55 protein-coding genes (2 of these 55 only partly in view) are annotated in these 57,172 nt (G+C 62.1%); 40 read left to right on the top strand and 15 right to left on the bottom strand.

Going from position 1 to position 57,172, the window contains the following annotated elements:
- The 14 genes from ASD00_RS33540 to ugpC (ASD00_RS33475) form a co-directional block, all read left to right on the top strand.
- On the top strand, positions 1–361 hold the 3' end of the coding sequence (locus ASD00_RS33540) for an ABC transporter permease (protein WP_025428615.1). 581 nt of this gene lie to the left of the window's left edge; 361 of the gene's 942 nt are visible here — the last part of the coding sequence; the start codon falls outside the window, past its left edge; the stop codon is at positions 359–361.
- Positions 358–1,227: an ABC transporter permease gene (locus tag ASD00_RS33535; RefSeq protein WP_025428616.1), complete on the top strand. Its 870-nt coding sequence runs from the start codon at positions 358–360 to the stop codon at positions 1,225–1,227. Before ASD00_RS33540 ends, ASD00_RS33535 begins: the two co-directional genes overlap by 4 nt.
- 1 nt (position 1,228) lies before the next feature.
- Positions 1,229–2,242, top strand: coding sequence for an ABC transporter ATP-binding protein (locus tag ASD00_RS33530; RefSeq protein WP_025428617.1), 1,014 nt, complete (start codon positions 1,229–1,231; stop codon positions 2,240–2,242).
- A complete protein-coding gene (locus ASD00_RS33525; RefSeq protein ID WP_082523801.1) occupies positions 2,239–3,252 on the top strand; it encodes an oligopeptide/dipeptide ABC transporter ATP-binding protein in 1,014 nt (337 codons plus the stop codon). The genes ASD00_RS33530 and ASD00_RS33525 overlap by 4 nt, the downstream gene beginning before the upstream one ends.
- Before the next feature lie 28 nt (positions 3,253–3,280).
- Positions 3,281–5,083, top strand: a complete 1,803-nt coding sequence (locus tag ASD00_RS33520) for an aminopeptidase P family protein (RefSeq protein WP_025428619.1) — start codon at positions 3,281–3,283, stop codon at positions 5,081–5,083.
- A gap of 226 nt (positions 5,084–5,309) precedes the next feature.
- On the top strand, positions 5,310–6,041 hold the full coding sequence (locus ASD00_RS33515) for a DeoR family transcriptional regulator (RefSeq protein WP_038577837.1): 732 nt from the start codon (positions 5,310–5,312) through the stop codon (positions 6,039–6,041).
- Positions 6,042–6,219: 178 nt separating this feature from the next.
- Complete coding sequence (gene deoC / locus ASD00_RS33510) at positions 6,220–7,233, top strand: deoxyribose-phosphate aldolase (RefSeq protein WP_025428620.1); 1,014 nt, start codon at positions 6,220–6,222, stop codon at positions 7,231–7,233.
- Positions 7,234–7,238: 5 nt separating this feature from the next.
- Positions 7,239–9,623 carry an aldehyde dehydrogenase family protein gene (locus tag ASD00_RS33505; RefSeq protein ID WP_025428621.1) on the top strand — a complete coding sequence of 795 codons (2,385 nt, stop codon included), beginning with the start codon at positions 7,239–7,241 and terminating at the stop codon, positions 9,621–9,623.
- A gap of 154 nt (positions 9,624–9,777) precedes the next feature.
- Positions 9,778–10,233, top strand: coding sequence for an RbsD/FucU family protein (locus ASD00_RS33500; RefSeq protein ID WP_025428622.1), 456 nt, complete (start codon positions 9,778–9,780; stop codon positions 10,231–10,233).
- Between the two features lie 121 nt (positions 10,234–10,354).
- On the top strand, positions 10,355–11,287 hold the full coding sequence (gene rbsK, locus ASD00_RS33495) for a ribokinase (RefSeq protein ID WP_025428623.1): 933 nt from the start codon (positions 10,355–10,357) through the stop codon (positions 11,285–11,287).
- Positions 11,284–12,162 carry a sugar ABC transporter permease gene (locus ASD00_RS33490; protein WP_057211235.1) on the top strand — a complete coding sequence of 293 codons (879 nt, stop codon included), beginning with the start codon at positions 11,284–11,286 and terminating at the stop codon, positions 12,160–12,162. The genes rbsK and ASD00_RS33490 overlap by 4 nt, the downstream gene beginning before the upstream one ends.
- Positions 12,159–13,187, top strand: coding sequence for a carbohydrate ABC transporter permease (locus ASD00_RS33485; protein WP_057211233.1), 1,029 nt, complete (start codon positions 12,159–12,161; stop codon positions 13,185–13,187). The genes ASD00_RS33490 and ASD00_RS33485 overlap by 4 nt, the downstream gene beginning before the upstream one ends.
- Before the next feature lie 41 nt (positions 13,188–13,228).
- The gene (locus ASD00_RS33480; protein WP_025428626.1) at positions 13,229–14,683 is read left to right on the top strand and encodes an extracellular solute-binding protein; all 1,455 of its coding nucleotides are present in this window, start codon (positions 13,229–13,231) and stop codon (positions 14,681–14,683) included.
- Positions 14,684–14,922: 239 nt separating this feature from the next.
- Entirely contained in the window at positions 14,923–16,014 is a 1,092-nt protein-coding gene (gene ugpC / locus ASD00_RS33475) for a sn-glycerol-3-phosphate ABC transporter ATP-binding protein UgpC (protein WP_025428627.1), read from the top strand.
- Between the two features lie 46 nt (positions 16,015–16,060).
- Here the strand turns inward: ugpC (ASD00_RS33475) and ASD00_RS33470 are convergent, their stop codons facing one another.
- The 5 genes from ASD00_RS33470 to ASD00_RS33450 are packed head-to-tail and all read right to left on the bottom strand — an operon-like array spanning position 16,061 to position 20,069.
- Entirely contained in the window at positions 16,061–16,567 is a 507-nt protein-coding gene (locus ASD00_RS33470) for a GAF domain-containing protein (protein ID WP_025428628.1), read from the bottom strand.
- 21 nt (positions 16,568–16,588) lie between these two features.
- Entirely contained in the window at positions 16,589–17,329 is a 741-nt protein-coding gene (locus tag ASD00_RS33465; protein ID WP_025428629.1) for an ABC transporter ATP-binding protein, read from the bottom strand.
- A complete protein-coding gene (locus tag ASD00_RS33460) occupies positions 17,326–18,159 on the bottom strand; it encodes an ABC transporter ATP-binding protein (RefSeq protein ID WP_025428630.1) in 834 nt (277 codons plus the stop codon). The genes ASD00_RS33465 and ASD00_RS33460 overlap by 4 nt, the downstream gene beginning before the upstream one ends.
- Positions 18,159–19,064, bottom strand: coding sequence for an ABC transporter permease (locus tag ASD00_RS33455; protein WP_025428631.1), 906 nt, complete (start codon positions 19,062–19,064; stop codon positions 18,159–18,161). The genes ASD00_RS33460 and ASD00_RS33455 overlap by 1 nt, the downstream gene beginning before the upstream one ends.
- A 12-nt stretch (positions 19,065–19,076) precedes the next feature.
- A complete protein-coding gene (locus tag ASD00_RS33450) occupies positions 19,077–20,069 on the bottom strand; it encodes an ABC transporter permease (RefSeq protein ID WP_038578191.1) in 993 nt (330 codons plus the stop codon).
- 204 nt (positions 20,070–20,273) lie between these two features.
- Here ASD00_RS33450 and ASD00_RS33445 point away from each other — a divergent pair, with 204 nt between their 5' ends.
- The 3 genes from ASD00_RS33445 to ASD00_RS33435 all read left to right on the top strand — a co-directional run bounded on the left by ASD00_RS33445 (position 20,274) and on the right by ASD00_RS33435 (position 23,135).
- On the top strand, positions 20,274–20,960 hold the full coding sequence (locus ASD00_RS33445) for an XRE family transcriptional regulator (protein WP_025428633.1): 687 nt from the start codon (positions 20,274–20,276) through the stop codon (positions 20,958–20,960).
- 10 nt (positions 20,961–20,970) lie between these two features.
- On the top strand, positions 20,971–22,560 hold the full coding sequence (locus ASD00_RS33440; protein WP_025428634.1) for an ABC transporter substrate-binding protein: 1,590 nt from the start codon (positions 20,971–20,973) through the stop codon (positions 22,558–22,560).
- A gap of 146 nt (positions 22,561–22,706) precedes the next feature.
- A complete protein-coding gene (locus ASD00_RS33435; RefSeq protein WP_025428635.1) occupies positions 22,707–23,135 on the top strand; it encodes an OsmC family protein in 429 nt (142 codons plus the stop codon).
- A 44-nt stretch (positions 23,136–23,179) separates the two neighbouring features.
- Here ASD00_RS33435 and ASD00_RS33430 read toward each other — a convergent pair whose 3' ends face one another.
- Positions 23,180–23,701 carry a hypothetical protein gene (locus ASD00_RS33430; RefSeq protein ID WP_038578194.1) on the bottom strand — a complete coding sequence of 174 codons (522 nt, stop codon included), beginning with the start codon at positions 23,699–23,701 and terminating at the stop codon, positions 23,180–23,182.
- A 41-nt stretch (positions 23,702–23,742) separates the two neighbouring features.
- Positions 23,743–24,168, bottom strand: a complete 426-nt coding sequence (locus ASD00_RS33425) for an Lrp/AsnC family transcriptional regulator (RefSeq protein ID WP_025428636.1) — start codon at positions 24,166–24,168, stop codon at positions 23,743–23,745.
- Between the two features lie 124 nt (positions 24,169–24,292).
- Here ASD00_RS33425 and ASD00_RS33420 point away from each other — a divergent pair, with 124 nt between their 5' ends.
- From ASD00_RS33420 to ASD00_RS33385, 8 genes are all read left to right on the top strand, one after another.
- The gene (locus tag ASD00_RS33420; protein WP_280115194.1) at positions 24,293–25,345 is read left to right on the top strand and encodes an ornithine cyclodeaminase; all 1,053 of its coding nucleotides are present in this window, start codon (positions 24,293–24,295) and stop codon (positions 25,343–25,345) included.
- A gap of 1 nt (position 25,346) precedes the next feature.
- Entirely contained in the window at positions 25,347–26,318 is a 972-nt protein-coding gene (locus tag ASD00_RS33415; RefSeq protein WP_025428638.1) for an arginine deiminase-related protein, read from the top strand.
- 31 nt (positions 26,319–26,349) lie between these two features.
- Positions 26,350–27,153 (top strand): arginine deiminase family protein, encoded by an 804-nt coding sequence (locus ASD00_RS33410; RefSeq protein ID WP_025428639.1) that lies wholly within the window; start codon positions 26,350–26,352, stop codon positions 27,151–27,153.
- 30 nt (positions 27,154–27,183) lie between these two features.
- The gene (locus ASD00_RS33405; RefSeq protein WP_025428640.1) at positions 27,184–27,984 is read left to right on the top strand and encodes a transporter substrate-binding domain-containing protein; all 801 of its coding nucleotides are present in this window, start codon (positions 27,184–27,186) and stop codon (positions 27,982–27,984) included.
- A 124-nt stretch (positions 27,985–28,108) separates the two neighbouring features.
- The gene (locus ASD00_RS33400; protein WP_025428641.1) at positions 28,109–28,822 is read left to right on the top strand and encodes an ABC transporter permease subunit; all 714 of its coding nucleotides are present in this window, start codon (positions 28,109–28,111) and stop codon (positions 28,820–28,822) included.
- A complete protein-coding gene (locus tag ASD00_RS33395) occupies positions 28,822–29,523 on the top strand; it encodes an ABC transporter permease subunit (protein WP_025428642.1) in 702 nt (233 codons plus the stop codon). Before ASD00_RS33400 ends, ASD00_RS33395 begins: the two co-directional genes overlap by 1 nt.
- Positions 29,524–29,560: 37 nt before the next feature.
- Positions 29,561–30,325 carry an ATP-binding cassette domain-containing protein gene (locus ASD00_RS33390; RefSeq protein ID WP_025428643.1) on the top strand — a complete coding sequence of 255 codons (765 nt, stop codon included), beginning with the start codon at positions 29,561–29,563 and terminating at the stop codon, positions 30,323–30,325.
- Positions 30,326–30,335: 10 nt separating this feature from the next.
- Complete coding sequence (locus ASD00_RS33385) at positions 30,336–31,487, top strand: M20 aminoacylase family protein (RefSeq protein WP_025428644.1); 1,152 nt, start codon at positions 30,336–30,338, stop codon at positions 31,485–31,487.
- A gap of 30 nt (positions 31,488–31,517) precedes the next feature.
- Here the strand turns inward: ASD00_RS33385 and ASD00_RS33380 are convergent, their stop codons facing one another.
- Positions 31,518–32,894, bottom strand: coding sequence for an FAD-containing oxidoreductase (locus tag ASD00_RS33380; protein WP_025428645.1), 1,377 nt, complete (start codon positions 32,892–32,894; stop codon positions 31,518–31,520).
- On the bottom strand, positions 32,891–33,358 hold the full coding sequence (locus tag ASD00_RS33375; RefSeq protein ID WP_057211231.1) for a hypothetical protein: 468 nt from the start codon (positions 33,356–33,358) through the stop codon (positions 32,891–32,893). Before ASD00_RS33375 ends, ASD00_RS33380 begins: the two co-directional genes overlap by 4 nt.
- Before the next feature lie 335 nt (positions 33,359–33,693).
- On the opposite strand from ASD00_RS33375, the gene ASD00_RS33370 reads away from it, so the two are divergent.
- The 9 genes from ASD00_RS33370 (at position 33,694) to ugpC (ASD00_RS33330) (ending at position 43,223) form a co-directional block, all read left to right on the top strand.
- On the top strand, positions 33,694–34,605 hold the full coding sequence (locus ASD00_RS33370) for an ABC transporter substrate-binding protein (protein WP_025428647.1): 912 nt from the start codon (positions 33,694–33,696) through the stop codon (positions 34,603–34,605).
- Positions 34,606–34,720: 115 nt separating this feature from the next.
- Positions 34,721–35,887: an ABC transporter permease gene (locus tag ASD00_RS33365; RefSeq protein ID WP_025428648.1), complete on the top strand. Its 1,167-nt coding sequence runs from the start codon at positions 34,721–34,723 to the stop codon at positions 35,885–35,887.
- A complete protein-coding gene (locus ASD00_RS33360; RefSeq protein WP_025428649.1) occupies positions 35,884–36,822 on the top strand; it encodes an ABC transporter ATP-binding protein in 939 nt (312 codons plus the stop codon). Before ASD00_RS33365 ends, ASD00_RS33360 begins: the two co-directional genes overlap by 4 nt.
- Complete coding sequence (locus tag ASD00_RS33355) at positions 36,822–37,559, top strand: ABC transporter permease (protein WP_025428650.1); 738 nt, start codon at positions 36,822–36,824, stop codon at positions 37,557–37,559. Before ASD00_RS33360 ends, ASD00_RS33355 begins: the two co-directional genes overlap by 1 nt.
- Before the next feature lie 267 nt (positions 37,560–37,826).
- Complete coding sequence (locus ASD00_RS33350) at positions 37,827–38,984, top strand: Gfo/Idh/MocA family oxidoreductase (RefSeq protein ID WP_025428651.1); 1,158 nt, start codon at positions 37,827–37,829, stop codon at positions 38,982–38,984.
- A gap of 13 nt (positions 38,985–38,997) precedes the next feature.
- Positions 38,998–39,882, top strand: a complete 885-nt coding sequence (locus ASD00_RS33345) for a sugar ABC transporter permease (RefSeq protein ID WP_025428652.1) — start codon at positions 38,998–39,000, stop codon at positions 39,880–39,882.
- Positions 39,879–40,736 (top strand): carbohydrate ABC transporter permease, encoded by an 858-nt coding sequence (locus tag ASD00_RS33340; protein WP_025428653.1) that lies wholly within the window; start codon positions 39,879–39,881, stop codon positions 40,734–40,736. Before ASD00_RS33345 ends, ASD00_RS33340 begins: the two co-directional genes overlap by 4 nt.
- A 35-nt stretch (positions 40,737–40,771) precedes the next feature.
- Positions 40,772–42,001 carry an ABC transporter substrate-binding protein gene (locus ASD00_RS33335; RefSeq protein WP_025428654.1) on the top strand — a complete coding sequence of 410 codons (1,230 nt, stop codon included), beginning with the start codon at positions 40,772–40,774 and terminating at the stop codon, positions 41,999–42,001.
- Positions 42,002–42,089: 88 nt separating this feature from the next.
- The gene (gene ugpC / locus ASD00_RS33330) at positions 42,090–43,223 is read left to right on the top strand and encodes a sn-glycerol-3-phosphate ABC transporter ATP-binding protein UgpC (protein ID WP_025428655.1); all 1,134 of its coding nucleotides are present in this window, start codon (positions 42,090–42,092) and stop codon (positions 43,221–43,223) included.
- A gap of 151 nt (positions 43,224–43,374) precedes the next feature.
- Here the strand turns inward: ugpC (ASD00_RS33330) and ASD00_RS33325 are convergent, their stop codons facing one another.
- Entirely contained in the window at positions 43,375–44,850 is a 1,476-nt protein-coding gene (locus ASD00_RS33325; RefSeq protein ID WP_025428656.1) for a M81 family metallopeptidase, read from the bottom strand.
- 20 nt (positions 44,851–44,870) lie between these two features.
- Entirely contained in the window at positions 44,871–45,362 is a 492-nt protein-coding gene (locus ASD00_RS33320) for a hypothetical protein (RefSeq protein ID WP_025428657.1), read from the bottom strand.
- A 113-nt stretch (positions 45,363–45,475) separates the two neighbouring features.
- On the opposite strand from ASD00_RS33320, the gene ASD00_RS33315 reads away from it, so the two are divergent.
- The 6 genes from ASD00_RS33315 to ASD00_RS33290 all read left to right on the top strand — a co-directional run bounded on the left by ASD00_RS33315 (position 45,476) and on the right by ASD00_RS33290 (position 52,250).
- Complete coding sequence (locus tag ASD00_RS33315; RefSeq protein WP_025428658.1) at positions 45,476–45,865, top strand: RidA family protein; 390 nt, start codon at positions 45,476–45,478, stop codon at positions 45,863–45,865.
- 25 nt (positions 45,866–45,890) lie between these two features.
- Positions 45,891–46,754, top strand: coding sequence for a MurR/RpiR family transcriptional regulator (locus ASD00_RS33310; RefSeq protein ID WP_025428659.1), 864 nt, complete (start codon positions 45,891–45,893; stop codon positions 46,752–46,754).
- A gap of 21 nt (positions 46,755–46,775) precedes the next feature.
- The gene (locus ASD00_RS33305) at positions 46,776–47,552 is read left to right on the top strand and encodes an SDR family oxidoreductase (protein ID WP_025428660.1); all 777 of its coding nucleotides are present in this window, start codon (positions 46,776–46,778) and stop codon (positions 47,550–47,552) included.
- Between the two features lie 25 nt (positions 47,553–47,577).
- On the top strand, positions 47,578–49,497 hold the full coding sequence (locus tag ASD00_RS33300; protein WP_025428661.1) for a beta-N-acetylhexosaminidase: 1,920 nt from the start codon (positions 47,578–47,580) through the stop codon (positions 49,495–49,497).
- A gap of 11 nt (positions 49,498–49,508) precedes the next feature.
- Complete coding sequence (locus tag ASD00_RS33295; RefSeq protein WP_025428662.1) at positions 49,509–50,951, top strand: M81 family metallopeptidase; 1,443 nt, start codon at positions 49,509–49,511, stop codon at positions 50,949–50,951.
- An 87-nt stretch (positions 50,952–51,038) separates the two neighbouring features.
- Entirely contained in the window at positions 51,039–52,250 is a 1,212-nt protein-coding gene (locus tag ASD00_RS33290; RefSeq protein WP_025428663.1) for an MFS transporter, read from the top strand.
- 43 nt (positions 52,251–52,293) lie between these two features.
- Here the strand turns inward: ASD00_RS33290 and hutU are convergent, their stop codons facing one another.
- The 4 genes in view from hutU to hutI are tightly spaced (at most 2 nt apart) and all read right to left on the bottom strand, a layout consistent with a single transcriptional unit that may run on beyond the window.
- A complete protein-coding gene (hutU, locus tag ASD00_RS33285; protein ID WP_025428664.1) occupies positions 52,294–53,967 on the bottom strand; it encodes a urocanate hydratase in 1,674 nt (557 codons plus the stop codon).
- A 2-nt stretch (positions 53,968–53,969) separates the two neighbouring features.
- Positions 53,970–54,788 (bottom strand): N-formylglutamate deformylase, encoded by an 819-nt coding sequence (gene hutG, locus ASD00_RS33280; RefSeq protein WP_025428665.1) that lies wholly within the window; start codon positions 54,786–54,788, stop codon positions 53,970–53,972.
- 1 nt (position 54,789) lies between these two features.
- Entirely contained in the window at positions 54,790–56,325 is a 1,536-nt protein-coding gene (gene hutH / locus ASD00_RS33275) for a histidine ammonia-lyase (RefSeq protein ID WP_025428666.1), read from the bottom strand.
- A protein-coding gene (gene hutI / locus ASD00_RS33270) for an imidazolonepropionase (RefSeq protein WP_057211229.1) crosses the window boundary here: on the bottom strand, positions 56,322–57,172 show its 3' portion. The gene runs 394 nt beyond the window's last position; 851 of the gene's 1,245 nt are visible here — the last part of the coding sequence; its start codon lies beyond the right edge, outside the window; the stop codon is at positions 56,322–56,324. The genes hutH and hutI overlap by 4 nt, the downstream gene beginning before the upstream one ends.

The raw sequence follows: 57,172 nt of genomic DNA, 5'->3' as shown, positions 1-57,172 counted from the left end.
CATTCTTCGCAATCTCAGGGCCTCGCTGATCGAGGTGCTCGATGCCGACTACGTGCAGTTCGCCCGCGCCAAGGGGCTTTCGCGGCGCATCGTCATGACCCGGCATGTGCTGCGCAACGCACTGGTCTCCACCGTGACGCTGCTCGGCCTTTCCATCGGCAACCTGATGAGCGGAACGCTGGTCACCGAGACCGTCTTTGCCGTTCCGGGCGTCGGCCGGCTGATGCTGGAGGCGATCTTCGCGCGTGACTATCCGCTGATCCAGGGGCTCACACTCACCTTCGCCGTGCTGGTTTCCGTCGTCTTCTTGCTGACGGACATCGTGCAATCCTGGCTCGATCCGAGGCTTCGTCAGTCATGAGTATCGTCGTGCAATCTCCCATCCGTAAGGCGGGTCGCGTGCGCGCCTTCCTCGGCCGGGCCTTCTTACGACCGTCCTTCGTCATCGGCTTTGCGATCCTCGCGCTGTCGATCGCGCTGGCGCTGTTCCCTGGGATGTTCGCGCCCTACGATCCGCTTGCCTTCGACCTGAGTGCAATCCAGCAGGGGCCGAGCCTCGCCCATCCCTTCGGCACCGACAATTTCGGGCGCGACGTGCTCTCGCGCGTCATCTGGGCCTATCGCGTCGACATGCAGATGGCCTTCTTCGCCACGATCTTCGCACTTCTGATCGGCATGACGGTCGGAGCTTTCGTCGGCTATTACGGTGGCATCGCCGACACCATCTTCGGCCGCTGCGTCGATGCGATCATCACCTTTCCCTTCCTCGTTCTGGTCATCGCCATCGTCGCGGTGCTCGGGCCTGGCCTCGTCAACATGTATGTGGCGATCACCGCGGTGAACTGGGTGTACTACGCCCGTCTCACGCGGGCCGAGATCATGGCGCAAAAGGCCAATGATTATGCCGCGGCCGGCCGCGTGCTCGGTTATTCCGACCGACGCATCATCTTCCGGCATCTGCTTCCCAACGCGATCTCGCCGATCATCGTCTACTGGATGACCGATATGGCGCTCGCCATCCTGCTCGGCTCTTCGCTCGGCTATCTCGGCCTGGGCGCACAGCCACCGGCGGCCGAATGGGGCGTGTTGATCGCCGAAGGCCGCAACTTCCTGCTGACAGCCTGGTGGATGAGCCTGATGCCGGGCATCGCCATCGTGCTCACCGGCCTCGGCTTCAGCCTCGTCGGCGACGCGCTGGCCGATCTGCTTCGACCGAAAGGGCGCTGACATGAACCAACTCGAGAAAGAAACGGTTCTGGACGTCCGGCATCTGCGCACGGAATTCGGCCTGCCAGAGCGCCCTCTTGTTGCCGTCGACGATGTTTCGTTTCAGGTGCGGGCGGGGGAGATCCTTGGGCTTGTCGGCGAATCCGGCTCGGGCAAGAGCATCACCTTGCGCTCGATCCTCGGCATCGTGCGGCCACGCGGCCGCGTCGGCGGCGAAATCCTCTGGAAGGGCCGGGATCTGGTGCCGCTCGACGAGGGCGCGCTCAGACGGGTGCGTGGACGCGAGATCGCGATGATCTTTCAGGAGCCGATGTCGTCACTGAACCCGTTGTTGACCGTCGGTTTGCAGATATCGGAAAACCTTGCCGCCCATACCGATCTGGATGGGAAAGCCAGAAAGGCGCGCGCGATCGAACTGCTCGACATGGTCGGCATTCCCGCGGCGCGCAACAGGCTCGGCGATTACCCGCACGAGTTTTCCGGCGGTATGCGGCAACGGGTGATGATCGCCATCGCCCTTGCGTCCAACCCGAAGCTGCTGCTGGCCGATGAGCCGACGACGGCGCTGGACGTGACCATCCAGGATCAGATCCTACGGCTCATTCAGGCGCTCAGCCGCGACCTCGGCATGGCCGTGATCCTCGTCACCCACGACATGGGCGTGGTGGCGGAGACCTGCGATCGTGTAGCGGTGATGTATGGCGGCCGTCTTTGCGAGACAGGACCGACGGCTGATGTCATCGGCGACGCCCGGCATCCCTATTCCCTGGGACTTCTGCGCTCTATCCCGCGCGATGTCGCACCACGCACGCCGCTCTATTCCATCCCCGGAGCACCGCCGTCACTCAACGCCTTGCCGGCCGGTTGCGCGTTTACGGCACGCTGTCCCGTGGCCGGGCCGGAATGCCGGGATGTTCGCCCGAGCCTCGAAGCGATCGGACGGCTGCGCCAGGTCGCCTGCCACCACCGCGAGGAAGCCCTCGTTCATTTCAGCGCACGGGAGGCGGCGCAATGAGCCAATCGATGCAAGAAGCGGCCACGCCGCTACTTTCCATCCGCGACCTTTTCATGCGGTTCGAGAAGCGTCGCTCGCTGTCGGATACGCTTGCCGGTCGGCCGCGGCAGGTCGTCTCAGCGCTCAACGGCGTCGATCTCGACGTGATGCCGGCCGAAACGCTGGGGATCGTCGGCGAGTCCGGTTGCGGCAAGTCGACGCTTGCGCGCTGTATCGCCGGTCTTCACCGGCCGACATCGGGCGATATCCGTTTCGAAGGCGAGAGTGTCATCGACCTCAAGGGCGCCAGGCGACGCGGCTACAACAAGCGCGTCCAGATGATGTTCCAGGATCCCTATACCTCGCTCAATCCGCGCATGACCGTGCGCGATACTCTGCGCGAGGCGATCACTGTCCATCGCATGCGCGAGGGCGCCGGCGTCGACCGCCGTGTCGACGAACTGCTCGACCTTGTGCGGCTGCCTGATGGCGCAGCCGACAAGTATCCGCACGAGTTTTCCGGCGGCCAGCGCCAACGCATCGGCATCGCGCGGGCACTCTCGCTGGAGCCGACCTGCCTTGTTGCCGATGAGCTCGTCTCCGCGCTCGACGTGTCCGTTCAGGCGCAGGTCGTCAATCTGCTGCTGGAACTGCAGGACAATCTGGGGCTGACGGTGCTCTTTGTTGCCCATGACCTCAGGCTGGTGCGCCATGTCTCCCATCGCGTGGCGGTGATCTATCTCGGCGCCATCGTCGAGATCGGGCCGTCGGAGGCGCTGTTTTCCAAGCCGATGCACCCGTACTCGCAAGCCCTGCTGGCCGCGGCCCCGTCGCTCGACCCGACGGAGCGGCGCAGGGCGCCAGCCCTGTCGGGTGAGTTGCCGAGCCCGCTCGACATTCCGCCCGGCTGCCCCTTCCACGTCCGCTGCCCGCACGCAACCGAGCTTTGCCGCCGGGAAAAGCCGGCACTGCGGCCGGTCGGCAACGGCATGACCGCCTGTCACTTCGCCGAAACGATCGGCGGCGCGTGAAGACAAATATTCAATAGGGAAAGACCACATGACATCGAAAGACAGGCTGGAGGCTTCCGGCCGGATCGAGGCCCTGCGCCGCAAACTCGACGAGCAGGGGCTGGACGGCTACGTCGTCCCGCGGTTCGACGAACATCAGGGCGAGTATTGTGCGCCCCATGACAACAGGCTCGCTTTTGTCACCGGCTTCACCGGTTCTGCCGGCGTTGCGATCGTCATGCGCGACCGCGCGGCAATCTTCGTCGACGGTCGCTATCAGGTGCAGGTTCGCCAAGAGATTGATGCCGACAGCTTCGCCATCGAGCATTTCTACGACGCACCGCTCAAGGACTGGCTGCGGAAGAACCTGCGCAAGGGCGAACGCGTCGGCTTCAATTCGATGCTGCTGCCGTCGACCTGGGACATGGATTGCGGCCAATCGGTTGTCGCCGCTGGCGCCGAGTGGGTCGCCGTAACCGATGATCTCGTCGATGCGATCTGGTCGGACCAGCCCGAACGCCCGCTTGGCAACGTGATGGCCCTGTCGCGCGACTATGCCGGCGAAAGCGTCGCCGACAAGAAGCGCCGCATTGGCCAGATGCTGGCGGAGCAAGGCGCCGACGTGCTGATCGAGGCGCAGCCCGACAACATCGCCTGGTTCCTGAATGTTCGCGGCCGTGACATAGCGTTCAACCCAATGCCGCAATCCTTCATGATCGCCGACAGGGACGGCCGGGTCGAATGGCTCGTCGACCACCGCAAGCTGCCCAATGACCTCTCGGACTTCGAACTCGACGGCGTGACGATGTCCGAGCCGGAGGTGTTGCTCGACCGCGTCCGGACCGCTGCCGCCGGGCGGGTGGCGCTCGTCGATGCCGGCTTTGCCCCATCGGCGGTCGCCCATGCGACGCGCGAGGCTGGCGGCAGCGTGCGCCTTTTGCGCAGCCCGATCACGCTTGCCAAGATGCTGAAGAATCCCGTTGAACTCCAGGGCTTTCGCGATTGCCATCGCCATGATGGTGCTGCGTGGATCAGGTTCTTCGCATGGCTGGAGGCCAATGCGGCCAAGCGCGAGAAGGACGGGCGCCCGGTAACCGAACTGGAGGCGGAGGATCGTATTCTCGCCCTTCGGCAGATGGAGGAGACCTTCGTCGAGCCGAGCTTCCGCTCGATCTCGGCGGCCGCCGGCCATGCCGCCATGTGCCACTATGCGGCCAGCGCCAAGAGCGATGCGCCGATCACCTCGCAAGGCATCTATCTGCTCGATTCAGGTGGGCAGTATTTTACCGGCACGACGGACGCGACGCGCACGACCGCGATCGGAGCTGTCAGCGATGAAGTGCGCCGCACCTATACGGCGGTCCTCAAGGGGCTGATCTCCATGGTCTCGCTCAAATTCCCGAAGGGGACCTACGGCCATCACCTCGACGCCTTCGCGCGCCGGCCGCTTTGGGACCTCGGGCTCGACTATGATCATGGCACCGGTCACGGTGTCGGCCACTTCCTGTCGGTGCACGAGCAGCCGCAGCGTTTCGACCGGCGCGTCAACGAGATCGAATTGCGGCCGGGCATGGTGACGACCATCGAGCCTGGCTATTACAAGGCTGGGGAATACGGCATCCGCATCGAGAACCAGGTGGAAGTGATCGACGACGGCGATGGTTTCATGAGCTTCCGCAGCCTGACGTTGGTGCCGATCGATCTGCGGCTCGCGGATATCAGCCTGCTGAGCGAAACTGAGCGGCAGTGGATCGACACCTACCATTGGCGTGTAGCCAAGACCATGGAAGGGGTGTTCGATCCGGAGACCGCAGCGTGGCTGGCAGCGCGTACCGCGCCGATCGCCAGCTAGCCGAGCGAAAAGCGGCGGCGGGTTTCTTTGATCTACCGCCGTCGGCATTCTCAAAGCGACAATTTTCGACGACGGAGGCTTGCATTGCGGTCTCCGTCGTCTGCTTTTGCCGGGTCGTGTGAAGTTACTTGCCGAATAACGACACTTTGTGATAATTGTCACAAATTGTGTTCGGCCATCTCTGCTGTGATGTTTTGGCTCGAACGACCGGACAGACGGAACGATTATGGCCAGCCGCAAGACAGCCCGCATCATTCAACTCGCCGACGCGCTCTCCGGCCGTCGCGTTCTTCATCTGCGCGATGCCGCTGCCTTGCTCGGGGTTTCCGAGATGACCATCCGGCGGGATGTCGCCGATAATCCCGGGCAATTCACCTTCCTCGGCGGCCACATCGTGCCTGCGGGCGAGATCGATGGCGATATGCCCTATGAGCTGGCGCGCGAGGCCGACAGTCATGCAGCGGCAAAACGCGAGGCCTGTGTCCATGCGGCGCAGCACATTCGTCCGGACGAAACCATCTTTATCGATTGCGGTACGACGCTCGAGTATCTGGTCGATCTCATTCCGGACAATTATTCAATTACTGCAGTCTGTTACTCGTTAAATGTTGCTGACAGGCTGACGCGAAAACCCAATGTCCGCATCGTCATGCTCGGCGGTGTCTATCATCCGGCCTCGGCGTCGTTCTCGGGGAATTCTGGGCTGGAAACGCTCGATTTGCTTGGGATCAATGTCGCCTTTCTCTCGGCCGCAGGCGTGGACCCGGGACGTGGTGCAACCTGCGTGCATTTTCATGAGGTGGCGGTGAAGCAGAAGGTGATCTCGCTCGCGCGCGAAAGCCACCTCGTTGTCGACCTGAGCAAGATCGGCAAGCTGAAGCCCGCATTCTTTGCACCGATGAACGTCTTTCGTTCGGTGATCACCGAGGACGGCGACACGCGCATTCCGGTGATCTGAGACCTCGCCAAAAAATGGCAGCATTTCACCGAAACGCGATAGGTCGCTTGACACGTCGCGTTTCTGGTGGAATGCTAACAAAAATACGATAGAAAAATAACAAAATGAGAATCGCCGCCGACACGGGTAACAGCCGTGCTATCGTGCCGCGATGTCAGGGAGTTCGAGGAGCAATCGCTTGGAAGACCTTGCTGTGAAGAATGTGGCCGCGAAAGCCGTGGCACCTGTGGCCGCTGGCCATAACTGGCCGCGCAACGATGGCATGGAGCTTGATCTCGGCTGGGTTGTCGACCAGCGTGTCAACCTTTCGGCTGCCGAACGACGCGTCTCGACGCTGCCTGGTCGCCGGACGGTGAAGAAGGACGCGCAGGCCGCCTGGCTGCTGAAGGCCGTGACCTGCATCGACCTGACGACGCTCAACGGCGACGACACGACCGAACGCGTCAAGCGGCTCTGTGCCAAGGCGCGCCAGCCGGTTCGCCAGGACATTCTCGATGCGCTTGGCATGGGCAGTCGCGGTATCACCACCGGCGCCGTCTGCGTCTATCATCGTTTCGTTTCGACCGCCGTCGACGCGCTTGAAGGTTCGGGCATTCCGGTTGCCGCCGTCTCCACCGGTTTTCCTGCCGGCCTCATTCCGCATGACGTCAAGCTGCGCGAGATCGAGGCTTCGGTTGCCGATGGCGCCAAGGAAATCGACATCGTCATTACCCGCGAGCATGTGCTGACCGGCAATTGGCAGGCTCTCTATGACGAGATGCGCGACTTCCGCGCCGCCTGCGGCGATGCGCATGTCAAGGCGATCCTGGCGACCGGCGACCTGAAGACGCTGCGCAATGTGGCCCGCGCTTCGCTCGTCTGCATGATGGCGGGCGCCGATTTCATCAAGACCTCCACCGGCAAGGAAGGCGTCAACGCCACCCTTCTGGTGACGCTGGTGATGCTGCGCATGATCCGCGCCTATCAGGAACGCACCGGCATCAAGGTGGGCTACAAGCCGGCCGGCGGCATCTCGGCCGCCAAGGATATCCTCAACTACCAGTTCCTGATGAAGGACGAACTCGGTCGTGAGTGGCTGGAGCCGGACCTTTTCCGCGTCGGCGCATCGAGCCTCCTCGGCGATATCGAACGCCAGCTGGAGCATCACGTGACCGGCGCCTACTCGGCCCTCAACCGACACCCGATTGGATGATCCCGATGACAGTCGCAAGGTATTTTGACGAAATGTCCTATGGTCCCGCACCGGAAGCCGACACCGAAGCTCGCCAGTGGCTGGCGCGCCACAAAGGCGAGTTCGGCCACTTCATCAACGGTGCTTTTGTCGCGTCTTCCTCCGGCAAGGCCTTCGAAACCTTTGAACCCGCAACCGGCGCTCTTCTGGCAAAGGTCGCCCTGGGTAGCGCCAAGGACGTGGACGACGCGGTCGCGGCGGCACGAAAGGCGCAAGGGTCCTGGGCCAAGCTGCCGGGCCATGCACGTGCCCGCCACCTCTATGCCCTTGCCCGCATGATCCAGCGCCATGCGCGGTTGATCGCGGTGGTCGAGGCGATCGACAACGGCAAGCCGATCCGTGAAACGCGCGACATCGACATTCCGCTGGCCGCCCGCCACTTCTACCACCACGCCGGCTGGGCGCAGCTGCAGGAAACCGAGTTTGCCGATCAGGTGCCGGTTGGCGTCGTCGGTCAGGTCATCCCGTGGAATTTTCCGTTCCTGATGCTCGCCTGGAAGGTCGCGCCGGCCCTGGCGCTGGGCAACACGGTCATCCTCAAGCCGGCCGAGTTCACGCCGCTGACGGCCTTGCTTTTCGCGGAACTTGCCGCTGCAGCCGGACTGCCTGCCGGCGTGCTGAACGTCGTGACCGGCGAAGGCGAAACAGGCGCGCTGATCGTCGAGCATGCGGATATCGACAAGATCGCCTTCACCGGCTCGACGGAGGTCGGCCGCCTGATCCGCGAAAAGACGGCTGGTACCGGCAAATCGCTGACGCTTGAGCTCGGCGGCAAGTCGCCTTTCATTGTTTTTGACGACGCTGATATCGATGGCGCCGTTGAAGGTGTGGTAGACGCGATCTGGTTCAACCAGGGCCAGGTCTGCTGTGCCGGTTCCCGACTTCTGGTGCAGGAAGGCGTCGCTCCGCTCTTTTACGAGCGCCTGACGCGGCGCATGCAGACCCTGCGCGTCGGCCATCCGCTCGACAAGGCGATCGATATGGCGGCGATTGTTGCGCCGGTGCAGTTGCAGCGCATCGAGAGCCTGGTCGCCAAGGGCGTCGCCGAAGGCGCGAAGCTTCACCAGCCGAAGATCGAGCTGCCGAAGGGCGGCAGCTTCTATCCGCCGACCTTGCTCACCAACGTGCAGCCGACTTCGATCGTCGCGACCGAGGAAATCTTCGGACCCGTCGCCGTGTCGATGACCTTCCGCACGCCGGAGGAGGCAATCCAGCTCGCCAACCATTCGCGCTACGGCCTGGCCGCAAGCGTTTGGAGCGAAACGATCGGCCTGGCGCTGAACGTCGCAGCCAAGCTTGCGGCCGGCGTCGTCTGGGTCAATGCCACCAATCTCTTTGACGCTGCGGCCGGTTTTGGCGGCAAGCGTGAATCCGGCTTCGGCCGCGAGGGCGGCCGCGAAGGCTGCTACGAATATCTGAAGCCCAAGGCCTGGGTCGGTCGCAAGCTGCGTGCAGCACCGGCAGAACCGGTGTTGAAGCAGGCGTCCGGCGATTTCTCGCTGCCGTCGCTCGATCGCACGGCCAAGCTTTTCATCGGCGGCAAGCAGGCGCGCCCGGATGGCAACTATTCGCGCCCTGTCCTTTCGCCGAAGGGCAAAGTGCTCGGCGAGGTCGGTGAGGGCAACCGCAAGGATATCCGCAACGCCGTCGTTGCGGCGCATGCGGCCTCCGGCTGGGCGTCGGCGACGTCGCATAATCGTGCACAGATCCTCTATTACGTCGCCGAAAACCTGAGCGGCCGGGCGGATGAATTTGCAGACCGTATCGTCGCGATGACCGGCGCCTCGGCAGCCAACGCGAAGGCAGAGGTCGAGGCTTCGATCTCTCGGCTCTTCAGCTACGGCGCCTGGGCCGACAAATACGAGGGCGTGGTCCATCAGCCGCCGCTGCGCGGCGTCGCGCTTGCCATGCCCGAAGCGATCGGTGTCGTCGGTGTCGTCTGCCCGACGGAAGCGCCGCTGCTCGGCTTCATCAGTCTGGTGGCACCGTTGATCGCTACCGGCAACCGCGTCGTTGCGGTTCCAAGCGAACAGCACCCGTTGGCAGCGACGGACTTCTACTCGATCCTCGAGACGTCCGATGTTCCGGCGGGGGTCATCAACATCGTCACGGGCTCGGCGATGGAGCTGGCAAAAACGCTGGCAAGCCACAACGACGTCGACGCGCTCTGGGCCTTCGGCACGCAGGAGCTTTCGACAATGGTCGAAAAGCTCTCGGCAGGGAACCTGAAGCGGACCTTTGTCGACAATGGCAAGGCGACCGACTGGTTCGATCGCTCGGCTGCAGAAGGACAAGCCTATCTGCGCCGCGCCACCGACGTCAAAAACATCTGGATCCCTTACGGCGAGTAAGGGATCCCCATCTCGGGGCGGGGGGAGCCGGCTCGAGAATGCAGCGACTGCAACGTTGCATGGTTAGATTTGGGAGAGCGTGGCGCCGACATGGCGGCACGCAGTTTCACGCCACTCGGGAGCATGCGAGCGGGCGTCTGGAGGAGGGTTGTCTATGCTGAAAAATCTGGACCCGGCGCTCAATGCCGATGTTCTGCACGCGCTTCGTTCCATGGGGCACGGTGATACACTGGTCATCTCCGACACCAATTTCCCATCCGATGCGATCGCCAGGCAGACCACGCTCGGCAAGCTTTTGCGGATCGACAACGTATCTGCTGCACGCGCCGTGAAGGCGGTCCTGTCGGTATTGCCGCTCGACACGCCGTTGCAGCCTTCGGCCGGGCGCATGGAGATCATGGGGGCGCCGACGGAAATTCCCGGCGTGCAACAGGAGGTCCAGGCCGAAATCGACCGCGCCGAGGGCAAGCCTGCGCCGATGTACGGCATCGAACGCTTTGCGTTTTATGAGGAAGCCAAGAAGGCCTATTGCGTCATAACCACCGGCGAGACGCGCTTCTATGGCTGCTTCCTTTTCACCAAGGGCGTCATTCCACCGGAAACGGCCTAGCTGACCATACGTTAGCCTAAGCATCAGCCGCCTGAGCTGATCGTCGTAAGATCTTGAAGTTGTGAAATTTAGCTGGATCTCCGCTTCGTCCTTCGTCGCGGCCTGACCAGGGGAGGCAGGAATGAAGGTTGGTGTTTCGATCCTGGGGATCTTCGTGGCCGATACGGCCTATCTGGCGCGGCGCATGCCCGTTGTCGGCGAAACGATTACCGGCAGCGGCTTTTCGGTCGGGCCGGGTGGCAAGGGGTCGAACCAGGCCGTCGCCGCAGCGCGGGCGGGCAGTCAGGTTTCCTTCATCTCGAAAATCGGGCGCGATACCTTCGGCGAGATGGCGCTTCGTACCTATGCCGAGGCAGGCGTGACACCCAAGATCGTCCAGATGGACGACCTTCCGACCGGTGCGGCCTTCATCTACGTCAACGACCAGAATGGCGAGAACGCGATCATCGTCTATCCCGGTGCGGCCGGGTCGATCGGTATCGACGATGTCGAGGCGGCGCGAGAAACGATCGAAGGATCGCGCATCTTCGTCACGCAGCTGGAGCAGCCTGCGGCTGCCGCCCAGCGAGCGCTCGAAATCGCACATGCGGCAGGTGTCGTCACCGTCTTCAATCCGGCGCCGGCGGAACCCTTCCCGGATGCGATCTACCCGCTTTGCGATTACATCGTGCCGAACGAGACCGAAGCGGCAGCGCTGGTCGGATTTGCTCTTGCCACGGCCGACGATGCGCGGCGGGCAGGTGACGCCCTTCTGAAGAAGGGCGCAAAGTCCGCGTTGATCACTCTCGGCGAACGGGGCGTCCTTCTCCACAGTGAGAGCCAGTCCGTTTTCGTCCCGGCGATGGCAAGCGGCGCGGTTATCGACACGACCGGTGCGGGCGATGCCTTCGTCGGCGGGTTCTCGGCGGCACTGGCGCGGGGATTGGCCCCGGTTGAGGCAGCACGCTTCGGCTGCGCGACGGCCGGAATCTCGGTTACCCGCCGCGGCACAGCACCTGCCATGCCGACCCTTGCGGAGATAGAGGCTCTACTTGGGCGAGGGGCGGCCGCATGACCACGCGCAACGACCCGATCAAGCACTTTTTCATCTGGCCGGCTCTCATCATCGTCCTGGTGATTTCCATCTTTCCGTTGATCTATTCGCTGACCACCAGTTTCATGAGCATGCGTCTGGTGCCGCCGATGCCGGCGCGTTTCGTCGGTTTTGGCAACTATGCGGATCTCTTACAGAACCCACGCTTCTGGCATGTTGCGGGCACGACCACGCTGATCGCGTTCATCTCCGTCGGCCTGCAATATGTGATCGGCCTTTCCGTCGCGCTTGCGCTTAATTCCCGTGTGGCGGGCGAGGGCATCTTTCGCGTCAGCTTTCTATTGCCGATGCTGGTGGCCCCGGTTGCTGTGGCGCTGATCGCCCGTCAGGTTCTCAATCCGACGATGGGTCCGCTCAACGAGTTGATGAGTGCTCTCGGTTTTCCCAATTTGCCGTTCCTGACGCAGACGAGTTGGGCGCTCGGGTCGATTATCGCCGTCGAGGTCTGGCAATGGACGCCTTTTGTCATTCTGATGCTGCTGGCCGGGCTGCAGACGCTGCCCGATGACGTCTACGAGGCCGCGGCGCTGGAGAACGCGACACCCTGGCAACGGTTCCGCGACATCACCTTTCCGATGCTGCTGCCGATCTCTGTTGCTGTCGTCTTCATCCGGCTGATCGAAAGCTACAAGATTATCGACACGGTCTTCGTGATGACGGGCGGCGGGCCTGGAATCTCGACCGAAACGCTGACGCTCTTTGCCTATCAGGAGGGCTTCAAGAAATTCAATCTCGGCTACACCTCGGCGCTGTCGTTTCTGTTCCTGATCGTCATCACGGTGATCGGCCTCGTCTATCTCGCCATCCTCAAGCCGTATCTGGAGAAGCACAAATGAGCGTGCGCACCCTCAAGGGGAAACGTCGTTGGGCCGCGCTCGGCGGTTGCCTCATCTGGCTCGCCATTACTTTCTTCCCGCTCTATTGGGTCCTGATCACGTCGTTCAAGACGCCGATCGCCGTCGTCGGCGGGCCGACCTATCTGCCCTTCGTCGATTTCGAGCCGAGCCTCACGGCCTGGCGCGAACTTCTGTCCGGCCAGCGCGGCCAGTTCTACAACACCTTCCTGGCCTCGACGATCATCGGCCTTTCAGCGTCTATCCTCGCGACAGGCATCGGCGCGATGGCAGCTTATGCGCTGGTGCGCTTTACCTTCCGCTTCCGGCTGGCCTCCGCCCTAATCTTCGTCGTCATCGCCTTCGGCGGCTTCCTGCTCGGTCGCAATGTGCTCGGCTTCGGGCAGGGGATCTCGCTGATCTACGCCTTCATCGCCGCCTTGGCGCTGGCGGTGTTCTCAAGTCGCTTCCGGTTGCCGGGGCCTGAACTCGGCAACAACGACATCGTCTTCTGGTTCGTCAGCCAGCGCATGTTCCCGCCAATCGTTGCCGCCTTCGCGCTCTATCTGATGTACACCGAAATGGGCAAGCTCGGCTTCAAGCTGGTCGATAGCTATATCGGCCTGACCTTCGCCTATATCGCCTTCTCGCTGCCGATCGTCATCTGGCTGATGCGCGATTTCTTCGAAGCGCTGCCAGTCGAAGTCGAAGAGGCGGCCATGGTCGACAACGTTCCGTCCTGGCGGATTTTCTTCGGCATCGTTCTGCCGATGTCGAAGCCGGGGTTGATCGCGACATTCATGATCACGCTAGCCTTCGTCTGGAACGAGTTCCTGTTCGCGCTGTTCCTGACCAATTCGAGATGGCAGACGCTGCCGATCCTCGTGGCTGGTCAGAACAGCCAGCGCGGCGACGAGTGGTGGGCAATCTCCGCCGCCGCGCTGGTGGCGATCATTCCGATGATGGTCATGGCCGGGCTGTTGAGCCGGCTCATGCGCTCCGGTCTGCTGCTGGGGGCGATCAAATAACGACCTGTTTTTCGGCAAGAATTCATTCAAGGGAGGAAAGAATGAGGAAACTGCTACTGACATCAGCGTCGCTGGGTGTCCTTGCCATGGCAAGCACCGGCACGGCACTCGCCTGCGACCCCGATTATTCCGGCGTCGAACTGACGGCGACCACGCAGACCGGGCCTTATATCGCGTCCGCGCTGCAACTTGCGGCCAAGGGTTGGGAGGAAAAGACCTGCGGCAAGGTAAAGGTGGTCGAGTTTCCGTGGTCGGAACTCTATCCGAAAATCGTTACGTCGTTGACATCGGGCGAAGATGCCTTTGACGTCATCGCCTTTGCGCCGGCTTGGGCGCCGGACTTTACCGATTTCCTGTCGGAAATGCCCGCCGACATGCAGAAAGGCGCCGACTGGGAGGATATCGCACCGGTCTATCGCGAACAGTTGATGGTCTGGAACGGCAAGATCCTGTCACAGACGATGGATGGTGACGCCCATACTTACAGCTATCGTATCGACCTGTTCGAGAATGCCGACAACCAGAAGGCCTTCAAGGCGAAATACGGCTACGATCTGGCGCCGCCGAAGACCTGGAAGCAGTATCTCGACATCGCCGAATATTTCAACCAGCCCTCCAACAACCTGTGGGGAACGGCCGAAGCCTTCCGCCGCGGCGGCCAGCAGTTCTGGTTCCTCTTCAGCCACGTTGCCGGCTACACCAGCCATCCCGACAATCCAGGCGGCATGTTCTTCGATCCGGACACGATGGATGCGCAGGTCAACAATCCCGGCTGGGTCCGCGGCCTCGAGGAATATATCCGCGCCTCGAAGCTCGCTCCGCCGAATGCCCTGAACTTCTCTTTCGGCGAAGTGAACGCGGCGTTTGCCGGCGGCCAGGTTGCCGAGTCGATCGGCTGGGGCGATACCGGCGTTATCGGCGCCGACCCGAAGCAGTCGAAGGTGGCAGGCAATGTCGGCTCGGCGTCCTTGCCGGGTTCGGACGAGGTCTGGAACTACAAGACCAAGAAGTGGGACAAGTTCGACCACGTCGTGCAGACCTCCTTCATGGCGTTCGGCGGCTGGCAGGCGGCGGTACCCGCATCGTCGACCAAGCAGGAAGCGGCCTGGAACTACATTCAGTATCTGTCGAGCCCTGCCGTCTCCGGCCAGGCGGCGATCACCGGCGGTACCGGCGTCAATCCCTATCGCATCTCCCACACGACCAATGTCGATCTCTGGTCGAAGATCTTCTCCGAGCGTGAAGCCAAGGAGTACCTGGGCGCGCAGAAGGAGGCGGTGACCGCGAAGAACATCGCGCTCGACATGCGTTTGCCGGGCTATTTCTCCTACACCGAAGTGCTTGAAATCGAACTTTCCAAGGCACTTGCCGGCGAAGTCACACCGCAACAGGCGCTTGATAGCGTCGCTGAGCAGTGGAACAAGCTGACGGACGAATTCGGTCGTGACAAGCAGCTTGCTGCCTATCGCGCATCGATGGGCCTGCCACAGAAATAGGATGAGCCAGCGCCCGCTCCGAAGTGACCGGGGCGGGTTTCTCGATATCTGCGGCCGGGGCGCACCGTCCCGGTTGCAGCTACGCTACAGCGCCGCGCGTCAGATATGGCGCACTAAAGACGCTGTGGCGCTTGAAACCTGCTGCATAAAGTTCTCCTCAGATCGATGTCGATTTGAGGGATTATGCAGTATCCCGGTCGCTTTTCGCGCCGGCTATCGTCAGCAGAAAAGGCGTCAGCATGTCCCAGGTCCGGTTGGAGCAGATCACCAAGTCCTTCGGTAACATCACCGTCATCCCGCCGCTCGATCTTGAAATCGCCGACCGGGAGTTCGTCGTTCTCGTCGGGCCGTCCGGTTGCGGCAAGACGACCACCCTGCGCATGATTGCCGGCCTTGAGACGGCATCTTCGGGCACGGTGCGGATCGGCGAGCGTGACGTCACCGATTTACGCCCGGGCCTGCGCAATTGCTCGATGGTGTTCCAGAATTACGCGCTCTACCCGCATATGACGGTGGCCGAGAACATCGGCTACGGCATGAAGGTGCGGGGCACTTCGAAGGCCGACATCGAAAAATCCGTCGCCGAGGCGGCCCGTATTCTCAATCTCGGCGCCTACCTCAATCGCAAGCCGAGCGCCCTTTCCGGTGGCCAGCGCCAGCGCGTCGCCATCGGTCGCGCGATCGTCCGCCAGCCCGATGTTTTCCTGTTCGATGAGCCGCTGTCGAACCTCGACGCCAAGCTGCGCATTGAAATGCGCACGGAAATCAAGCTGTTGCATCGACGTCTTCAGACGACTGCCGTCTACGTGACCCACGATCAGGTCGAGGCCATGACCATGGCCGACCGCGTCGTCGTCATGAATCAGGGACGCATCGAACAGGCCGCCGATCCGATCACCCTCTACGAGGCGCCGAGCAATCTGTTCGTCGCGGCATTCATCGGCGCGCCGAGCATGAATTTCGTCGAGGGAACGCTCGAGCGCGGCGACGGCGGGCTATGGTTCAAGGCGGATGGTGGCATCGCAGCCAGGATACCAGACACACGAGCCGAGAAACTCGGCGCTTTCATCGGTCAGGCCGTCGTGCTTGGCATTCGCCCGGAGCACACGATGGCGTCGGACGTCGATGCGCCGAAGCTCTCCGTGCAGGTACGCGATATCGAGCCCCTGGGGCCGCACACACTGGCGCTCGGCAAGGTCGGTCAGGCAGCGTTCACCGCACAGATCCACGCGGCATCGCGGGTCAGGCCGGACGACACGATCGAGGTCCCGATCGAGACGCAGAAGATGCACTTCTTCCTGAAGCAGACCGGCATGGCGATCGGTCGCTGAGGCAAAGGCGTGGCCGAGGGCAATCGATGCCCCCGGCCACGACATGTCAGTTCTTGGCCGAGCGAGCGGCGGCGAGGAAAGCCAGCTTGGCCGGCAGTTCCAGATGCTTCGACAGGGCAACGCGCTCGGGCGTGTAATGATGTTCGACGTCGAGGCAGTTGACGGTTCCGAGCAGTTCGCCACCGACAACGACGGGGATGTTGGCGACCGATCCGCAGCCGAGTGCCCAGATCGTTTCGTGGTCGCCGAATACCTTGGAGATGTCGACAATCGTATTGGCGACGAAGGTCTGATGCGCCTTGTGCACGATGTCGAACCAGCTGTCGTAGCGGATCGGCTTGGTGCCGGAGGTCGGGTATTCCTCCGGATGCGAGGTATAGGCGCGACGGGCGACTTCGTTGACCATGTCGACGGTCATGATCGTGAAGAGCTTGGCGCCGATCACCTGGCGGCAAAGCGTCTGAAGCGCGCCCCATACGGCGTCCGCGTCGATGTCCTTGGCAATCGCCGCGTCGAATTCAGCCAACGCGGCAGCGATCTGTTCACTGTTCATCATAAGTCCTTGGAATGTTGATTAGTTCGCGTGCGCTGCGCTGATGTGCATCAGTTCGCGCGAATAGGGGTCCTTGAGGTCGCCACGCTTGAGGTCGGCGACATCGGCCACTTCGACGATGCGGCCCTGCCGCATCACTGCCAGCCGGTCGCAAAGGAAGGAAACGACTGGAAGGTTGTGGGTGACCATGAGGAAAGTCAGGTTCTGTTCCTGCCGCAAACGCTTGAGCAGGTTCAGGATTTCCGCCTGTACCGACACGTCGAGTGCCGAGGTAGGCTCGTCGAGCAACAGCACCTTCGGCTTCAGCATCAGTGCACGCGCAATGGCGACGCGCTGGCGCTGGCCGCCGGAGAGCTGGTGCGGAAAGCGGAAGCGGAATTTCCGGTCGAGGCCGACGGAGGACATCACTTCTTCAATACGCGCGCTGCGATTTCCGATGCCGTGAATGGTCAACGCTTCGCCGAGCGTGGCATCGACGGTCTTGCGCGGATGCAGCGAACCGTAGGGATCCTGAAACACCATCTGGCACTGACGGGAGAAGGCCCGGTCGATACCGTGGCTGCGCGGCTTGCCGAAGACGTTGATCTCTCCGGTCCACTCGGGAGCAAGGCCGGCGATTGCCTTCAGCACCGTCGACTTGCCCGAGCCGCTCTCGCCGACGAGCGCAAAGCTTTCGCCATCGGCAATCTCGAGATTGACGTCGTGCGTGATGTGCGCGTCGCCGTAGAAGATGTCGAGGTTCTTGAGGGAAAGCGCCGTCATTTCTTTGCCCATGCGCTGCGGTCGAGCACGGGAAGCTCGGTCCGGGTTTCGTCGAGACGCGGGATCGAAGCGATCAGACCACGGGTATAGGGGTGTTTGGCATTCATCAATTCGCCCGCCTTGCACTCTTCCACGACCTCGCCGGTGTTCATCACCAGGATCCGGTCGCAGTAGCTCGAAACAAGGTTGAGGTCGTGGCTGATGAAGATCAGGCCCATGCCCTTGCGCTTGACCAGTTCGTCGATGATGTCGAGGACCTGTGCCTGCACCGAGACGTCGAGCGCCGAAGTCGGTTCGTCGGCGATCAGGAGGTCGGGTTCCGGGATCAGCATCATTGCGATCATGACGCGCTGGCCCATGCCGCCGGAAACTTCGTGCGGGTAAAGTTTCGCAACGCGCTCCGGGTCGGCGATCCGGACCGATTCCAGCATGGTCAGAACGCGGTTGTTCACTTCGCGGCGCGGCATACGCTGATGCGTCAGCAAGGCCTCGGCGATCTGTTCGCCGATCGTCATCACCGGGTTCAGCGAGAACTTCGGGTCCTGCATCACCATCGAGATGCGGGCGCCGCGGATCGGGCGCATCTGCCGTTCGGAGCGTGTCAGCAGGTCGATGCCGTCGAAGGTCAGCTTGTCTGCCGTTACCCGGCCCGGTGCGCGCACCAGTTTCAGGATCGAGCGGCCGGTCATCGACTTTCCCGAACCGCTCTCGCCGACGATCCCAAGGCGTTCGCGGCCGAGCGTGAAGGAGAGGCCACGGACGACCTCAAGGTCGCCGCGCGGCGTCGGGAAGGTGACGCGCAGGTTTTCGATTTCGAGAAGCGGGTTCATCAGCGTTGCTCCCCGCTCTTCGGATCGAGCACATCGCGCAGACCGTCTCCAAGGAAGCAGAAGCCGAGGCTGACGAGGATGATGGCAAAGCCTGGCATGGTTGCCACCCACCACTGGTCGAGAATGAAGGAACGGCCGCGCGAGATCATCGCACCCCATTCGGGAAGCGGCGGCTGGGCGCCCAGCCCGATAAAGCCGAGGCCGGCTGCCGTCAGGATGATGCCGGCCATGTCCAGCGTGACGCGCACGATCATCGAAGAGGTGCAGAGCGGCAGGACGTGACCGAGATTGACCCGGAGGCTCGACGCACCGAGCAGCCGCACGGCCGAGATGAATTCCGAGTTCTTGAAGGTCATCGTCTCGGCACGGGCGACACGGGCGTAACCCGGCCAGGAGGTGATGGCGATGGCTATGATCGCATTTTCGATGCCGGGACCAAGCGCCGCGACAAAGGCAAGCGCCAGGATCAGCTTGGGCAGCGACAGGAAAATGTCGGTGATGCCCATGAGGATGCGATCGACCCAGCCGCCGAAATAGCCGGCGGCAACACCGATCACCAGGCCGGCGGGCGCTGCGAGCACCGCCACCAGCGTCACAATCGCCAGCGTGATGCGTGCACCGTAGACGACGCGCGACCAGATATCGCGGCCGAGTTCGTCGGTTCCCATCCAATGCTCGGCACTTGGCGGCAGCAGGCGCTCGCCGAGTGCCTGGCGAAGCGGATCATGCGTCGCGATCCAGGGTGCGAACAGTGCGGTCAACACGAGCACCAGGATGATGATCGCGCCGACCACGGCGAGCGGATTGTGCATCAGCGCGCCGAAAATCCGGTAGAACCTGCCAAGGCGCGCTTGCATCGGCGAGGCGGGGCTGTCGTCGATCAGCCAGTCGCGAAGTGTTGTCATGTCCGCTTCTCCCTAGCGCGCACGCGGATCGAGCACGCGATAGAGCACGTCCGATATCTTGTTGATGCCGATGAAGACCGCGCCGATCACCAGGGTCGAGCCGAGGACGGCCGCCATGTCGGCGTTGAGCAGGGCGACGGTCAGGTAGTTGCCGATGCCGGGCCACGAAAAGATCGTCTCGATCATCACGGAGCCTTCGAGCAGGCCGGCATAGGAAAGCCCTATGACGGTGATCAGCGGCACGCGGATCGGGCGGAAGGCATGGCGCCAGATCACGAGCCGTTCCGGAACGCCCTTGACCCGCGCCGTCGTCACATATTCCTGGCTCAACTGATCGAGCATGAAGGACCGTGTCATGCGGGCGATATAGGCAAGCGAGAAGAAGCCGAGGCAGGACGCCGGCAGGATGAGATGCCAGACCGCGTTGCGGAAGATCTCCCAGTCGCCGGCGATGATGCTGTCGACGAGGATAAGGCCGGTGATCGGGGTGACGACGCCGTCGTAGAAGATATCGACCCGACCAGGGCCGCCGACCCATTTCAGCTTCGCGTAGAAGACGGCGAGCCCGACGAGGCCGAGCCAGAAGGCCGGCACCGAATAACCGAGCAGGCCGACGACGCGGATGCCCTGATCGAGCCAGGAGCCGCGGCGGCTTGCGGCGACGACGCCGAGCGGCACGCCGATCAGTACGCCGAGGATGATGCCGAGCGTCGCCATCTCCAGCGTCGCCGGGAAGACCCGGGCGAGATCCTCGATCACCGGCTTGCCGGTTGATACTGCCGTGCCGAAGTTGCCGGTGACCACATCGCCGACATAGCTGACGAACTGGGCGGCCAGCGGTCGATCGAGACCCATTTCCTCGCGGACGCGCTCATAGACGGCGACGGGGGCACGGTCGCCGACGACGGCGAGCACTGGGTCGATCGGCACGATGCGGCCGATGAAGAAGGTGATTGCGAGCAGCCCGATGAAGGTCACGCCAAGCGTGACGAGAAAGCCAAGCAGCGAAAAAAGGCGCCGTCTGCCCGGGCTTTGTGCCCCGGCGCGGCGCGTCGGCGCGGGCGCTGTAGTCGTGTTGTTGTTTGCCACGTGGCGATTCCATCCCTCGTTCGCTTGCGGTCGCGGCTGTCGATAGCGCAAGAATTCGCTTGGAGTATATAAATAAGTTTGCTTAAATCAAAAAAATTTTACTGGTGAGGAGAATCCATTGTGACCGTGCCATCTGAGGATGCAGAGACCGCATCCGCCAGGGCCGCGACTGCGGGCCAGCCGCGGATCGGCGCGCTGTTGCGTGCGCGCCGGCGGCAGATGCATATGACGCTGCAGGCGCTGAGCGATGCTGCGGGGGTATCGGTTGGCTATCTCAGCCAGATCGAGCGCGATCTCGCCATGCCTTCCCTCGGCACGCTTGCGCAGATCGCCCAGGGGCTGAACGCCGAGCTCAACCACTTCATCCTGGCACCGGCGATCGATACCGGTCTGTCACGCGCCAGCGAGCGCATGGTCTTTTCCGTCGGCGGCTCGCCGGTGTCCTATGAGCGGATCGGTGCGGACTTTGCCGGGAACCAGCTATCCAGCTTCGTCATCACCATCCCCGCCGGACACCGCTCGGAGGTGTTCAGCCATGAGGGCGAGGAACTGGTGTACGTCCTGCAGGGCGAAATCCTGTTCGGTCTCGATGACGACGAGACCACACTTACCCCCGGCGACGGCCTGCATTTTCGGGGTATCCAGCCACACTACTGGTGGAACAAGACGGATCGGCCCGTCCGGCTGATCTGGACCGGCACCCTGCCTCTGTTCCGATCCCGTACACCCTTGCCCAACGAGACCGGTATGCCTCAGGCAACCCCCAAGCCGGCGACGACAACAAAAACCAAACCTCATCGAAAATAGGAGAGCGATGATGAGAATGTTCAAGGCCGCGGTTTTCGCGGCATCCCTTATGCTGAGCGTGGCTCCGGCAGCTTTGGCGGAGACCCCGGCCGAAGTGCTGGTGGTTGCCCAGAACATCGACGATATCGTCAGCATCGATCCGGCCGAAGCCTACGAGTTTTCGTCCGGCGAATATGTGACGCAGACCTATGACCGTTTGGTGCAATATGATGCGCCCGACGTCCTGAAGCTTTCGCCTGGTCTTGCCAGCGAATGGACCGCCGACGATGCGGCAAAGACGATCACCTTCACCCTGCGAGATGGCGTCACCTTCTCCTCCGGCAACCCGCTGCGTGGCGAAGATGTTGTCTACTCCTTCAAGCGCGTCGTCGCGCTCAACAAGGCGCCTGCCTTCATCCTGACGCAGCTCGGCTGGACACCTGAAAATATCGACAAGATGGTGACTGCCGACGGCAACAAGGTCACGATCAAGTATGAAGGCGACTTCTCGTCGGCGTTCGTACTCAACGTTCTGGCGGCACGTCCGGCCTCGGTCGTCGACGCGGAAGCCGTCAAGGCGAACGAAGCCGACGGCGACTACGGCAATGCCTGGCTCAAGGCGAACTCGGCCGGTTCCGGCCCGTTCGTGCTCAAGGCTTTCCGCGCCGGGGAACTTCTGAACCTGCAGAGCAACCCGAACTATTTCGCCGGCGCTCCGGCCATCAAGGGCGTGATCATCCGTCACGTTGCGGAAGCCGCAACCCAGCAGCTGATGCTTGAAACCGGCGACGTCGACATGGCGAAGAACCTGACGCCCGACCAGGTCGCAAGCCTTGGGGCCAAGAGCGGCATGAAGGTCGAATCCTACCCACAGGCGGCCGTCCACTTCCTGTCGTTCAACCAGAAGGCCGCAGCCCTGCAGCCGCCAGCCGTCTGGGAAGCAGCCCGTTATCTCGTCGACTACAAGGGCATGACTGACAGCTTCCTGAAGGGCCAGATGGAGGTCCACCAGGCCTTCTGGCCGAAGGGCTTCCCGGGCTCGCTCGACGAAACGCCTTATACCTACGATGTCGAAAAGGCGAAGAAGATCCTTGCCGATGCCGGCATCCAGACGCCGATCAAGGTGACGCTCGATGTTATCAACTCGACGCCGTTCACCGACATGGCACAGTCGCTGCAGGCTTCCTTCGCCGAAGCCGGCATCAACTTCGACATCATCCCGGGAACCGGCAGCCAGGTCATCACCAAATACCGTGCCCGTACGCATGAGGCCATGCTGCTCTATTGGGGCCCTGATTTCATGGACCCGCACTCGAACGCCAAGGCCTTCGCCTATAACGAAGACAATGCGGACGACAAGTATCAGTCGACGACCACATGGCGTAACGGCTGGGCAGTCCCGGCAGAGCTCAACGAAGCGACGAAAGCTGCGTTGAAGGAAGCCGATCCGGCCAAGCGTTCGGCGCTCTATGTCGACCTGCAGCGCAAGGTGCAGGAAACGTCACCGATCGTGATCATGTTCCAGGCCGCAACTCAGGTTGCGATGAAGGACAAGGTCGAAGGTTACGTCAACGGCGCTACCTCCGACTTCGTCTTCTACCGCCTCGTCAAAAAGAACTGATTCCTGTGCGCGCTCACTTGCACCTGCAACTGAGCGCGGACATATCAGAGCCGCGGGCCACTTGTGACCCGCGGCACCACGGCCGAATCGGGACTTCTGCGTAGTGGCTGAACCCGATTCTGCGAACATTGGAGAAGGCGAGTAAAATGGCAGACGTGAAGGTAAGGACGCGAGAAACAGGCGCCACGGCAGTGGTGGGCAGGACCGGCTTTCCGCACGTGACTTCGGTTACCGGCGGCGAACTGGATATCGTGACGGGCCCGTCGCAGCCGGGCTACGGACCGCTTGACCTGCTCTATGCTTCGCTCGCCAGCTGCCTGGTATTGAGCGCCCGCATTGCCGCCAGCCGTTTTGGCGTCCTCGACCGGTTGACCGAAGTCAGCGCCAGGGTGACGGGCGAGAAGGCCCATGACGAACCGTCACGGATCGGGAAATTCGAGATCGTCTTCGACATCAAAGGCGATTTTGACGACGCGACCCGGCATGCCATTGCCGAGGCTGCCGAAAATGAAATCTGCACCGTCAGCAACACCTTGCGCGGCAACCCGGAATTTGTGACCCGATACGCAGATTGACCCTCTTTGTATGAGTGGCCCGACCGTCTCGGGCCACGGCCCGCTCAATCCATGAACGGCGCCAATTCCCTATCGAATTCGACTTCGACCACGTTGTTGAACAGCGCGGTTGCGACCATGATCCCCGCAAATGCCACGAGGTTGACGAGCGCCGCATTGTCATAGCGCGCTTTCAACCCGTCCCAGATCTCTGCCGGCACCGCATTCGAATTGGCGACGATCGCCCGGCCGAAATCGATCAGCCGCTGTTCGTCCTCGGTCGGCACGAGGGAATGGAAGTCGGCGCCGGAATTGGCGAAGGCGCGGCGGAAAAAGCCCATCGCGATCGGCGATTTCATCGCCTCGGAGATTGCATGCGAGAGCAGCCAGATCGCCCGGTCGTCGAGAACAGGCCGCAACTCCTCCCGCAGCGTGAACCACTCGGCATAGATCCGGTGCGCCGTCGGCGAATGCAAGAGGGTACGCTTCATATTGGTCATGCGGCCACGGACTTGGACCTCCTCGTCGTGGGCGGCACGGATAGCGTCGGAAGCGGTGTCGTAATCGATCTGGGGAATGTGGCTCACGGTCATGCCTGTATTGGTGATGGCGGGGGGACGCGCAGATGTCAGATGGTGCTGAGAAGTATGCTCGTCTCGCTGTTGAGCACGCCTTCGACGTCGCGGACCTCGCGCAGGATGCGGTCGAAGTCGCTGAGGCTGTTGGCGCGAATTTCGGCCACCATGTCCCAGGCGCCATTGGTGGTGTGGAGAGCATAGAGTTCGGGCAGGCCGCGAAGGAATTTGATCACCTTTGTGGTCGTGCGCCCGCTGACCTCGATCATCATGATTGCTCGAATGGCGCGCTGGTCATAGTCCTGGCGGACGCGCAATGTGAAGCCCAGCACCGCCCCGGTTTCCAGCAGCCGGTCGATGCGCGTCTGTACGGTTGCACGCGATATGCCGAGAACCGAGGCGACCTTGGAGTAGGGCGCGCGGCCGTCTTCTCGCAGAAGCGAGATAAGCTGGTGATCGAGGTCATCGAAGATATGCATAAAAATCTTATAGATGAGTTGTACAATTTGCGCAATCTTTTGCAAGATTTTGCGCAAGTTTAAAATTTCAACTCGCTTCTTGCGTGCCTACGCTGACCTCATCGAATTTCCCGATGGAGATGAAATCGTGGTTCAGTATGTCGGTGTCGGCAACGTAATCGAGCTGGTCAAATCGATCGGCATTGAAACGTTCCTGTTGGGTCTTACGGAATATATCGAAGACGATTTCCGCAGGTGGAACGCTTTTGAGAAAACCCCGCGGCTGGCGAGCCATTCGAAGACGGGGGTCATCGAATTGATGCCGACGTCCGACGGCGAGCATTACGGCTTCAAATACGTCAACGGCCACCCGAAGAATCCGAATGTTGGCTTGCAGACTGTGACGGCCTTCGGTGTTCTCTCGGACGTCAGCACTGGTTATCCCTGCCTCGTCTCCGAGATGACGATCATGACGGGTCTGCGCACGGCGGCGACCTCTGCATTGGCCGCAAAGTACCTGGCTCGCCCCGATGCCCGCTCGATGGCGATCATCGGGCTTGGCGCGCAGTCGGAATTCCAGGCGCTCGCCTTCCGGGCCCTGCTCGGGATCAAGCGCCTGCAGGTGTTCGATATCGACATCGAAGCGGCGGACAAGTTCCTGAAGAACCTCGCCGACATGGATTTCGATATCGTTGTCGCCAAGACCGCAGAAGAGGCCGTTGCTGGCGCCGACATCATCACGACGGTGACGGCCGACAAGCGCAACGCGACGATCCTCTCCGACAATATGGTCGGCGCCGGCGTGCACATCAACGCCGTAGGGGGCGACTGCCCCGGCAAGACCGAACTGCAGGGCGATATCCTGCGCCGTGCCGATGTCTTCGTCGAATATCCGGAGCAGACGCGGATCGAAGGAGAAATCCAGCAGATGGCGCCGGACTTCCCGGTGATCGAACTCTGGCGCGTGATTGCCGGCGAGGCTGAAGGCCGCCGGTCGGGCTCGCAGATCACCATCTTTGATTCCGTCGGCTTTGCCACGGAAGACTTTTCGGCGCTGCGCTTCCTTCGTGACAGGATCCAGGGCACGGCCTTCTACACCGAGCTCGACCTGACGACGCAGCCGGAGCATCCGCGTGATCTCTACGGACTGTTCAAGCAGCCGGCGGCCGCTGTCATTGCCGAGCGGAGCGTTGCCTGAGATGAAGAGACTGTCCGTACAGGCGCCGAAGGGTGTCGTGATGATCCGTCCGCACCATTTCGGCCCGAACCCGATGACGGCCAAGGACAATGCCTTCCAGTCGACTGACGAGGCGCGCAAGCCCTCGGCGATCGCAACTGCCGCTTTTGATGAAGTGACGCGCATGGCTGATGGCCTGTCGGCCGCCGGCGTCGCCGTCCACCTGTTCGAAGACGAGACGATGACCCGTCCGGACTCGGTGTTCCCGAACAACTGGTTCTCCACCCATTCGGGCGGACATGTGGCCATCTATCCGATGTATTCGGAAAGCCGTCAGAGCGAACGCCGCGCCGACATCATCGAGATGCTCAAGAACGAGTATCGCGTCCAGGACGTGATCGACTACTCAGGCCTCGAAAAGGACGGCGTCTATCTTGAAGGCACCGGCGCCATGGTGCTCGACCATATCGGTCGCGTGGCCTATGCGGCCCGGTCGAACCGCACCAACGAGGTGGCGCTGGAGCGCTTCTGCACCCACTTCAACTTCGAGCCGATGGTGTTTGGTGCGGTCGACCGCAACGGCAACTCGATCTACCATACCAATGTGCTGATGTGCATCGGTACGGATTTCGCGCTGATCGGCACCAGCATGATCCCCGACGCGGCAAGGCGACAGGAAATTTGCGCGCGGCTGGAGGAAACGGGCCGGCAGGTCATCGATCTCACGATCGATCAGATCGAGAATTTTGCCGGCAACGCGATCGAACTCGACGGCGCCGATGGCCGTGTCGTCGTGATGTCGGCGCGTGCGCTTGCGTCGCTTCGGCCGGACCAGGTCAAGGCGATCGAGGTTTCGGCGCGCGTGCTCGCCTTCGACGTGCCGACCATCGAGCTTGCCGGCGGCTCCGTGCGCTGCATGCTCGCCGGCGTGCATTTGTCACGCAGAGAACCCGCCGGTACGCAAAAGCTTTACGCCGCCACATCCGATCGATAGAAGCACCTCATCCAAGCCAAAGGTACTACAAATGTCGCAAGCACGCCCCGTCTACAATTTCAACAACATCATCGTCCGCACGCCCTCGACCACCGTCGTCAACGGCCTGCGTGCCGATGACCGTGGCAATCCGACCTATGAGGGCGTGAAGGCCGAGCACGATACCTACATCGCTGCGATGAAGGATGCGGGCGTCAAGGTCACCGTGCTTCCGGCGCTCGAAGCCTTCCCGGATTCGATCTTCGTCGAAGATCCGGCGCTGGTGTTCACCGAAGGCGCGATCCTCCTGCGTCCGGGTGCTGCCACCCGCGTCAAGGAAACCATCGAGATCGAGCCGACGCTTCGCGCGATGTTCGAGACGGTTCTCGATCTGCCGGGCACCGGCCTTGCCGATGGCGGCGACGTGCTGACGACCCGCGAAAGCGTGATGATCGGTCTTTCCGCCCGCACCGACAAGGTCGGCGCCGAAGCGCTGCAGGCGTGCCTCGACAAGCTCGGCCGCAAGAGCGAGATCGTCACCACACCGGAAGGCGTATTGCACTTCAAGACCGATTGCTCGCTGCTCGATGAGGAAACCGTGCTCTCGACCGCTCGTCTTGCCAAGTCCGGCGTGTTCGACCGCTTCAAGCAGGTCATTATTCCCGAAGGCGAAGAGCCGGCGGCCAATGCGCTGCGCGTCAACGACGTCGTCATGGTTGGCTCCGACTTCCCGCGCACGATCGAGATGCTCGACAAGCTCGGCTACAAGGTCGTGCCGATGAAGACGACTGAAATCGGCAAGATCGACGCCGGCCTGTCCTGCATGTCGCTGCGCTGGTTCAGCAACACGCTCTGATCCAGACATAATATTCGCGGAGGAAACATCATGAGAACTTTCAAGTCGGCCCTGTTCGCGGGGATCGCCCTCACCATGGCGGCAAGCGCTGCTTTCGCTGAGGACACGCTGCGTCTGGGCATGACGCCCGAGCCCTACATGCCGTTCACGCAGGTCAACGCCGGCGGCGAATGGGAAGGCCTTGAAGCCGACCTGTCGCGTGCCCTCTGCGAAAAGATGGCCGTGAAGTGCGACATCAACCAGATGGCGTGGGATGGCCTCATCCCGTCGCTGAAGGAAAACAAGGTCGATTTCATCATCGGTGCGTTCTCGATCACCGATGAGCGCCGCAAGGTCGTCGACTTCTCGACGCCTTACTACACCGAAGGCACGTCCTTCGTCGGCGCCAAGTCCGACACCAGCGAGATCAAGACGACCGACGCCGCCGACGGCGGTGGCCAGATCATCGATCCGGCCAGCGTCGAGGGCAAGATCATCGGCGTTCAGACGTCGAGCGTGCAATCGGCCTACGTCGCCAAGTATCTGCCGGGCGCCGAGGCCAAGAGCTACGATACCGCCGACAACTCCGTCGCCGATCTCGTCGCCGGCCGCGTCGACTACGTTCTGATCCCGGACCTCTACATCCAGACGTTCCTGAAGTCGCCTGACGGCGCCGACTACGAAGTCAAGGTCGAGGTTCCCAAGAACGCCGTACTCGGCGAAGGTGTTGCCTATGCGGTGCGCAAGGGCGACGCTGCGAACCTCGAGAAGGTCAATGCCGGCCTCGCCGCTCTCGAAAAGGATGGGCAGATCAAGACGCTCGTCGACAAGTGGATCTTCGGCAAGAAGTGATAACGGACGTTTTCGAGGGCGACGGGCCGAGGCCCTTCGCCCTCGATCGCCAAACGGACCGCAGCGTCCGGGGCATCATCGCAGCCTTTGGCTGACGACACCAATCGGGAACAGGTAGCGACGGATGGAGTATTACTGGCAATTGCTTGCCTGGGGCGGCGAGGGCTGGGGCGATGATTTCGCCTGGGGCCTGGTGATGACGCTGCAGGTATCCGTGGTCGCCTATGCAGTCGCGGTCGTCTTCGGGCTGCTGGGCGCTGCCGGCAAGCTGTCGAAGCACCGCTTGCCACGTCTTCTGGCCGATATCTACACGACCGTCGTGCGTTCGCTTCCCGAACTCCTGGTTATCCTGCTTCTGTATTTCTCGGTGGCAAGCGGCGCTGAGCGGCTGCTGAAGCATTTTGGTCTCGTCGCCGAGACGTTTCAGTTCAGCTCGTTCTGGGCGGCAATCATCGCGCTTGCCTTCGTCTCCGGCGCGTTCATGACAGAAGTGCTGCGTTCGGCCTTCCTCGCCGTTCCGCCCGGGCAGATCGAGGCTGCGGTTTCGATCGGCATGCGGCCACGCAAGGTCTTCACCCGTATCGTGCTGCCGCAGATGATGCGCCACGCCGTGCCCGGCATGGGCAATCTCTGGCTTTCCATCACCAAGGAAAGCGCCATCATCAGCGTGCTCGGCTCGTTCAGCGAGTTGCTCTATACCGGCTACCGCGCTGCCGCGGGCACCAAGCAATACATTTTCTTCTACGGGCTGACGGCCGTCCTGTTCCTGCTGATTACGCTTGTCTCAGCCTTGGTGATCGCGCAGATCGAACGCCGCCTTAACCGGGGGCACAATTGATGGAAACGATCTCCAACGTTGTCGGCTTCTTGCCGGCGCTCATCAAGGCGACCCCGCTGACGCTGCTGTTGACCGCCGTTGCCGGCGTCTTCGGTCTGGTCATAGGCACGTTTGTCGCGCTCGCCCGGCTTTCGACCCGACGCATCCTATCGATGCCGGCCTATGTCTTCACCTTCGCGTTTCGCGGTACGCCGCTACTCGTGCAGATTTATCTCATCTATTACGGCCTCGGGCAGGTCCTGCCGGGAACCTGGGTTCGCCACAGCTTCCTGTGGCCGTATCTTCGCGACGGCCTGTGGTACGCGATCTTCGCGCTCAGCCTCAACCAGGCGGCCTACAATGCCGAAGTCATCCGCGGCGCGATCAAGGCGATCCCGCGTGGGCAGATCGAGGCCGCAAAATCGATCGGCATGCGATCGTCGATGATACTCAGGCGGATCACGCTGCCGCAGGCGCTGCGATCCTGCTTGCCGGTTCTGACGGGCGATCTGATCATCCTTTTGAAGACGACCTCGCTCGCCTCGACGATCACCATTCTCGAGGTGATGGGCACCGCGCGCATGCTGCAGCGTCAGTCGCTGTTGATCTTCGAGCCGTTGATCGCGGCCGGCATCATCTATTTCACCGTCGTCTTCATTCTGACGCGAGTGATGAACGTCGTCGAAAAGCGGCTGACCCGCTACCGCACGGCGAAGGCATAGGTACACGGCGCGCAGAGGCGCCACGGGAGGAACGATGATGGTCGCAACCGCACTGTCAGTGAAGAACATCCACAAGAGCTTCGGCTCGGTCGAGGTACTCAAGGGTGTTTCGTTCGAAGCGAAATCCGGCGACGTCATTTCGCTGATCGGCAGCAGCGGCTCTGGCAAAAGCACGCTGCTGCGCTGCATCAACTATCTCGAGACGCCCGACGAGGGCGAAATCTCGGTATCGGGCGAAGTGATCAGGACGTTGAAGGGCAAGGACGGCAAGCTCGTTGCCGCCGACAAGCGCCAGCTCGAGCATATCCGCACCCGCCTCGGCATGGTGTTCCAGAGCTTCAATCTCTGGTCCCACAAGACCATCCTCGAAAACATCATCGAGGGGCCGATGCATGTGCTTGGCATGACGCGCAAGGACGCCGTCGGCGAGGCCGAGGTGCTGATGGAGAAGGTCGGCATCACGCCGAAGCGCGACCACTATCCCAACCAGCTTTCGGGCGGCCAGCAGCAACGCGCAGCGATCGCGCGGGCTTTGGCGATGAAACCCGATGTGATGCTCTTCGACGAGCCGACATCGGCGCTGGACCCGGAACTCGTCAACGAGGTGCTGCTGGTCATCAAGAAACTGGCGGAGGAGGGGCGCACCATGGTGATGGTGACGCATGAAATGTCGCTGGCGCGCGACATCTCCAGCGAAGTCATCTTCCTTCACAAGGGGCTCGTTGAAGAACGCGGCGCCCCGTCGCAGGTCATGCGTGACCCGAAGTCGGCGCGCCTGCGCCAGTTCCTGCAGATGGCTTGAGGAGAACACCATGCGCGACGCGATCCTGTCGAAATTCCTGCCTGAACTCGTCAATATCCGCCACAAGCTGCACGAGATGCCGGAGATCGGCCTGTCTGAAGTGAAGACCTCGGAATTCGTCGCCGGCCTGCTGCAGTCCTGGGGCTTCGAGGTGACGCGCGGGCTTGCAACGACCGGCATCGTCGCGACACTGAAGCGCGGCAACAGCAACCGGTCGATCGGCTTTCGTGCCGACATGGATGCGCTGCCGATGCAGGAAGAAACAGGACTCGCCTATCAGAGCCAGCATCCCGGCGCGATGCATGCCTGCGGCCATGACGGTCACACGAGCATGCTGCTGGGCGCCGCCTGGGCGCTGTCGCAGGATGCGAGTTTCAACGGAACCGTGCATCTGATCTTCCAGCCCGCCGAGGAGAATTTCGGCGGCGGCAAGCTGATGATCGAGGACGGCCTGTTCAAGCGCTTTCCCTGCGAGCGCGTCTTTGCGCTTCACAACTGGCCAGGTCTGCCGGCCGGTACCTTCTCGACGCGCGCCGGTGCCATGGCCGCCTCGATCGATGTGCTGACGCTGACGATCAGGGGCAAAGGCGGCCATGGGGCGCAGCCGGAACTGACGGTCGATCCGGTGGTCGTCGGCTCAAGCGTCGTCATGGCGCTGCAGACGCTCGTGTCGCGCAACGTCTCGCCGCATCAGCCCTCGGTCGTGACCGTCGGTTCGTTCCAATCGGGCTCGGCGTCCAACATCATTCCCGACACCGCAGTGCTGGAGATCAGCATGCGGGCAACCGATCCTGCCGTGCGAAAGCAGTTGCAGGAGCGCGTCGAGCAGATTGCGCGTTTCCAGGCGCAGAGCTTCAATGCCGATGTTACTTTCGGCTGGCAGGTCGGTTATCCCGCGACCATCAACGACGCGGAGGCGGTCGCAGAGGCGCGCGCCGTGATCAGCGAGAAATTCGGTGAAGGCGCGTTCGTCGAACTCGCCCAGCCGTTGATGGGCAGCGAGGACTTTTCCTTCCTGCTCGAAGAGGTTCCCGGCGCCTACGTGCTGATTGGCAATGGTGAGAGCAGCGGGCTCCACACCACGCGCTACGACTTCAACGACGAAATCCTCGAACGTGGCGCGATGTATTTCTACCATCTCGCACGCTCTGCGCTGGTCTGAACCAACACCTGACGGTCGGCTTGCCGACCGTCAGTTTGCCGGCGCGAGATCCCCGAAGACCGTCGGGATAAGCTCCGAAACCGTCGGGTGAATGTGCACCGCATGGGTGATCGTGGTGTAGGGCTTCTTGGCGTACATGACGTCGAGAATGCTCTGAACCGCTTCGTCGCCGCCGGTGCCCAGGATCGATGCGCCGAGGATCTCCTTGCTGTCGGCGTCGACGACAACCTTCATGAATCCCTCGGTCTCGCCTTTTTCGACCGCCCGGCCGACCCGGGTCATCGGCCTCCTACCGACGGCAATCTTGCGGCCGGTCTTGCGCGCCTCGGTCTCGCTCATGCCGGCGCGCCCGAGCGGCGGGTCGATATAGAGCGCATAGGTGGAGATGCGGTCGCTGACGCGCCGCGGCTCGCCGTCGAGCAGGTTGGCGGCGACGATCTCGAAGTCGTTATAGGCAGTGTGGGTGAAGGCGCCGCGGCCGTTGCAATCTCCCATGGCGAAGATGTGCGGCACGTTGGTCCGCAAGGCGTCATCGACCTCAATATAGCCGTGCGCGTCGGTCTTTACGCCCGCCCTGTCGAGCCCGAGATCGTCGGTGTTCGGCCGGCGGCCCGTCGCAAGCAGCAGATGTGAGCCGGTGACCTCCGGCGCGCCCGAGGTGCAATCGACGCCGGCGACGACATCGTCGCCTCGCCTGGCGAAACGAATGCATTCGGCGTTGAGCCGAAACCGGATGCCCTCCTTCTCCAGGATCGCAAGGACCGCATCTGAGACATCTGGGTCTTCGCGGGCAATCAGCTTCGGGCCCTTCTCGATCACCGTTACCTCGGAGCCAAAGCGGCGGAACATCTGGGCGAATTCAAGGCCGATATAACTGCCGCCGACGATGATCAGATGCCTTGGAAGAACATCCTGGTCCATCATCGACACATTGGTGAGAAAAGGCACGTCGTCGACACCGGGAAAATCCGGTACTGCCGCCCGACCGCCGGTGTTCAGGAAAATCTGGTCGGCAGTGAGGATTTCTTCGCCCACCCGGATCGTGTGCGGGTCCTCAAATTGGGCATGACCTTCGATGACGGTGCAGTTTTCCATCCCCTTGAGCCAGTTTTCAACGCCCGTGCGGGCGTCGGTCCTCACCTTGTCCTTGCGCGCCATGACGCGCTTGAAATCGACCGAAACCGGGCCGGTTGTCACGCCGAAATCGGCACCGCGACGCGCCATGTGCACGGCGTAGGCGCTGGCGACCATCGCCTTGGTCGGCATGCAGCCGGTGTTGACGCAGGTGCCGCCGAAGAGCTTGCGCTCGATAAGCGCCACGGCCTTGCCGGCCGCGGCCAGACGACCGGCCAATGACGGTCCCGCCTGGCCTGCGCCGATGATGATGGCGTCGAAATGTTTTGTCATAGGACTGAGGACACCACCCAGAGCGCGAGCAGCACTGCAACGACGTCTTCCAGCAGGGCAATCGGCAGGTCCTTACCGCCGGTGGCTGCGACCAGGCGCTTGCGCGCCTCATAGCCACCAAGCGTGCCGATCACGGCGCCGATGACGCCGGCAACCAGGCCGCCGACCAACGAACCGCCGGCAGTGCCCAGCACCGCACCGCAGAATCCGCCGCTGACGATGCGTGCGCCGAACTGTTGCGGCACCTTGCGGCTCGGTGTGCTCGGCAACTGGTCGGTGACGAATTCAACGAGCGCGAGGAGCCCGAAAATGTAAGGCGTAAAGCGGAAGCCCATGAAGGCTGCCCAGGTGCCGGAAAGCGGCAACCAGCCGGCGGCCGCACCAATGCTGACGGCGGCAGGTGCAGTCATGACGCGAAGGCCGGCGACCACGCCGATTAGAAGCGCGAGAAGATAGATCGACATCAATTCCCCGAACGTTCGCCGGGCGAACCCGCGCCGCCAGCCCCCAAGCGGTTCGGATCGAGCGGCATCGCAACCAAGAGTGAAAGCGGATGTTTCCGGCGGGCCTCAATCAGAGTGACCGACAACGCTGTTGATTGCAACGTCCAATCCTACGCTGCCCCATGCGGTAGTTGATGCTTTCGATCGCGTTACTTGATGTTGGAATTTTTCGCGCGCCGCACTTCCTGCGTGCAGCTCTATTTTTCGTCGAAGACTGACATATATGGAATGGCTTGCCCGGACGACGCGAATATTCCGTGATCAAACTGCGGGACTGAATTTCGAGGGAGATCTCCATGCGCCTGACCAAACTGCTTATCGGGACAGCCTTTGCCTTGACACTCACTGCAGCCGCCGCCAACGCCGACGTCGTGGTGTCCTCCAAGATCGATACAGAAGGCGGTGTGCTCGGCAACATCATCCTTGCTGTGTTGAATGCCAATAATATCAAAACTGTAGACCGCGTACAGCTCGGTGCTACACCGGTGGTGCGCAAGGCGATCACCGCCGGCGAGATCGACATCTACCCGGAGTACACCGGCAATGCCGCCTTCTTCTTCGAGAAGGCCGATGACCCGGTCTGGAAGGACGCGGCGAAGGCCTACGAGTCCGCCAAGAAGCTCGACTACGACGCCAACAAGATTGTCTGGCTGACGCCATCGCCGGCCAACAACACCTGGGCAATCGGGCTGCGCAAGGACGTCGCTGAAGCCAACAAGCTGGCGACGTTGTCCGATTTCGGCAAGTATGTTGCCGGCGGCGGAAACATCGTGCTCGCCGCATCGTCCGAATTCGTCAACTCGGCAGCAGCGCTTCCCGCATTCCAGACGACCTACGCCTTCACGTTGAAGCCGGAGCAGCTGATCACGCTTTCGGGTGGCGATACGGCAGCGACAATCGCTGCGGCTGCTAACCAGACGAATGGTGCCAATGCCGCGATGGTCTACGGCACCGATGGCGGCATCGCCCCCTCCGGCCTCGTGGTGTTGGAAGACGACAAGGCAGTCCAGCCGATCTACCAGCCGGCTCCGATCATTCGCGAGGCAGTGCTGAAGGAAAATCCTCAGATCGAGTCCCTGCTGAAGCCGGTCTTCGAGAAACTCGATCTGGTGACACTGCAGGAGTTGAATGGCCGCGTCCAAGTCGGTGGTGAACCGGCCAAGACGGTTGCCGAAGACTTCCTGAAGAAGAACGGCTTTCTGAAATAGGTTGACGCAAATGCGCGACGCTGGTCGGATGCACGCATCCGACCAGCGTTTTGTTTTCTAGGCGTAGAACGACCAAGGTCCGTCGAGCGGAAGCCGGGCGAGAAAAAGGGATCTGATGCAGCTCCGCGTGGACAAGCTTGGCGTGATCATTGCCGTGCTTACCGCCTACGGCGCCTTGCTGGCGCCCTTTGCGACTTTTCGTGCCAACCGCATCGTCGCCGGCGAGGCGAGATCGCTCGGCGAGGCGTTGCCTCCGGCGTGGGCTGCCATCATCCTTATCCTCGTGATCGCCACGGCGGTTGTCGCCCTCCTGAAAACGCCAAGCCCGCTACGCCTTGCCATCGCCTTTTCGACGATCGCGGCATTGGCGCTCGGTATCGGTGCTGCAGCCGGCCACCTGACGCCGCCTGAAAATACCTACGCCCGCGTTTCGCCAGCATCAGGGTTCTGGATTCTTTTGTTTGCGCTCGGTCTTCTAGCGGCCGACGCATTGACCCGGATGCGTCCATCCCCGCTGGTGCGAGTGCTGTTCCTTGCCGCCGTCCTTGGTTTTATTGCCGCGCTCCTGTGGTCCGGCACCTGGGACGGTCTGTCGCTTCTGAAAGAATATGCCAGCCGCGCCGACACCTTCTGGGCCGAGGCAGGCAAGCATGTGATGCTCGCCTTGGGTTCGCTTGCCGCCGCCACCATTGTCGGCATTCCGCTCGGCGTTCTCTGCCATCGTGTCACGCGCCTGCGCGATGGCCTTTTGGGTGTCCTGAATGCGATCCAGACGATCCCGTCGATTGCACTTTTCGGCATTCTGATAGCGCCGCTTGGCTGGATTGCGATCCATGTTCCGGGTGCTGCCGCCATCGGCATCCGTGGGATCGGGGCGGCACCGGCATTCGTTGCCCTTTTCCTCTATTCGCTGCTGCCTGTCGTCGCCAATACAGTGGTGGGGCTTGCCGGCGTGCCGCGAGAAGCCAACGACGCGGCACGCGGCATCGGCATGACCGACTTCCAACGCCTTGCCGGTATCGAGTTTCCGCTGGCTTTTCCGGTCGTTCTCACCGGCATTCGCATCGTGCTCGTTCAGAACATCGGGTTGGCGACGATCGCGGCGCTGATCGGCGGCGGCGGTTTCGGCGTCTTCGTCTTCCAGGGGGTGGGGCAGACGGCGATGGATCTGGTGCTGCTCGGGGCAGTGCCGACCGTTATCCTTGCCTTCACGGCCGCAATCGTCCTCGACGCCGTGATCGAGGCGGCTACTCCGAACCGCAACCAGGTGCAAAGCGCATGATCGAGATCGAAGGCATTACCAAGCGCTATGGCGAAACCACTGTCGTCAGGGATGTCCGCCTGACGATCGCGCCGCGCACGGTTACCGTTATCGTCGGCACGTCCGGTTCCGGCAAGACGACGCTGCTTAGGATGATCAATCGTCTGGTCGAACCGACATCGGGCACGATCAGGCTCGATGGCGAGGATAACCGCTCGTTGCCGGGCTACGAGCTGCGTCGCCGGATCGGCTATGCGATCCAGGGGCACGGGTTGTTTCCACATCGCACGGTCGCTCAGAACATCGCCACCGTGCCGACGCTGCTCGGCTGGGATCGCGCCCGCATAGACGCGAAGGTCGCCGAGCTGCTGACGCTTTTTCAGCTCGACCCCGCGGCGTTCGGCCCGCGCTATCCGCACGAACTCTCCGGCGGCCAGCAGCAGCGCGTCGGCGTTGCCCGCGCGCTTGCGGCAGAGCCGAAGGTGCTGCTGATGGACGAGCCCTTCGGCGCGCTCGACCCGATCATTCGCGCCAAGGCCCAGGACGACCTGCTGGCGATCCAGAAACATTTCGAAACGACTGTTGTCCTCGTCACGCACGACATGGAGGAGGCTTTCCATCTGGCCGACCGGATTGCGGTCATGGACAAGGGCGAGGTGGTGCAATACGCAACGCCGGCCGAAATGCTCGTCAAACCGGCGACCGCTTTCGTCGAGAGCCTGATCGGGGCCGGTGAGCGCCCGTTTCGCCTGCTGGCGATCGAGCCGGTGTCATCAGCCGTTGAACCGGGTACCGCTGAGGGAGAGGCGATCTCAAGCGCTGCCAGTCAACGCGAGGCCCTGTCGACGCTTCTCTGGTCCGGCCGCAAGGCTCTTCCCGTCGTCGGCCCCGATGGTGTCCTCATCGGCAAGGTCAGTCTTGAAAGCTTGGCGCAGCGTGCCGCGGGGCCATCGTGATGCTGCGTCTTCCCAACCTGTTCCGGCTGCTTGCTCTAGCCCTTCTGATCGCGTTTCTGGTCCAGCCGCAGTGGTTCGAGCCGCTGTTGCGACCGCTTGTGCAGGAGAATGCGCCGGCCATCTATAACCAGGGCAGCCTGCTGCAACTGACGTTTCTGCATCTGCGCACTGTCGCGATTGCAACGGCTGGCGCGACGGTGGTCGCGCTGGCTCTGGCGATCCTGGTGACACGCACTTCCGGAGCAGAATTCCTGCCGCTTTCGCGCAGCCTTGTGAACATCGGCCAGACGTTTCCGCCGGTTGCGGTGCTGGCGCTCGCCGTGCCGATCTTCGGCTTCGGCGAGAAGCCGACGCTGATTGCGCTCTTCCTCTACGGCCTGCTGCCGATCTTCGAGAATGCTCTGACTGGGCTTACGACCTTGCCGCCTTCGATCATGGAGGCGGCGCGGGGCACCGGCATGACCGGGCGCCAGCGGCTGATGAAAATCGAACTGCCGCTGGCGATGCCGGTCATCCTCGCCGGCATCCGGCTCTCCGTGGTGATCAGTCTGGCGACGGCGACGATCGGCTCGACGGTCGCAGCAAGGACGCTCGGCGAGGTGATCATCGCCGGCCTCCAGTCGAACAATCTCGCCTTCGTCGTTCAGGGCGGCCTCATCGTCGCGGTGCTCGCGGTGTTGATCCACGACGCCTTGCAGGCAGCCGAACGAAGCATCAGTTCTCGAATGGGACGGTAGTTTCGTCAACGATGCGTTCTGGCGCGAACGAGACGCCTCACATGGCGAAGCCGCATTGGTCTGGACCGCTTTCCCCCTGTTGTAGCGTTAATGGGTCACTTCCCTTTTCGGTTGTGTTGGCAATTGCCCATATTTCCGGTGTTTCCGACCTTTATGAAAATGAATTTCACAATTTTACAAAATACGCGGATTTAGGTTGACGACCTGAAAAAACTGTCCCAGTCTGCGAAAATAAATTACGCCATAAGGCAAGGGAACAGTGCGCGCATGAAAGTCGGGATAATCGGACTCGGATTCCGTCTGGGATATCTGGGCTACGTTTTCAAAGCCATGGATGAGAACTTCGAGATCGCGGGATACGTCGATCCGAATCCGGCCGGACTGCCGGGCCTGACCGAAAAAGGCATCTCCGCCGGCACGGCCTATGCGACGCCTGAAGAGCTAATCGCCAATGAAAAGCTCGACCTGCTGATGATCGGTTCGCCCAACCACATGCATCTCGATCATATCCGGATCGGGCTCGAGGCCGGCCTCAAAGTCTTCAGCGAAAAGCCGATCGTGACGACGGTCCAGGAAAGCCTGGAGCTTGCGCAGTTGATGGCGAAATTCGGTCATGAGCGGCTGATGGTCGGCCTCGTGCTGCGCTACGCGCCGATGTATCGCGACCTGCGTGCGGCCCTTGCCGAAGGAAAGCTCGGCCAGGTCGTCTCGATCGAGGCATCCGAACATATCGAACCCTATCACGGTGCCTTCTTCATGCGCGACTGGCGCCGCTACGAGCGCTATTCCGGCAGCTTCATGCTGGAAAAATGCTGCCATGACCTCGATCTTTACAACGGCGTCGTCGGCGCGCGTCCCGAACGTGTCGCCAGCTTCGGCGGCCGCAAGAGCTTCATTCCCGCAAACGACCCCGCACGCGAGGGCATCAACGATCTCGAGCTTTTCCATCGCAAGCCGAGCGGCTGGATGGGATCCGACAAGGTGTTCGACAGCGACGGCGACATCATCGACTATCAGGTCGCCATCGTCGAATATGCCAATGGCGTCGGCATGAACTTCCACACCAATCTCAATGTGCCGGACCAGTTCCGACGCTTCTGCATCATGGGATCGCGGGGCATGGCCGAGGGGGATTTTATCCGCGGCTATTTTGACGTGCACGAGATGCTGAGCGGCAAGAAGGTGGTCGAGAACAAGTACGCGGCCACCGAGCTGTCGCAGCACTACGGCGCCGATGAGCAGATGGCGACCGACATCATCGGCCATGTGCGTGACGGCCGGCCGCTGCCGGTCTCGACGATCGATGCGCTCGAAGCCGGTATCCTCGCCTTGTCGATGGACGAGGCCCGGCGCAAGCGGACCGTGATCGATCTCAGGCCGATCTGGGATCGGTTCGACGAAGCCTTGCACTCGCGCGCGGCTTGAGGGGAGAAGCGGGATGAGTGTTCAACGCAGCACGATCATCTTCGCCTGGATCCTGCTCCTACCAGCCGTGCTCTACGTCACGGTCATCGTCGCCTATCCCCTTGTCGACACCTTCATCCTGTCGTTCACCGACGCGTCGCTGAAGAAGACGACGAAATGGGTCGGCTGGGCCAACTATGACAAGATCTTCAACGAGACCTTCGCCGAGGTCATCTTCCGCACCTTCATTTGGACCTTCTTCTCGGTCTCGATCAAAATGATCATCGGTGTCTTCGGCGCGACCATGCTGAACGCAGCCGTGCCCGGCCGCGCGCTTTTCCGGCTGCTCACCATGCCGCCGTGGATCGTCCCGATGGCCATCGGCATCTTCATGTGGGGCTGGATGTACAACGGCCAGTTCGGCATGATTTCCGGCGTGCTGCAGAACTGGGGTCTCATCGACGGACCGATCGCTTTCCTCGCACGCGGCGAGACGGCCTTCTGGGCGACAATCGTTACCGACGTGTGGATCGGCGTGCCGCTGGTCACGCTCTACATGCTGGCTGCGATGCAGGCGATCCCGCAGGATCTGTATGAGGCGGCCTGGACGGATGGAGCAGGGCGCTTCTATCGATTCCGGCGCATCACGCTGCCGCTGCTGGTGCCGTCGCTGATCACGATGTCGATGTTGTCGCTGATCGCGACCTTCAACTCCTTCGATATCATCTGGATCCTCACGCAGGGTGGTCCGAACGGCGAAACTACAACGATGATCATCGATACCTACCGCACCGCCATAGGGTCGAAGAAATACGGCGAGGGTGCGGCACGCGCGGTGCTGATCTGCATCTTCCTGTCGATCTTCTGCTTTGCCTATTTCCGGGTCACCAGCCGCCTGTCCTCGGGAGAACAGAAATGAGCCAGCCTGCCTTGATCAACCGATATCGCTGGTACGAACTCGTCGCCATCTATGCCGGGATCTTTGTTTTCCTGGCCTTCATTCTGGCGCCATTCGTCGAGGGGTTCCTCGTTTCGCTGAAGCCGCTGGGTCTGCTCTTTTCCTCCCCCTACAAGTTCTGGCCGGAAAACGGATCATTCGCCGCCTATCGGACCATGTGGGACAGCGTGCCCGGTTTCGCTCGGTACATCTTCAATTCCTTCTTCATCTCCACCATCGTCACAGCCATCGTGCTGATACTGGTCATTCCGGCGGCCTATGCCTTTGCCCGCTTCAAATTCCGCGGCAGCGGCGCGCTGCTCGGCGCCTTTCTCGCAGTCAACATGTTCTCCGGCGCCGTGCTGCTCATTCCGCTTTTCCGGCTGATGCGCAGCTTCGGCGTGCTCAACACCTATCTCGCCATGATCATGCCGGGTGTCGCCTTCCTTATCCCGTCGGCGATCTGGCTGTTGCGCACTTACATGATGCGCATTCCGCGTGAGCTCGACGAGGCCGCTTTCGTCGATGGCGCGAGCCATTTCTATACGCTGCGCCGCGTGATCCTGCCGATCGCCATGCCGGGCATCACCGTGGTGGCGATCACCACCTTCATCGGCGCCTATGCCCAGCAGTTCATTTATGCCCTGACCTTCAACTCCAAGAGCGAATACATGCCGCTACCGGTCGGGCTCTTCGCCTATTTCGGTCGCCAAGAGGTGATCTGGAACGAGCTCATGGCGGCGAGTTTCGTCGGCATCGCGCCGGCGGTCGTCGTGATCTTCCTCCTACAACGGTATCTCGTCAGCGGGCTGACCGCAGGCGCGGTGAAACAATAAGACCAACCAACCACCAGAGAACGGGAGCTTGCAACGTGTCAATTCAATTCAAGACAGGGGTACTCGCGCTCGCCCTGCTCGGTTCGACCGCGCTTGGCGCAGTCACCGCCCAGGCGGCCGACCAGGAGATTAGCTGGATCTACTGCGGCGACACCATGGATGCGGTTCACGCCAAATACATCAAGCAGTGGGAAGAAAAGAATCCAGGCTGGAAAGTCACGCCGGAAGTTGTCGGCTGGGCCCAGTGCCAGGATAAGGCAACGACGCTTGCCGCTGCCGGCACGCCGGTCGCCATGGCCTATGTCGGCTCGCGCACGCTGAAGGAGTTCGCCCAGAACGATCTCATCGTTCCCGTGCCGATGACGGACGAGGAAAAGAAGAGCTATTACCCCAACATCGTCGACACGGTGACCTTCGACGACAACCAGTGGGGCGTTCCGATCGCGTTCTCGACCAAGGCGCTCTATTGGAACAAGGACCTGTTCAAGCAGGCCGGCCTTGATCCTGAGAAGCCGCCGAAGACCTGGGCCGAAGAGATCGAGTTCGCCAAGGCGATCAAGGAAAAGACGGGTATCGCCGGTTACGGCCTTCCGGCCAAGACCTTCGACAACACGATGCACCAGTTCATGCACTGGGTGTACACCAACAACGGCAAGGTGATCGATGGCGACAAGATCGTCATCGACAGCCCGGAGGTTCTCGCCGCGCTCCAGGCCTACAAGGACATCACTCCCTATTCCGTCGAAGGGGCGACCGCCTACGAACAGAACGAGGTTCGCGCGATCTTCCTCGACGGCAAGGTCGGCATGATCCAGGGCGGGTCTGGTGCCGCCGTGCGCCTGAAGGACACCAAGGTCAACTGGGGCGTTGCGCCGCTGCCGCTCGGCCCATCGGCCAAGGGCGAGGGGACGCTGCTGATTACCGACAGCCTGGCGATCTTCAAGGGCTCCGGTGTCGAAGAGAAGGCGACCGAATTCGCCAAATTCATCACCTCGCCCGGTCCGCAAGGTGAGTATGAGTTGCAAGGCGCGGCCGGCCTGACGCCGTTGCGTCCGTCGCCGATGGTTGACGAATTCGTCAAGAAGGACCCCTATTGGCAGCCGTTCATCGACGGCATCGCGTTCGGTGGTCCGGAGCCGCTCTTTACCGACTACAAGGGCTTCCAGAACGTCATCATCGCAATGGTCCAGTCGGTGGTGACCGGCAAGGCCGAACCGGCCGACGCCTTGAAGAAGGCGGCCGCCGACCTCGAAGAGTACAAGTAAAATCACCGGGCCGCGGATCTTTGGTCCGCGGCCCAGGCCAATCCGCTTACGAACGTGCCGCTTCTCGCCGGTGGCCGGAGACAGTTTCTTGGGACAGCTCAATCTCAATACGGTTCAGAAATTCTACGGGACATTCGAGGTGCTGAAAGGTATCCAGCTCGAAGTCAGGAACGGTGAGTTCGTCGTTTTCGTCGGACCCTCCGGCTGCGGCAAGTCGACATTGCTCAGGATGATAGCCGGTCTCGATGAGACCAGCTCGGGGGACATCGTGATCGATGGCAAACGCGTCAACGACCTGCCGCCGGTCAAGCGCGGGATCGCGATGGTGTTCCAATCCTATGCGCTCTACCCGCACATGTCTGTCTTCGAGAACATTGCCTTTCCGCTTCGCGTGGAAAACATGCCGGAAGAGAAACTGAAGGCCAAGGTGGAGCATGCAGCGCGCATTCTCCATCTGGACCAGCGGCTACAGCAAAAACCGGGAATGCTCTCCGGCGGCCAGCGCCAACGGGTGGCCATCGGCCGGGCGATCGTGCGCGAACCGAAGATCTTTCTGTTCGACGAGCCGCTCTCTAACCTCGATGCGGCGCTGCGCGCCGACATGCGCATTGAATTGGCGAAGCTGCATCGGCAATTGCGGGCCACGATGATCTACGTCACGCACGACCAGGTCGAAGCGATGACGATGGCGGACCGGATCGTCGTGCTCAATGCCGGTGAAATCGCCCAGACAGGCGCACCGCTCGAGCTCTACCATAAGCCAGCCAACATTTTCGTCGCCGGTTTCATCGGCAACCCGAAGATGAACTTCCTGCCGGTCACCTGCAAAGGCGTCAGCGATGCCGGCGTAGAGGTCGATTACAAGGGGAAGACGGTTGTCGTCCCGGTCAGGCCGCACGATGGCCTGGTTGGGCGGACATTGACGCTGGGCGTCCGGCCCGAGCACATTTTGCTCGGCGCCGGAGACCTGTCGCTGACAGTCACGCCAACGGTGATCGAGCGCCTGGGCGCCCATACCGTTGCCTATGCCGCCATCAGCGGTGAAGGGGAGAACTATTGCGCGATGCTGCCGGGCACGGTGGCAATCCGCCCGGAGGAACAGGTGTTGACCGGCATACGTGCCGCCGACTGCCATCTGTTCGACGAGGCGGGCATCGCGCTCGAGCGGCGTGTCGAACTCACCGATATCGACATGGGCTTGCTCGACCCGGCGGCGGCCTGAGCGGAGCGTAGCTAGACTAGGACAAGAACGGCCGCTGTCCATGACCAGGACAGCGGCCGTTTTCGTTATTGGTGATGAGAATAGGCCAGATCAGAAGGCCGATCTGCTGACTATCCGCCTCGATCGCGGCCGCCGCATAAACTGCCTTGGTTCACGCCGCTCCCTTTTCGAGACCATGCGGATCGGCGACCTTCGGCCAGATATTCCTGGGTGCGCGCAGATAGGCGGTCTTGGCGGGGTTGTTCGGGTAGGGGGTGCCGGCCGAGCAATATAGGATCTGCGCGGCGATCTTGGAGAACGAAGCGTAGAAGTGGTTGGTCGATTTGATGACCAGAATGCTCTTTGACTGCGGGTCGAGGCCCATCACCGAGAAGAGGCTCGGATCGAAGCTTTGCGCCCGCGTCGAATTCAGGATGATATCGATGCCGCGATAGGAAATGAGGGCTGCATCGCCGAAGGGGGCAAAACTCTCGCCGAACCGCATCTCGGCGTCGCGGACCAGCTTGACCACCTTGACGATGCCATCGACAGGATTGCCGGTTCCCGGAGCCGACTTGGCGCCGAAGCGCAACGGGATTTCGGCGCCTTCGCCGGCGGCCATGCAGATCTGCACGGCCATCGGATCCCAGATCGTTCCGACGGCGGCATTGGTGACACCCTGTGCCAGCAGTTCCTCGAGCAGCACCGTCGCGTCGCCCGCGGTTCCGCCGCCCGGGTTGTCCCAGACATCGGCGATGACGACCGGGCCTTCGGTCGCAGCCTTCGCCTCGGCGACAGCTTGCTTCTCGTCGATCTGCGGCATGATGAAGGTTCCGCGTTTCGAAAAGAGTTCGAGCCCGAGTTCCCGTGCGAGCGCCTCGCCTTTCTCCGGTTTGCCGTTGGTCACGGCGAGCACCTTCGTGCCCATTTCCGGAACATCGCCCGCCATGAAGCCGTGCACCATCGAAAGCGACAGGACATCGGCGTCCTCCGCTTCGATACGCATCAGCTTGTCGACGAAGGAGCGCATTGGCTCGCGCGAAGTTGGGTAGACGTCGATCATGCGGCAGTCGAACACTGACATCACAGGCGTCACGCGACCTTCCAGCGTGTCGATGGCGATCCGCCAGAGATCCTCGGCACGATCGACGAAGTCGGTGTGCGGGAACTCCTTGAAGTAGACGAAGAAGTCTGACGCCGAAACGCGCTTCTGGGTCAAGTGGCTGTGCGGGTCCAACTCGGCGCAGACGAGAACATCACGGCCAACGATCTCGCGAATGCGAGAAAGAAGATCGCCCTCGGTGTCCTCGTAGCCGGCAGCGACCATCGCGCCGTGCAGTCCCATGACGACGGCATTGACCGGAAGCGCGGCGCGCAACTGGTCGAGGATTTCATCGCGCAGGCTCTCATAGGTCTGGCGGTTGACGAGGCCGGCAGGATCCGCCCAGGTGGCGGTGCCTTCGATCAGCGTCCAGCCTTTTTCCGCGGCAATGCGGCGGCCGACCGTGATCGGCGCCGTACAGAGCGTCGGCGTCTCAGGATGCTCGCCCGGCGGCGCGTAGAGCGACGCCTCGAAGGCGCGGCGATCTATGCAGATGGGCGAGAAGGTATTGGTTTCCGTTGCGAGCGCTGCTGTGAAGATCCGCAATGCCGTTGCCTTTTTGCTTTTTAGGCCGGTCCCATCGGGTTCGGCAGGTAGCCGGTGAAACCGGAGATCTTCCAGCGTCCCTCGTGCAGGCGGCAATAATAGACCGTCTGCCATTTCATCACGTCGAAGCTGCCGTCCGATTTCTTCAACCCGCCGTCGAACTTCTTGCGCGCAAGCGCGAAGTCGCCGTTGACCTCGATGTCCTCAAGCGTCGTCGTCGTGAAGATCGCCGTGCGTGTGTCTTCCGCGAAGGAGAGGCCCGCGAAATCTTTCGCCTGGCGCAGCCACTCATCGCGATAGGCCGAAAGCGAGGGAAAGGTGAGGCGCCAATTGTCGGGATTGGTTTCGCGACGTCCATCGATGCCGATGAAGCCGTCTTCGACAAAGTCACCTGCCACCATCGACCAGTCGGCCGAAAGAAAAGCGTCGATATCGCGCGGAACAAGCATCTCCCAGATGCTATGGCGTGCGGTGTCGGAAGAGGGGAACGGATTGAGGAAGGGATCCCGCATGTTTTCGCCCTGGATTGAAATTCTTTTCATGAATGGTGTTTTTCTCTGGTCAAATTCAGCTTTCTATGGTCACTTGTCAACGATCAAAGAAAATAATTTGCACGAAGGCACACATGACCATCAAACGGTATGGCACTGAACAAGTCGGTGCGGGCGGTAAGCCATTACCCTTTGCGCGCGCGGTGGAAGCGGACGGCTGGCTGCATGTTTCCGGCCAGGTCGCCATGGAAAAAGGCGAGATCATCGAGGGCGGTATCATCCCTCAGACGCACAAGGCGATCGCCAATCTTCTGGCCATTCTGGACGAGGCCGGATACGGTACCGAGCACGTGGTGCGTTGCGGCGTTTGGCTCGACGATCCGCGTGATTTCTGGACTTTCAACAAGATCTATCAGGAGTATTTCGGTGCGCATCCACCGGCGAGGGCCTGCGTCCAGTCGGCGATGATGGTTGATTGCAAGGTCGAGATCGACTGCATCGCCTACAAGCCGAAGGAAGGCTGATAGACCCTAAGGACATCAGCAGCCGATGGATATTTTCGCGACACTTCAGGAAGAAAAGGGCCGGCTCTCGCAATCGGAGAACCGCATCGCCGATATTCTTCTGAATGACTTCGAGTTCGCGGTGAATGCATCGATCATCGAGCTGGCCGGCAAGGCCGATGTCTCTCCTCCCACGGTCACGCGCTTCTGTCGGCGGCTCGGTTGCGACAGCTTCTCCGATTTCAAGGTGCAATTGGCGCGCACCGCCTATATCGGCATGCGCTACCTGAAGCCGGAGCCGAAGAGCCGCGAGACCGGTGACGTCGCCCAGGACATCATCACCAAGGCGCAGAACGCGCTTTTCCTCCTGCATCGTTCGCTCGATCTCGCGGCGATCGAGCAGGCGGTCGAGCGCATCGCAACCGCCGAAATGATCTATGCCTTCGGTTCGGGCGGCAATTCCTCGATGATAGCCAGCGAGTTGCAGAACCGGCTCTTTCGCTACGGCCTGCGTGTTACCGCCAGTTCCGACCACAGCATGCAGCTGATGATGGCGGCCGCCGCTCGCCCAAGCGACGTTCTGATCGGCTCATCCTTCTCGGGCCGGAACGCCGAACTCGTGCGCGCCTTCACGCTGGCGCGCGAGCTCAAGGTGCCGACGATTGCCCTGACCCAGAGCAACAGTCCGGTCGCGGCCGCGGCGACGATCACGGTTCCTGTCGACCTGCCCGAGGGCAACAACATCTACCGTCCGACCTCCACCCGCATCGCCTATCTGGCGCTGCTCGATATCCTCTCCAGTCTCGTTGCCTACCGGGTTCAGCCGCAGGCAACGGTCACACTTCGGCGCATCAAGCAGCAGCTGGTGACGCACCGCGACGGTGATGACCGCCAGTTGCTGGGAGACTGACGTGCCGCGAAAGGTTTCCGCATGACGCAGTCCGTCGCCATCGTCACCGGTGCAGCCGGCGATATCGGCCGCGCAATCGCCAGGCGCCTTGGCGAGGATCATGATGTCGTCCTCCTTGCCGACATCGACAGCCGTGCCGCCGAGAGAGCGGCGCTGGAGATCGGCGGCGGCAAGCGCTTCGTTGCGGTCCCGTGCGATGTGACGGATGCGACAAGCGTCGGAAAATTGGCTGCGACGGCCGGCGAGCACGGTACGGTGCGCACGCTCGTCAACAATGCCGGCGCCGCACGCGCCGTCAGCCTGCATGATACGACGCCGGATATCTGGCGCATGGACAATGCGCTGAACCTTGAAGCTGCCTTCCTGTGCTTTCGCGCGGTGGAAGACATGCTGAAGGAAAGCCGCGGCTCGGTGATCAATATCGCCTCCGTCAACGGCATGAATGTCTTCGGCCATCCCGCCTACAGCGTTGCTAAGGCCGGCCTGCTGCATCTGACACGCCTGATCGCCGTGGAGTACGGCAAGTTCGGCATTCGCTCCAACGCCGTTGCGCCGGGCACCGTGCGAACGCAGGCATGGGAAGCGCGTGCCGCCGCCAATCCGCAGGTCTTTGAGGAAGCGCGCCGCTGGTATCCCTTACAGCGCATCGTCAATCCTGACGATGTTGCCAACGCCGTACATTTCCTCGCAGGGCCGCTCGCCGCTGCGATCTCGGGCGTGTGCCTGCCTGTTGATTGCGGTCTGACCGCCGGCCAGGCTGAACTGGCGCGAACCTTCTCACAATCTAGCCACTACTGACCGAAAGACTTCTGGGAGGAAGATCATGGCGCCCGTTTCCTATCGTCTCGAAGCGTCCTGGCAGCCTGACGGCGGCGCATTTGGCCGGTTCACCTTCACGCTGTTCAATTTCTCAGCCGCACCGCTCACGGGCTTCCGGCTGGTGTACACGTCGCTCACGCGCGTAATCGTGCCGGAGGCCTGCGACAACGCCACTTTCCTGCGCCGCAACGCCAATTTTCATGAATTCGCACCACCCGCCGGGCTGACGCTTGGCCCCGGCGAAAGCTGGACGTTCACGGTGAGCGGCCTGCATCGACAGGCGAAGCACTGCACTGATGGTGCCAAGTCAGCCTATCTGACGTTTTCGAGCGGCGAGCATGTGCCGGTCGCCGTCTCCGATCTGCTCCTGGAAAATGCCATGAGCGAGCCTCCGCCAGCACAACTGCCCGAAGGCAAGCTCGACCTGCCGTTTTCGATGCAGCCATGGCCGGCGCAAATCGACGCCTGGGCAGGCGACAGCTTTCCCGTCGTGCTTTACCCCGCGCCGATGACGGCGCCCGACGACGTGGCAGCGGTCGCGAGCGTGCTTGGGCTTTTTCATCGTCTGTTTTCGGCGGGGCATGCGCCATTCAGCCTGGTTGCCTCCAGTCAAGGGCGGGCAATTGTCTTCTCGAAGAATGCGACGCTTGCTGCCGAGGCCTACGAATTGGCCTTCTCGACCAAGGAGATCCGCCTTGCCTATGGTGGTGCTGCCGGCCGGCAATACGCGCTGACGACCTTGGCGCAGCTGCTGAACGGCGCGCGCACGCATCCGGAAAAATTCCGTTTTCCGGCGCAGGGCACGATCTCCGATGCGCCGCGTTACGGCTGGCGCGGTTGTCATCTCGACGTATCCAGGCAATTCTACCCGACATCGGACATTTCCCGCCTCATCGATATTCTCGCCTGGTTCAAGCTCAACATCTTCCACTGGCATCTGACGGATGACGAGGCCTGGCGGCTTGAAATCAAGGCGTTTCCAACGTTAACGACGATCGGCGTGCTGCGCGGGCCGGACGAACCGTTGTTGCCGCAACTCGGCAACGGTGCGGAACCCGCCGGCGGGTTCTACAGCCAAGAGGATGTGAAAGCCCTGGTGGCCCAGGCGACGGCGCTTCACGTCGAGATCGTTCCGGAGATCGACATTCCCGGCCATAGCACCGCCACGCTTGTCGCCCTGCCTGACCTGACCGATGGCCAAGAAGCGCCGGAAAGCTATCATTCCGTTCAGGGCTACCCGAACAATGCGCTCAATCCGGCGATCGCCTTTACCTATGACTTCCTCGAGAAAGTGCTCGACGAAATGGTCGAGTTGTTCCCGAGTCAGTACATCCATATCGGCGGCGACGAGGTTGCCAACGGTTCCTGGCTTGCCTCGCCGCTGGCGAAGAAGCTGATGGAGAAAGAGGGTCTTTCCGGCACCTTTGCGTTGCAATCCTTCTTCCTGAAGAAGGTCAAGCAGATGCTGACCGTCCGCGGCCGCAAGCTTGCCGGGTGGAACGAGGTCGCCCATGGCGGCGGCGTCGAGACCGAAGGCACGTTGCTGATGGCGTGGGAGCGGCCGGAGGTCGGCATCGAGCTTGCGCGGGAAGGCTATGACGTGGTGATGACGCCCGGTCAGGCCTATTATCTCGACATGGCGCAGGCCGACGCCTGGCAGGAACCGGGCGCCAGCTGGGCCGGGACGGCAACGTCGGCCCATACCTATGGCTACGAGGCCGAAGGCGAATTTCCGGATGAGCTGAAAGCGCGCATGAAGGGCGTTCAGGCCTGCATCTGGTCGGAGCATTTCCTGTCGCGCGGCTACTTCAATCGGCTCGTCTTCCCCAGGCTGTGCGCCATCGCCGAAGCCGCATGGACCCCGAAATCCGCCAAGGACTGGCAGCGCTTTGCTGCGATCGCTCCCTTGAGCCCGAAACTGTGACAGGAGCTTCCATGCGCATTGCCGTCGGCGGTATCCATACGGAGTGCAGCACCTATTCGCCGGTGCTGATGGCGGTCGAGGATTTTCGGGTGCTGCGCGGGGCGGATCTGCTCCAGGCGGAGTATTTCGATTTTCTCGACGCTGAAGGCATCGAGCATCTGCCGCTCCTGCACGCGCGCGCCGTGCCCGGTGGGCCGGTGTCCCGACCGACCTACGACGCCTTCAAGGCGGAGTTTCTCGACCGGCTGCAACAGGCCCTGCCGATCAACGGGCTCTATCTCGCCATGCATGGGGCGATCAAGGTCGACGGCATGGAGGATGCTGAGGGGGACTGGATCTCTGCCGCGAGATCTGTCGTCGGGCCGGACTGCCCGATCGCCACCAGCTACGATCTGCACGGCAATGTCAGCCAGCGTATCATCGACCAGATCGACATCTTCGCGGGCTATCGGACCGCGCCGCACATCGACACGCGTGAAACGATGATCCGCGCCTGGGCGATGCTCATTGAGGCGCTACGCAGCGGGACGCGCCCGGGTGTTGCGTGGGCAAAGATCCCCGTGTTGCTGCCGGGGGAATGCACCTCTACCGAGGACGAGCCGGCCAGGGGCCTCTACCGGCAACTGCCCGACATCGACGCGCGGCCGGGTGTGCTCGATGCCAACCTGATGGTCGGCTATGTCTGGGCCGACGAGCCGCGTGCAACGGCTTGTGCCGTGATTACCGCGACCGATCGGGCCGCGGCAGAGCAGGCAGCCGTCGACATTGCGGCGGCATACTGGGCGGAACGTCGCAATTTCCGTTTCGGTCCTGTGACGGGCCCGCTCGACGCCATGCTCGATGTCGCCGAAAAGGCGACGACAACCCCCATCATCCTTGCCGATTCCGGCGACAACCCGACCGGCGGCGGTGTCGGCGATAGGGCGGATGTGTTGAAGGCCCTGCTTGCGCGGGGGTGGCGCGGCGCACTCATCGCCGGTATCGCCGATCGTCCTGCCGTGGAAGCCTGCTTTGCTGCCGGCGTCGGCGAAAACCTGATGCTGAAGATCGGCGGCAGCCTCGATCCGGCAAGTCCCGTCGCGGAGATGCTGGTGGAAGTCGTACGGCTCGATGATCCTGGTCCTGTAAAGGAGCGCCAGGCGGTTGTCCGCGTTGGGGCGATCGACGTCGTGCTTTCGGCGCGACGTCGACCCTATCACGATATCGCCGACTTCACCCGCCTCGGCCTCGACCCGAGCAATGTCCGGTTGCTCGTGGTCAAGTCAGGCTATCTCTCGCCGGAACTCGCGCCGATTGCCAACCCCAACCTGATGGCGTTGACCGATGGTGTCGTCAACCAGGACATCCCCCATCTGGCAAGCCTGCACCGCTCTCGTCCCGCATTTCCCTTCGATCAGGAATTCGACTTTATGCCCAAGGCGAATCTCTCGGCGCGCTGGTCGGAATCGGTGTAAGCAGCTTCCCGCAATGCAACCGCCGGTGCGACCCGCCGGCGCCAAGCTCCCCTTTTGAAATCGCCTCCTTCGTGGACGTGCATCATCATGACTTCCTCGCTTTTCAGCGCCATGCGCAACCCGTCGATTCGGGTCAGCATGCTGGCGATCTTTCTCTTCGGCTTCGCCGGGGCGGCAACCTCACCTTATCAATCCGTGGTCGGCATCAACGAACTGGGCCTGAGTGACGGGCTCTATTCACTGCTGATTCTGGCCGCCGCGACGGTGAACGTCATCGTCAGCGTTTCCATCGGCATCCTTGCCGATCGGATCGGCAATTATCGCGTGCTGATGTCGACCGCGATCCTGTTCGGCGTGGTCGGCTACGGCATTGTCTATGTCCTGCCCTATCAATCGAGCTTTCTCGTCAGCGTGCTTCTGTTCCTGCCGATCTATGGCGCAGTCTACACGTTGCTCTTTGCCAATGTGCGCAGCGTCGCGCGGCGCATGAGTGGGCAGGACGCCGGCGCTCTGACGACCGGCGCGCGCGCGGCGATTTCGCTTGCCTGGGTATTGGTGCCCGGGCTGGTGGGCTTTGCGCTTGCCGGTGGCGACAGCATGCTGCCCGCCTATCTGCTCGCCAGCCTCGGATGCTCGGCCAACCTGCTTCTGGTCTTCTTCTCCTTGCCGAACGAGGGCGGCGTCGATCCGGGCCTGGGCAAGCGCCTTTCCTATTGGACATCCTTCGGCGAGATCCTTGCGCCGCGCATCTTCGCGCGCGTGGTCGCGGTGGCAATGATCACCTCGACATTGCATATCAACGCGGCCGTCCTGCCGCTGATCATGACCAATGCCGTCGGTGGTAGCGTCACGGATATCGGCATCATCGCCGGCGTTGTCGCTTTTCTAGAGGTGGTCTTCATCTTCGTCTGGGCGCGCATCCAGGTGAGCCTGCTGCCGGCGAAGGCACTGGCGCTCGGGACGGTCATCTATATCGGCTACATGGTCCTGCTCGGACTGTCGTCGGCGCCGTGGCACATCTATGCGCTGACGCTGATCAGCGCCTTCGGCGCTGCCGCGCTGATCACGATCCCCATCACCTACCTGCAGGAATTGATTGCCGACCGGCCGGGGCTCGGAAGCTCGCTGATCTCGGTCAACATCTTCATGAGCGGCGGCCTTTGCGCGGCGCTCTTTGCACTCGGCACCCGCATCAGCGACTATTCGGGAACAGCACTTCTTGGAGGTCTTGGCGGATTGGCGGGCCTTGGACTACTGCTCTTGCTCGAAGGCGGCAATCGGAAAGCGACCACCCCGTAAGAACCAGGGGTAGGGGCGCCAGACCGGCGCCCCTAAATCTTCGTCAGTTGCCGAGGATGCCCGGCAGGCGCAGGCCCTTGTCCTTGGCGCAGTCGAGCGCGATGTCGTAGCCGGCATCGGCGTGGCGCATGACGCCGGTGGCCGGGTCGTTCCAGAGTACACGCTCAAGTCGCTTGGCGGCATCATCAGTGCCATCGGCGCAGATGACGACGCCCGAATGCTGCGAGAAGCCCATGCCGACGCCGCCGCCATGGTGCAGCGACACCCAGGTGGCGCCGGACGCAGTGTTCAAGAGGGCGTTGAGCAGCGGCCAGTCGGAGACGGCGTCCGAGCCGTCCTTCATCGCTTCCGTTTCGCGGTTCGGCGAGGCGACCGAGCCGGAGTCGAGGTGATCGCGGCCGATGACAACAGGAGCCTTGAGCTCGCCGTTTCTGACCATTTCGTTGAAGGCGAGGCCGAGCCGATGGCGATCACCGAGACCGACCCAGCAGATGCGTGCTGGCAGTCCCTGGAACGAGATGCGCTCGCGCGCCATGTCGAGCCAATTGTGCAGGTGGGTGTTGCCGGGGGTCAGTTCCTTGACCTTGACATCGGTCTTGTAGATGTCTTCCGGATCGCCGGAGAGTGCGGCCCAACGGAACGGGCCGATGCCGCGGCAAAAGAGCGGGCGAATATAGGCCGGCACGAAGCCGGGGAAGGCGAAGGCGTTTTCGAGGCCCTCTTCCTTGGCGACCTGGCGGATGTTGTTGCCGTAGTCGAAGGTCGGGATGCCCATGTCCTGGAAGGCGATCATGGCTTCCACATGTTCACGCATCGAGGCGCGCGCAGCCTTTTCGACAGCCTTCGGGTCGCTCTCGCGCTTGGCCTTCCACTCGGCCATGGTCCAGCCCTTGGGCAGGTAGCCGTTGACCGGATCATGCGCGGAGGTCTGGTCGGTGACCATATCCGGGCGGATGCCGCGGCGAACCATTTCCGGCAGGATTTCGGCGGTGTTGCCGAGCAGGCCGACGGACTTGGCTTCGCCGTTTTTCGTCCAGCGAGCGATCATCTCCATCGCCTCGTCGAGCGTTTCCGCCTTTTCATCGACGTAGCGGGTGCGAAGGCGGAAGTCGATCGAGTCCGGGTTGCACTCGACGGCGAGGCAGGATGCACCGGCCATGACGGCTGCCAGCGGCTGTGCGCCGCCCATGCCGCCCAGACCACCTGTCAGCACCCACTTGCCTTTGAGGCTGCCACCGTAATGCTGGCGGCCGGCCTCGACGAAGGTTTCGTAGGTGCCCTGAACGATGCCCTGCGTGCCGATGTAGATCCACGAGCCGGCCGTCATCTGGCCGTACATCGCCAGACCCTTTTTATCCAGCTCGTTGAAGTGGTCCCAGGTTGCCCAATGCGGCACCAGGTTGGAGTTGGCGATCAGGACGCGCGGCGCATCCTTGTGGGTGCGGAAGACGCCGACCGGCTTGCCGGACTGGACGAGCAGGGTCTCGTCTTCGTTGAGGTCCTTCAGGGTTTCGACGATCTTGTCGAAGTCGGCCCAGGTGCGGGCGGCGCGGCCGATACCGCCATAGACGACCAGCTCGTGCGGGTTTTCTGCCACGTTCGGGTCGAGGTTGTTCATCAGCATGCGCAGCGGCGCTTCGGTCATCCAGCTCTTGGCGTTGAGCGTGGTTCCCTGTGGGGCGCGCACGTCGCGAATATTGTGGCGCGGATTGTTCATGGTCATGCCTCGCTCCCTGTCAGCGTTTTAAGGTCGAATGCGGTATTCTCGATGCTTTGAAGAATGGCCCGAAGGGGCGCGCGCAGGCGTTCCTCCTTGCTGGCGTCGAGCACGAAAGGCGGCTCCTCGGTGGCAAGATGGGTCGATTGCGCCAGTTCCATCTGGATGGCGTGCACGCCGGTTTCCGGGCGCCCGTAATGCCGGGTCGTCCAGCCGCCCTTGAAGCGGCCGTTGAGAATGCTCGTGTAACCATCGGCCGAAGCGGCGATATCGACGGCGGCCTTCTCGATAGCAGGCGCGCAGGTGCGGCCCATGTCCGTGCCGATGTTCAGGTCCGGCAGCTTGCCGTCGAACAGGAACGGGATATGCGAGCGGATGGAATGGCAGTCGTAGACGATGGCGATGCCGTGGATGGCCTTGACCCGCTCGATCTCGGCCAGAAATGCGGCGTGATAAGGCGCATGGAATTGGCGCAGGCGCGATGCCGTGTCGGCCTCCGTCGGGGCCTCGCCATCCTTCCAGATCGGCAACCCGTCGAAATCGGTCTCCGGGATAAGCCCGGTGGTGTTCTGCCCGGGATAAAGGCTGACGTTTTCCGGGTCGCGGTTGGCGTCGATTACGTAGCGGTGGAAGGTGGCGCGCACGACGGTAACATCAGGCAACAGGCCTTCATAGAGCTTGTGAATGTGCCAATCGGTGTCTGCGAGCAGGCGACCGGTATCGTTGAGACGGTCCCATATTTCAGCCGGCACATCCGTGCCGGTGTGCGGAAAGCCGAGGATGACGGGCGAGGTGCCCTGGCGGACTTCGAAGACGCTCATCTCAAGCCTCCAGTTTTGGCAGAATGCCGGCAGAAATCGCGGCATTCAGGGTGCCGGATGCGATCAGCTCGCCGGCCGCCTGCAGATCGTCGGCGAGATAGCGGTCCTCTTCGATCGTCGGCGAAACTGCACGTAGGGCTGCGGCGGCTTTTTGAAGTTCGGGGCTCGTTGTCAACGGCGCACGGAATTCGACGCCCTGCACGGCGGTCAGCGCCTCGATGCCGATGATCGAAAACAGGTTGTCGGTCATCTGCAGCAGCCGGCGGGCGCCATGGCAGGCCATGGAAACATGGTCTTCCTGATTGGCCGATGTCGGCGTGGAGTCGACCGAGGCCGGGTGCGAAAGTTGCTTGTTTTCCGACATCAACGCCGCCGACGTCACCTCGGCGATCATCAGGCCGGAGTTGAGGCCAGGCTTCTTGGCGAGAAAGGCCGGCAGTCCGTAGGACAAGGCCGGGTCGACAAGAAGGGCAATGCGCCGCTGGGAGATCGCGCCGATCTCGCAAACCGCGAGCGCGATCTGGTCGGCGGCAAACGCTACCGGTTCTGCGTGGAAGTTGCCGCCGGAGACGACGGAATTGTCGGAAAGGACAAGCGGGTTGTCGGTAACGGCATTCGCTTCGATTTCGAGCACGCGCGCGACCGAGCGCAACAGGTCGAGGCAGGCGCCGTCCACCTGCGGCTGGCAGCGAATGCAATAGGGATCCTGCACCCGCTCGTCGCCCTCGATATGGCTTTCGCGAATGGCGGAACCTGAGAGAAGCGCGCGAAGGGCGGCGGCGGTGTCGATCTGGCCCTGATGGCCGCGAAGTGTGTGAATGTCCGGATGGAAGGGCGCAGACGAACCCATCGCTGCATCGGTCGACATTGCGCCGGTGATGAGCGCTGCCTGGGCGGCGCGGTGGGTGCGGAAGAGGCCAGCGAGCGCGAGTGCGGTCGACGTCTGAGTGCCGTTGATCAGCGCGAGGCCTTCCTTGGCGGCAAGCACCACCGGCGTCAGCCCGGCCTTGGCAAGGGCCTGTGCGCCGGACATGCGGGCGCCTTCGAAGAATGCCTCGCCGTGGCCCATCATGACGGCTGCCATGTGGGCAAGCGGTGCCAGGTCGCCGGACGCACCGACCGAGCCCTTTTCCGGAATGACCGGGATGACGCCCTTGTCGAGCATCGCCTCTATCAGCCGCACCAGTTCGAGCCTGACGCCGGAGGCGCCGCGACCGAGAGAAACGAGCTTCAGCGACAGGATCAGGCGGACGATGTTTTCGGCGAGCGGCTGGCCGACGCCGCAGCAATGCGACAGGATCAGGTTGCGCTGCAGGGTGGCGACGTCAGCGCTGTCGATCTTGATCGAAGCCAGTTTGCCGAAGCCGGTGTTGATGCCATAGACAGGCGCATTGCCGGCGACGATCTCGGCGATGCGCTTGGCCGCCTTCTCGATTCCTGCGTCGAACGACGGATGCAGGCGGGCAGGTTCGCCGCTCCAATAGATGGTCTCGAGATACTCAAGCGGAACCGAGCCTGGATGCAGAATGATGGTCATAGACCGGTCCTTTCGCCCTTAAAGATGCGCAGATGAAGTGGATTGAAGCCGATGCGGTAGACGAGCTCGGCCGGATCTTCGATGTTCCAGAGTGCGAGGTCGGCAGACTTGCCGACTTCGATCGTGCCGGTTTCGGCGAGAAGCCCGAGCGCACGTGCCGCCTCGCGGGTAACGCCGGCGAGGCATTCGGCAATCGTCAACCGGAAGAACGTCGCCGACATGTTCATGGTCAGTAGCAGCGAAGTCAGCGGCGAGGTGCCGGGATTGCAATCCGTTGCGATGGCGATGTGCGCTCCGGCAGCGCGCAGCGCGTCCACCGGCGGAAGCTGCTTTTCGCGCAGCGCGTAAAACGCGCCGGGCAACAGCACGGCTACCGTGCCCGATTTGGCGATTGCCTGCGCTCCATCAGCGTCGAGATATTCGAGATGGTCGGCGGACAACGCACCGTAGGAGGCGGCAAGCTTGGCGCCACCGAGGTTGGAAAGCTGTTCGGCATGCAGTTTGACCGGCAGGCCGAGCGCCTTGGCGCGACCGAAGACGCGGGCGATCTCTGCGGTCGAAAAGGCGATGCCTTCGCAGAAGCCATCGACGGCATCGACCAGGCCCTCGGCGTGGGCGACATCAAGACCCGGAAGCACCACCTCGGAAATGTAGTCGTCGTTGCGCCCCTTGTAGTCGGCGGGGGTCGCATGCGCTGCGAGATAGCTGGTGACGATGCGGACCGGACGTTTGTCGCCAAGCTTGCGCGCGGCGCGCAGCATGTTGAGTTCGGCGTCGATATTCAGGCCGTAGCCGGACTTGATCTCGACCGTCGAAACACCTTCGGCAATGAGCGTGTCGAGCCGTG

It is taken from the genome of Ensifer sp. Root31 (assembly GCF_001424825.1).
Taxonomy (GTDB): Bacteria; Pseudomonadota; Alphaproteobacteria; order Rhizobiales; family Rhizobiaceae; genus Ensifer; species Ensifer canadensis.
Note: the sequence above shows the minus strand (reverse complement) of the source record. Positions and strands in the feature narration are given on the sequence as shown.

Bases quoted from the DNA above. Each gene is read 5' to 3' on its own strand.
- ASD00_RS33535 (WP_025428616.1), top strand. From the start codon at position 358: ATGAGTATCGTCGTGCAATCTCCCATCCGTAAGGCGGGTCGCGTGCGC.
- ASD00_RS33530 (WP_025428617.1), top strand. From the start codon at position 1,229: ATGAACCAACTCGAGAAAGAAACGGTTCTGGACGTCCGGCATCTGCGC.
- ASD00_RS33525 (WP_082523801.1), top strand. From the start codon at position 2,239: ATGAGCCAATCGATGCAAGAAGCGGCCACGCCGCTACTTTCCATCCGC.
- ASD00_RS33520 (WP_025428619.1), top strand. From the start codon at position 3,281: ATGACATCGAAAGACAGGCTGGAGGCTTCCGGCCGGATCGAGGCCCTG.
- ASD00_RS33515 (WP_038577837.1), top strand. From the start codon at position 5,310: ATGGCCAGCCGCAAGACAGCCCGCATCATTCAACTCGCCGACGCGCTC.
- ASD00_RS33505 (WP_025428621.1), top strand. From the start codon at position 7,239: ATGACAGTCGCAAGGTATTTTGACGAAATGTCCTATGGTCCCGCACCG.
- ASD00_RS33500 (WP_025428622.1), top strand. From the start codon at position 9,778: ATGCTGAAAAATCTGGACCCGGCGCTCAATGCCGATGTTCTGCACGCG.
- rbsK (WP_025428623.1), top strand. From the start codon at position 10,355: ATGAAGGTTGGTGTTTCGATCCTGGGGATCTTCGTGGCCGATACGGCC.
- ASD00_RS33490 (WP_057211235.1), top strand. From the start codon at position 11,284: ATGACCACGCGCAACGACCCGATCAAGCACTTTTTCATCTGGCCGGCT.
- ASD00_RS33485 (WP_057211233.1), top strand. From the start codon at position 12,159: ATGAGCGTGCGCACCCTCAAGGGGAAACGTCGTTGGGCCGCGCTCGGC.
- ASD00_RS33480 (WP_025428626.1), top strand. From the start codon at position 13,229: ATGAGGAAACTGCTACTGACATCAGCGTCGCTGGGTGTCCTTGCCATG.
- ugpC (WP_025428627.1), top strand. From the start codon at position 14,923: ATGTCCCAGGTCCGGTTGGAGCAGATCACCAAGTCCTTCGGTAACATC.
- ASD00_RS33470 (WP_025428628.1), bottom strand. From the start codon at position 16,567: ATGAACAGTGAACAGATCGCTGCCGCGTTGGCTGAATTCGACGCGGCG.
- ASD00_RS33465 (WP_025428629.1), bottom strand. From the start codon at position 17,329: ATGACGGCGCTTTCCCTCAAGAACCTCGACATCTTCTACGGCGACGCG.
- ASD00_RS33460 (WP_025428630.1), bottom strand. From the start codon at position 18,159: ATGAACCCGCTTCTCGAAATCGAAAACCTGCGCGTCACCTTCCCGACG.
- ASD00_RS33455 (WP_025428631.1), bottom strand. From the start codon at position 19,064: ATGACAACACTTCGCGACTGGCTGATCGACGACAGCCCCGCCTCGCCG.
- ASD00_RS33440 (WP_025428634.1), top strand. From the start codon at position 20,971: ATGAGAATGTTCAAGGCCGCGGTTTTCGCGGCATCCCTTATGCTGAGC.
- ASD00_RS33435 (WP_025428635.1), top strand. From the start codon at position 22,707: ATGGCAGACGTGAAGGTAAGGACGCGAGAAACAGGCGCCACGGCAGTG.
- ASD00_RS33425 (WP_025428636.1), bottom strand. From the start codon at position 24,168: ATGCATATCTTCGATGACCTCGATCACCAGCTTATCTCGCTTCTGCGA.
- ASD00_RS33415 (WP_025428638.1), top strand. From the start codon at position 25,347: ATGAAGAGACTGTCCGTACAGGCGCCGAAGGGTGTCGTGATGATCCGT.
- ASD00_RS33410 (WP_025428639.1), top strand. From the start codon at position 26,350: ATGTCGCAAGCACGCCCCGTCTACAATTTCAACAACATCATCGTCCGC.
- ASD00_RS33405 (WP_025428640.1), top strand. From the start codon at position 27,184: ATGAGAACTTTCAAGTCGGCCCTGTTCGCGGGGATCGCCCTCACCATG.
- ASD00_RS33400 (WP_025428641.1), top strand. From the start codon at position 28,109: ATGGAGTATTACTGGCAATTGCTTGCCTGGGGCGGCGAGGGCTGGGGC.
- ASD00_RS33395 (WP_025428642.1), top strand. From the start codon at position 28,822: ATGGAAACGATCTCCAACGTTGTCGGCTTCTTGCCGGCGCTCATCAAG.
- ASD00_RS33390 (WP_025428643.1), top strand. From the start codon at position 29,561: ATGGTCGCAACCGCACTGTCAGTGAAGAACATCCACAAGAGCTTCGGC.
- ASD00_RS33385 (WP_025428644.1), top strand. From the start codon at position 30,336: ATGCGCGACGCGATCCTGTCGAAATTCCTGCCTGAACTCGTCAATATC.
- ASD00_RS33380 (WP_025428645.1), bottom strand. From the start codon at position 32,894: ATGACAAAACATTTCGACGCCATCATCATCGGCGCAGGCCAGGCGGGA.
- ASD00_RS33375 (WP_057211231.1), bottom strand. From the start codon at position 33,358: ATGTCGATCTATCTTCTCGCGCTTCTAATCGGCGTGGTCGCCGGCCTT.
- ASD00_RS33370 (WP_025428647.1), top strand. From the start codon at position 33,694: ATGCGCCTGACCAAACTGCTTATCGGGACAGCCTTTGCCTTGACACTC.
- ASD00_RS33365 (WP_025428648.1), top strand. From the start codon at position 34,721: ATGCAGCTCCGCGTGGACAAGCTTGGCGTGATCATTGCCGTGCTTACC.
- ASD00_RS33360 (WP_025428649.1), top strand. From the start codon at position 35,884: ATGATCGAGATCGAAGGCATTACCAAGCGCTATGGCGAAACCACTGTC.
- ASD00_RS33355 (WP_025428650.1), top strand. From the start codon at position 36,822: ATGCTGCGTCTTCCCAACCTGTTCCGGCTGCTTGCTCTAGCCCTTCTG.
- ASD00_RS33350 (WP_025428651.1), top strand. From the start codon at position 37,827: ATGAAAGTCGGGATAATCGGACTCGGATTCCGTCTGGGATATCTGGGC.
- ASD00_RS33345 (WP_025428652.1), top strand. From the start codon at position 38,998: ATGAGTGTTCAACGCAGCACGATCATCTTCGCCTGGATCCTGCTCCTA.
- ASD00_RS33340 (WP_025428653.1), top strand. From the start codon at position 39,879: ATGAGCCAGCCTGCCTTGATCAACCGATATCGCTGGTACGAACTCGTC.
- ASD00_RS33320 (WP_025428657.1), bottom strand. From the start codon at position 45,362: ATGCGGGATCCCTTCCTCAATCCGTTCCCCTCTTCCGACACCGCACGC.
- ASD00_RS33315 (WP_025428658.1), top strand. From the start codon at position 45,476: ATGACCATCAAACGGTATGGCACTGAACAAGTCGGTGCGGGCGGTAAG.
- ASD00_RS33310 (WP_025428659.1), top strand. From the start codon at position 45,891: ATGGATATTTTCGCGACACTTCAGGAAGAAAAGGGCCGGCTCTCGCAA.
- ASD00_RS33305 (WP_025428660.1), top strand. From the start codon at position 46,776: ATGACGCAGTCCGTCGCCATCGTCACCGGTGCAGCCGGCGATATCGGC.
- ASD00_RS33300 (WP_025428661.1), top strand. From the start codon at position 47,578: ATGGCGCCCGTTTCCTATCGTCTCGAAGCGTCCTGGCAGCCTGACGGC.
- ASD00_RS33295 (WP_025428662.1), top strand. From the start codon at position 49,509: ATGCGCATTGCCGTCGGCGGTATCCATACGGAGTGCAGCACCTATTCG.
- ASD00_RS33290 (WP_025428663.1), top strand. From the start codon at position 51,039: ATGACTTCCTCGCTTTTCAGCGCCATGCGCAACCCGTCGATTCGGGTC.
- hutU (WP_025428664.1), bottom strand. From the start codon at position 53,967: ATGAACAATCCGCGCCACAATATTCGCGACGTGCGCGCCCCACAGGGA.
- hutG (WP_025428665.1), bottom strand. From the start codon at position 54,788: ATGAGCGTCTTCGAAGTCCGCCAGGGCACCTCGCCCGTCATCCTCGGC.
- hutH (WP_025428666.1), bottom strand. From the start codon at position 56,325: ATGACCATCATTCTGCATCCAGGCTCGGTTCCGCTTGAGTATCTCGAG.